This is a genomic window from Streptomyces sp. NPDC088923, assembly GCF_044749745.1.
GTDB lineage: Bacteria > Actinomycetota > Actinomycetes > Streptomycetales > Streptomycetaceae > Streptomyces.
Genome location: NZ_JBIVIO010000001.1, coordinates 168357 through 224365 on the forward strand (window position 1 = coordinate 168357; position 56009 = coordinate 224365).

51 protein-coding genes, 3 tRNA genes and 1 pseudogene (2 of these 55 cut by a window edge) are annotated in these 56009 nt (G+C 72.3%); 24 read left to right on the plus strand and 31 right to left on the minus strand.

All coding sequences use genetic code 11. From position 1 onward, the window contains the following. Positions 1-49 carry the beginning of an aminopeptidase P family protein gene (locus ACIP4O_RS00840; protein WP_401569895.1) on the minus strand. The gene continues 1418 nt to the left of window position 1, outside the view, so 49 of the gene's 1467 nt are visible here — the first part of the coding sequence; its start codon is at positions 47-49; its stop codon lies beyond the left edge, outside the window. Positions 50-427: 378 nt separating this feature from the next. Beyond that, on the minus strand, positions 428-1849 hold the full coding sequence (locus tag ACIP4O_RS00845; protein ID WP_401569897.1) for a PP2C family protein-serine/threonine phosphatase: 1422 nt from the start codon (positions 1847-1849) through the stop codon (positions 428-430). 959 nt (positions 1850-2808) lie between these two features. Here ACIP4O_RS00845 and ACIP4O_RS00850 point away from each other — a divergent pair. Further along, positions 2809-3579, plus strand: a complete 771-nt coding sequence (locus ACIP4O_RS00850; protein ID WP_401569900.1) for a bifunctional DNA primase/polymerase — start codon at positions 2809-2811, stop codon at positions 3577-3579. A 265-nt stretch (positions 3580-3844) separates the two neighbouring features. Here the strand turns inward: ACIP4O_RS00850 and ACIP4O_RS00855 are convergent, their stop codons facing one another. The 3 genes from ACIP4O_RS00855 to ACIP4O_RS00865 all read right to left on the minus strand — a co-directional run bounded on the left by ACIP4O_RS00855 (position 3845) and on the right by ACIP4O_RS00865 (position 7176). Then, positions 3845-4819 (minus strand): DUF5926 family protein, encoded by a 975-nt coding sequence (locus tag ACIP4O_RS00855; RefSeq protein ID WP_401569904.1) that lies wholly within the window; start codon positions 4817-4819, stop codon positions 3845-3847. A 251-nt stretch (positions 4820-5070) separates the two neighbouring features. Then, positions 5071-5793 carry an ATP-binding protein gene (locus ACIP4O_RS00860; RefSeq protein ID WP_361326213.1) on the minus strand — a complete coding sequence of 241 codons (723 nt, stop codon included), beginning with the start codon at positions 5791-5793 and terminating at the stop codon, positions 5071-5073. Between the two features lie 531 nt (positions 5794-6324). Then, positions 6325-7176 (minus strand): glycerophosphodiester phosphodiesterase family protein, encoded by an 852-nt coding sequence (locus tag ACIP4O_RS00865; protein WP_401569907.1) that lies wholly within the window; start codon positions 7174-7176, stop codon positions 6325-6327. A gap of 537 nt (positions 7177-7713) precedes the next feature. Here ACIP4O_RS00865 and ACIP4O_RS00870 point away from each other — a divergent pair. The 4 genes from ACIP4O_RS00870 to ACIP4O_RS00885 all read left to right on the plus strand — a co-directional run bounded on the left by ACIP4O_RS00870 (position 7714) and on the right by ACIP4O_RS00885 (position 11360). Beyond that, complete coding sequence (locus tag ACIP4O_RS00870; RefSeq protein ID WP_401569909.1) at positions 7714-9447, plus strand: S1C family serine protease; 1734 nt, start codon at positions 7714-7716, stop codon at positions 9445-9447. Positions 9448-9490: 43 nt separating this feature from the next. Then, positions 9491-9577: transfer RNA gene (locus ACIP4O_RS00875), tRNA-Ser, on the plus strand. 221 nt (positions 9578-9798) lie between these two features. Then, a complete protein-coding gene (locus ACIP4O_RS00880; protein ID WP_401569912.1) occupies positions 9799-10587 on the plus strand; it encodes a GntR family transcriptional regulator in 789 nt (262 codons plus the stop codon). Positions 10588-10589: 2 nt separating this feature from the next. Next, positions 10590-11360, plus strand: coding sequence for a glycosyltransferase family 2 protein (locus ACIP4O_RS00885; RefSeq protein ID WP_401569915.1), 771 nt, complete (start codon positions 10590-10592; stop codon positions 11358-11360). Here the strand turns inward: ACIP4O_RS00885 and ACIP4O_RS00890 are convergent. The 4 genes from ACIP4O_RS00890 to ACIP4O_RS00905 all read right to left on the minus strand — a co-directional run bounded on the left by ACIP4O_RS00890 (position 11336) and on the right by ACIP4O_RS00905 (position 14652). Further along, positions 11336-11911, minus strand: a complete 576-nt coding sequence (locus ACIP4O_RS00890; protein ID WP_401569918.1) for a hypothetical protein — start codon at positions 11909-11911, stop codon at positions 11336-11338. The genes ACIP4O_RS00885 and ACIP4O_RS00890 overlap by 25 nt on opposite strands. A 40-nt stretch (positions 11912-11951) precedes the next feature. Continuing rightward, on the minus strand, positions 11952-12827 hold the full coding sequence (locus ACIP4O_RS00895) for an FkbM family methyltransferase (protein ID WP_401573748.1): 876 nt from the start codon (positions 12825-12827) through the stop codon (positions 11952-11954). A gap of 146 nt (positions 12828-12973) precedes the next feature. Further along, positions 12974-14125, minus strand: coding sequence for a hypothetical protein (locus ACIP4O_RS00900; protein ID WP_401569920.1), 1152 nt, complete (start codon positions 14123-14125; stop codon positions 12974-12976). Beyond that, positions 14122-14652 carry a DUF4365 domain-containing protein gene (locus ACIP4O_RS00905; RefSeq protein ID WP_401569923.1) on the minus strand — a complete coding sequence of 177 codons (531 nt, stop codon included), beginning with the start codon at positions 14650-14652 and terminating at the stop codon, positions 14122-14124. Before ACIP4O_RS00905 ends, ACIP4O_RS00900 begins: the two co-directional genes overlap by 4 nt. A 754-nt stretch (positions 14653-15406) precedes the next feature. On the opposite strand from ACIP4O_RS00905, the gene ACIP4O_RS00910 reads away from it, so the two are divergent. Continuing rightward, positions 15407-16126 (plus strand): histone deacetylase, encoded by a 720-nt coding sequence (locus tag ACIP4O_RS00910; protein ID WP_401569925.1) that lies wholly within the window; start codon positions 15407-15409, stop codon positions 16124-16126. Between the two features lie 265 nt (positions 16127-16391). Next, positions 16392-17255 carry a class I SAM-dependent methyltransferase gene (locus tag ACIP4O_RS00915; protein ID WP_401569927.1) on the plus strand — a complete coding sequence of 288 codons (864 nt, stop codon included), beginning with the start codon at positions 16392-16394 and terminating at the stop codon, positions 17253-17255. A gap of 252 nt (positions 17256-17507) precedes the next feature. Here ACIP4O_RS00915 and ACIP4O_RS00920 read toward each other — a convergent pair whose 3' ends face one another. Then, complete coding sequence (locus ACIP4O_RS00920) at positions 17508-18521, minus strand: bifunctional DNA primase/polymerase (RefSeq protein WP_401569930.1); 1014 nt, start codon at positions 18519-18521, stop codon at positions 17508-17510. 404 nt (positions 18522-18925) lie between these two features. On the opposite strand from ACIP4O_RS00920, the pseudogene ACIP4O_RS00925 reads away from it, so the two are divergent. The 5 genes and pseudogenes from ACIP4O_RS00925 (at position 18926) to ACIP4O_RS00945 (ending at position 25897) form a co-directional block, all read left to right on the plus strand. Next, a pseudogene (locus tag ACIP4O_RS00925) lies at positions 18926-19235 on the plus strand (hypothetical protein). Positions 19236-20193: 958 nt separating this feature from the next. Then, the gene (locus ACIP4O_RS00930; protein ID WP_401573750.1) at positions 20194-21030 is read left to right on the plus strand and encodes a glycoside hydrolase domain-containing protein; all 837 of its coding nucleotides are present in this window, start codon (positions 20194-20196) and stop codon (positions 21028-21030) included. Between the two features lie 391 nt (positions 21031-21421). After that, the gene (locus ACIP4O_RS00935; protein WP_401573752.1) at positions 21422-22072 is read left to right on the plus strand and encodes a SigE family RNA polymerase sigma factor; all 651 of its coding nucleotides are present in this window, start codon (positions 21422-21424) and stop codon (positions 22070-22072) included. A gap of 1185 nt (positions 22073-23257) precedes the next feature. Then, positions 23258-24907: a long-chain fatty acid--CoA ligase gene (locus ACIP4O_RS00940; protein ID WP_401569933.1), complete on the plus strand. Its 1650-nt coding sequence runs from the start codon at positions 23258-23260 to the stop codon at positions 24905-24907. Positions 24908-25138: 231 nt separating this feature from the next. Next, complete coding sequence (locus tag ACIP4O_RS00945; protein WP_401569935.1) at positions 25139-25897, plus strand: FadR/GntR family transcriptional regulator; 759 nt, start codon at positions 25139-25141, stop codon at positions 25895-25897. A gap of 89 nt (positions 25898-25986) precedes the next feature. Here the strand turns inward: ACIP4O_RS00945 and ACIP4O_RS00950 are convergent, their stop codons facing one another. Continuing rightward, the gene (locus ACIP4O_RS00950; protein WP_401569938.1) at positions 25987-27756 is read right to left on the minus strand and encodes an L-lactate permease; all 1770 of its coding nucleotides are present in this window, start codon (positions 27754-27756) and stop codon (positions 25987-25989) included. A 343-nt stretch (positions 27757-28099) separates the two neighbouring features. Here ACIP4O_RS00950 and ACIP4O_RS00955 point away from each other — a divergent pair, with 343 nt between their 5' ends. Genes ACIP4O_RS00955 through ACIP4O_RS00965 form a run of 3 tightly spaced genes read left to right on the plus strand, consistent with a single transcriptional unit; the run spans position 28100 to position 31181 of the window. Further along, a complete protein-coding gene (locus ACIP4O_RS00955) occupies positions 28100-28921 on the plus strand; it encodes a (Fe-S)-binding protein (RefSeq protein WP_401569940.1) in 822 nt (273 codons plus the stop codon). After that, a complete protein-coding gene (locus ACIP4O_RS00960) occupies positions 28918-30528 on the plus strand; it encodes a LutB/LldF family L-lactate oxidation iron-sulfur protein (protein WP_401569943.1) in 1611 nt (536 codons plus the stop codon). Before ACIP4O_RS00955 ends, ACIP4O_RS00960 begins: the two co-directional genes overlap by 4 nt. Beyond that, on the plus strand, positions 30525-31181 hold the full coding sequence (locus tag ACIP4O_RS00965; protein WP_401569946.1) for a lactate utilization protein C: 657 nt from the start codon (positions 30525-30527) through the stop codon (positions 31179-31181). The genes ACIP4O_RS00960 and ACIP4O_RS00965 overlap by 4 nt, the downstream gene beginning before the upstream one ends. Before the next feature lie 145 nt (positions 31182-31326). On the opposite strand, the gene ACIP4O_RS00970 is transcribed toward ACIP4O_RS00965, so the two are convergent. Further along, on the minus strand, positions 31327-35658 hold the full coding sequence (locus ACIP4O_RS00970) for a PAS domain-containing protein (RefSeq protein WP_401569949.1): 4332 nt from the start codon (positions 35656-35658) through the stop codon (positions 31327-31329). Positions 35659-36051: 393 nt separating this feature from the next. Beyond that, positions 36052-36510, minus strand: a complete 459-nt coding sequence (locus ACIP4O_RS00975; protein ID WP_401569952.1) for an SSI family serine proteinase inhibitor — start codon at positions 36508-36510, stop codon at positions 36052-36054. 301 nt (positions 36511-36811) lie between these two features. Here ACIP4O_RS00975 and ACIP4O_RS00980 point away from each other — a divergent pair. Continuing rightward, positions 36812-36902: transfer RNA gene (locus tag ACIP4O_RS00980), tRNA-Ser, on the plus strand. A 255-nt stretch (positions 36903-37157) separates the two neighbouring features. Beyond that, positions 37158-37230, plus strand: a tRNA-Arg gene (locus ACIP4O_RS00985). 75 nt (positions 37231-37305) lie between these two features. Here the strand turns inward: ACIP4O_RS00985 and xerC are convergent. The 12 genes from xerC to ACIP4O_RS01045 all read right to left on the minus strand — a co-directional run bounded on the left by xerC (position 37306) and on the right by ACIP4O_RS01045 (position 44226). Further along, positions 37306-38532, minus strand: coding sequence for a tyrosine recombinase XerC (xerC, locus tag ACIP4O_RS00990; protein ID WP_401569955.1), 1227 nt, complete (start codon positions 38530-38532; stop codon positions 37306-37308). Further along, positions 38529-38735, minus strand: a complete 207-nt coding sequence (locus ACIP4O_RS00995; RefSeq protein ID WP_401569958.1) for an excisionase family DNA-binding protein — start codon at positions 38733-38735, stop codon at positions 38529-38531. Before ACIP4O_RS00995 ends, xerC begins: the two co-directional genes overlap by 4 nt. Then, positions 38732-40126: a replication initiator protein RepSA gene (gene repSA / locus ACIP4O_RS01000; RefSeq protein WP_401569960.1), complete on the minus strand. Its 1395-nt coding sequence runs from the start codon at positions 40124-40126 to the stop codon at positions 38732-38734. The genes ACIP4O_RS00995 and repSA overlap by 4 nt, the downstream gene beginning before the upstream one ends. Then, positions 40123-40299 carry a hypothetical protein gene (locus ACIP4O_RS01005; protein ID WP_401569962.1) on the minus strand — a complete coding sequence of 59 codons (177 nt, stop codon included), beginning with the start codon at positions 40297-40299 and terminating at the stop codon, positions 40123-40125. Before ACIP4O_RS01005 ends, repSA begins: the two co-directional genes overlap by 4 nt. Before the next feature lie 5 nt (positions 40300-40304). Further along, positions 40305-40493, minus strand: coding sequence for a hypothetical protein (locus ACIP4O_RS01010; RefSeq protein WP_401569965.1), 189 nt, complete (start codon positions 40491-40493; stop codon positions 40305-40307). 87 nt (positions 40494-40580) lie between these two features. Beyond that, positions 40581-41138, minus strand: coding sequence for a GGDEF domain-containing protein (locus ACIP4O_RS01015; RefSeq protein ID WP_401569967.1), 558 nt, complete (start codon positions 41136-41138; stop codon positions 40581-40583). Between the two features lie 5 nt (positions 41139-41143). After that, positions 41144-41446, minus strand: coding sequence for a SpdD protein (locus ACIP4O_RS01020; protein WP_401569970.1), 303 nt, complete (start codon positions 41444-41446; stop codon positions 41144-41146). 18 nt (positions 41447-41464) lie between these two features. Continuing rightward, a complete protein-coding gene (locus tag ACIP4O_RS01025; protein ID WP_009067238.1) occupies positions 41465-41653 on the minus strand; it encodes a mobile element transfer protein in 189 nt (62 codons plus the stop codon). A gap of 15 nt (positions 41654-41668) precedes the next feature. Next, complete coding sequence (locus ACIP4O_RS01030; RefSeq protein ID WP_401573754.1) at positions 41669-42349, minus strand: DUF2637 domain-containing protein; 681 nt, start codon at positions 42347-42349, stop codon at positions 41669-41671. Positions 42350-42355: 6 nt separating this feature from the next. Further along, entirely contained in the window at positions 42356-42535 is a 180-nt protein-coding gene (locus ACIP4O_RS01035) for a hypothetical protein (protein ID WP_401569973.1), read from the minus strand. 5 nt (positions 42536-42540) lie between these two features. Next, complete coding sequence (locus tag ACIP4O_RS01040; RefSeq protein WP_401569976.1) at positions 42541-43887, minus strand: FtsK/SpoIIIE domain-containing protein; 1347 nt, start codon at positions 43885-43887, stop codon at positions 42541-42543. Between the two features lie 3 nt (positions 43888-43890). Then, positions 43891-44226 (minus strand): hypothetical protein, encoded by a 336-nt coding sequence (locus ACIP4O_RS01045; RefSeq protein WP_007824776.1) that lies wholly within the window; start codon positions 44224-44226, stop codon positions 43891-43893. Between the two features lie 187 nt (positions 44227-44413). On the opposite strand from ACIP4O_RS01045, the gene ACIP4O_RS01050 reads away from it, so the two are divergent. Next, the gene (locus tag ACIP4O_RS01050; RefSeq protein WP_401569977.1) at positions 44414-45172 is read left to right on the plus strand and encodes a GntR family transcriptional regulator; all 759 of its coding nucleotides are present in this window, start codon (positions 44414-44416) and stop codon (positions 45170-45172) included. 3 nt (positions 45173-45175) lie between these two features. On the opposite strand, the gene ACIP4O_RS01055 is transcribed toward ACIP4O_RS01050, so the two are convergent. Next, the gene (locus ACIP4O_RS01055) at positions 45176-45796 is read right to left on the minus strand and encodes a nuclease-related domain-containing protein (RefSeq protein ID WP_401569980.1); all 621 of its coding nucleotides are present in this window, start codon (positions 45794-45796) and stop codon (positions 45176-45178) included. Between the two features lie 867 nt (positions 45797-46663). Between ACIP4O_RS01055 and ACIP4O_RS01060 the strand changes: the two genes are divergently transcribed. Continuing rightward, on the plus strand, positions 46664-46903 hold the full coding sequence (locus ACIP4O_RS01060; protein ID WP_401569982.1) for a DUF2188 domain-containing protein: 240 nt from the start codon (positions 46664-46666) through the stop codon (positions 46901-46903). Between the two features lie 4 nt (positions 46904-46907). Further along, a complete protein-coding gene (locus ACIP4O_RS01065) occupies positions 46908-47084 on the plus strand; it encodes a hypothetical protein (RefSeq protein WP_401569985.1) in 177 nt (58 codons plus the stop codon). A 373-nt stretch (positions 47085-47457) separates the two neighbouring features. Here the strand turns inward: ACIP4O_RS01065 and ACIP4O_RS01070 are convergent, their stop codons facing one another. Further along, the gene (locus ACIP4O_RS01070; protein WP_401569987.1) at positions 47458-48018 is read right to left on the minus strand and encodes a hypothetical protein; all 561 of its coding nucleotides are present in this window, start codon (positions 48016-48018) and stop codon (positions 47458-47460) included. A 198-nt stretch (positions 48019-48216) separates the two neighbouring features. On the opposite strand from ACIP4O_RS01070, the gene ACIP4O_RS01075 reads away from it, so the two are divergent. The 4 genes from ACIP4O_RS01075 to ACIP4O_RS01090 all read left to right on the plus strand — a co-directional run bounded on the left by ACIP4O_RS01075 (position 48217) and on the right by ACIP4O_RS01090 (position 53066). Then, the gene (locus ACIP4O_RS01075) at positions 48217-49095 is read left to right on the plus strand and encodes a DUF2797 domain-containing protein (RefSeq protein WP_401569989.1); all 879 of its coding nucleotides are present in this window, start codon (positions 48217-48219) and stop codon (positions 49093-49095) included. A 185-nt stretch (positions 49096-49280) separates the two neighbouring features. Further along, complete coding sequence (locus ACIP4O_RS01080) at positions 49281-50270, plus strand: amidohydrolase family protein (RefSeq protein WP_401569991.1); 990 nt, start codon at positions 49281-49283, stop codon at positions 50268-50270. Positions 50271-50981: 711 nt separating this feature from the next. Beyond that, positions 50982-51746 (plus strand): response regulator transcription factor, encoded by a 765-nt coding sequence (locus tag ACIP4O_RS01085; RefSeq protein ID WP_401569994.1) that lies wholly within the window; start codon positions 50982-50984, stop codon positions 51744-51746. A gap of 543 nt (positions 51747-52289) precedes the next feature. Beyond that, complete coding sequence (locus tag ACIP4O_RS01090; protein WP_361326768.1) at positions 52290-53066, plus strand: TetR/AcrR family transcriptional regulator; 777 nt, start codon at positions 52290-52292, stop codon at positions 53064-53066. Between the two features lie 83 nt (positions 53067-53149). On the opposite strand, the gene ACIP4O_RS01095 is transcribed toward ACIP4O_RS01090, so the two are convergent. The 4 genes from ACIP4O_RS01095 to ACIP4O_RS01110 form a co-directional block, all read right to left on the minus strand. Further along, entirely contained in the window at positions 53150-53620 is a 471-nt protein-coding gene (locus tag ACIP4O_RS01095; RefSeq protein WP_401569997.1) for a PPOX class F420-dependent oxidoreductase, read from the minus strand. Between the two features lie 111 nt (positions 53621-53731). Next, positions 53732-54259 (minus strand): tetratricopeptide repeat protein, encoded by a 528-nt coding sequence (locus tag ACIP4O_RS01100; RefSeq protein ID WP_401569999.1) that lies wholly within the window; start codon positions 54257-54259, stop codon positions 53732-53734. Between the two features lie 205 nt (positions 54260-54464). After that, positions 54465-55283, minus strand: a complete 819-nt coding sequence (locus ACIP4O_RS01105) for a YceI family protein (protein ID WP_361326432.1) — start codon at positions 55281-55283, stop codon at positions 54465-54467. Positions 55284-55461: 178 nt separating this feature from the next. Then, positions 55462-56009 carry the 3' end of an MFS transporter gene (locus ACIP4O_RS01110; protein WP_401570002.1) on the minus strand. Its footprint extends 2008 nt past the window's final position, so 548 of the gene's 2556 nt are visible here — the last part of the coding sequence; the start codon falls outside the window, past its right edge; it ends in the stop codon at positions 55462-55464.

Genomic DNA, 56009 nt, shown 5'->3' on the forward strand with positions numbered 1-56009 from the left:
CCTCCGACCCGTCCTCGGTGCTCGGAACCTGCTGTCCGCCGTCCTGCATGGGCTGTCTCCTTTACGAACGCCTGATTCAGCCATCGTACGGTTGTCCGCACTTCCGGCCAGGGCGTGCGCAAGGGCGCGAGGAGCGCGCGCGGGCGGGCCGCCACCAACTCCGGTACGGACTCCGCTCGTCCGGCGCGGGGGTGGTGCGGCTGTGAGCACGGCCACAGGGCAGCGCGTATGTTTCACGTGAAACATCGCGAGGAGCGCATGAGTGATGTTCCACGTGAAACATCGCAAGGGGTGATATGGCGATGTTCCACGTGAAACATCGCTATTCCCGCTCGCGGCTCGGTCGAAGGCCAGCCGCGACTCGTTCGAAGGTCAGCCGCGGCTCGTTCGAAGGCCAGCCGCGGCTCGGTGGAAGGTCGGCCGCGGCTCAGTCGAAGGTCAGTGCGAGGAGCGCCAGGTCCTCCCCGGTCGGCAGGGCGCGCTCCGGCAGCAGCCGCCCGAGGAGATGGTCCGCGAGCGCCCCCGGATCGCGCCGCAGCCGCAGCGGGCTGCTCGCCGCCGCCGCGTGCAGCCGCGCGAAGGCCCGGTCGGCGGTGTCGCCCGTGGCCCGCAGCAGCCCGTCCGTGTAGAGGACGAGCGACTCGCCGGGCTCGGGCCGCACCTCGACGCTCGGCGCCTCCCAGCAGCTCAGCATCGTGAGCGGTGCCGAGACGGTGCTCTCCAGGTACTCGACGCGGCGCGGGCCGATCAGGAGCGGCGGCGCGTGCCCGGCCCCCGCGAAGCGCAAGCGCCTGCCGTCCTGGCCGAGGTGCGCGTAGAGCGCGGTCGCGCTGCGCCCCGGCTCGCTGAGCCGCAGGACGAGTTCGAGGTCGGCGAGCACCGCCGCCGGGTCCTCGCCCTGCAGCACGGCGTACGCCCGCAGGGCCCCGCGCAGCCGCGCCGCCGCCGCGAGCGCCTCGGGGCCCTCGCCGCTCGCGGTCCCCACGGCGAGTCCGCAGCCCCCGTCGGGCAGGGTCAGCGCCTCGTACCAGCTCCCGGCGCCTCCCGGACCGGCGAGCCAGCGCCCCGCGAGGCGCGCGCCGGGGACCCGGGGCAGCGTCCCGGGGCCGAGGTGCGCGCGCAGGGCCGCCGTCTCCCGTTCGGCCGTGTCCTGCGCGCCGAGCAGTACGAGGTGGCTCGCGGCCTCGCGCGCGTAGAGGGAGAGGAGGCGGCTCTGCCGCGAGGAGGGGGCGGTCGGCTCGGGGAAGGACCACAGCGCCGAGGCGAAGATGTGCCCCGCGTCGCAGAGCGGCACGGTGTACGTGGCGGCGCAGCCCAGGCTCCGGGCCACGGCCGCGCAGCGCGGGTCGAGCCCGGGTTCGGCGAGGAGGTCGCGACGGGTCACGGGTGCGCCGGTGCCCGCCGCGAGCAGCGCGCCGTGCGAGGTGCATTCCTCGGGCAGCGCCTCCAGCCGGCCGAGTTCGCCGCGATCCAGGCCGAGACCGTGCACGCGGGCGGGGTGGCTCGCGGCGTGCGTGAAGCGGACGAGGCCGCGCTCCGCGCCGAGCAGCGTGGCGCCCGCCCGCAGGAGTTCGCCGAGCGCGTCCTCCGTGGTACGGGTGCGGTGCAGCCGGCCGCTCAGTTCCTGGAGGGTGCTGAGGTCGAGCAGCCAGGAGGCGAGGCGCTCCTGGAGGGCGAGCGGTGCGCGGGCCGGGGCCCCGCCCGCCCGGGACGCGGCGCCGCCCGGAGCACCTGCGGGGGAGGGGAGCGAGGCATCGGCGGAGGGCTCGGCCGAGGCGTCGGCATTGTGGGCGGGGGAGGGATTCGGGGAATGGGTTCCGGCCACTTTCGGGGCGGGCGGGGTGCTCATGGTGTCCGGCTCTCTGGCAGGTGCCGGTGGCGCGTCAGCATCGCAAACCCCCAAAGTGTGCTGCGGCTGGGCGAGAGATTCACATCTACACGGGTACGTCACGGCATGTCCAGCATTGTCCGGTGCTGTTTCCCGGTGTCCGTGGCCTCGGCAACGGGGTGCGCGCAAGGCGGTCGCGGGGTGTGCGTTGCGCTGCGGAACACCAGGTTGGCCGGAAAAAGAGGTGCGGACAGGGGGTTGGGGTCGACTGTGGGAGTTCGCCCTCCGGCGACGCCGGAATGCGAACGGCGCTCGGGGAGCGTCACCGAGGTCGCTCGGGGTACTTACGTGGATGAGGGCTGCGACCCAGTGGGGGCTGGGCCGGAACCCTGTGACGCGCGGAAGGCGTCCTGAACGACAGCACAACGGGGCGGTACGGCACGGAGCCCGGCGTGATGCGTCGGAATCCTGGCCGACCGGGGCTGGGGCCCGCCGGGGCGGGCGGGCCCACCACCGGCCCACGACCGGCCCACCACCGGTCAGGGAACGGCCGGCCCGGACCACGACCGGCCCGCGGTGAGCCCGCGCACCGGCCACGCGGCCCCGGCGCGGGACACATACGCGTCCGCCCCGCGCGACACGTACCACGAAGACCCGTACGACAGCCACACGTACGACGTACGACAGAGACCACGTACGAATCCGCCCGACGCGCACCGCGAACAGCACGGGGCCGCGCTCGCGTCGGACCGCACCAGGCGCACGTACGACAGCACCAGACGCACGCTCGGCGACCGGGCCGCGCTTCCCCGCCCGGGAACCGCACCGGCACCGCACGCACCACTGGCACCGCACGCACCACCGGCACCGCAGGCAACACCCGCGCCGCAGGCACGCTCCCGGCGCGGGCAGCAGCAGGCAAACGATCCGCACCGCAGTGGTGTGGCTCCTCGGCGTCCCACGGAAAGGAACAAGCGCGTATGCGTGAGATCCCCGGAAAGCACCGCAGCTCAGGGCCGGGTCGCACGGACGGCCCCGGCAACCCCGAGGCCGCCGCGCTCTTCGCGACGTGCTGGAAGTGGCCGGTCCTGCCGGGCGTCGGTACCCGGGCCGCGCGCCGCGCGCCGCACCCCGCGCTGCGCCCGGCCGAGCACTGCGCCTGCCCGGACCCGGTGTGCGCCCGGCCCGGCGCGCACCCCTTCGAGCCCGGGCTGCTCGCCGCGACGACCGATGCGCGCATGGTGGCCTGGTGGTGGCGGCAGCGCCCGCAGGCGCCCGTGCTGCTCGCGACGGGCGAGGGCGAGGCGCCCTGCGCGCTGAGCGTGCCCGCCGCCGTGGGCCCCGCGACGCTCGCGGCGCTCGACCGCGCGGGAGTGCGTCTCGGCCCCGTCGTGGCGGGTCCCGAACGCTGGGCGCTGCTCGTCGCCCCGTACGACCTCGCCCGCCTCGGCGCGCTGCTCCACGCGATGGACAGGGTCCCCGGCGCGCTGCGCTTCCACGGCAGCGGCGGCTATCTCGTCCTGCCGCCCTCGCGCACGGGGGCGGGCACGACGGGCTGGGCGCGGGGACCGCTGCCGGAGCGGGACGACGTGACGGCGGGGAAGCGGCAGGGCGCAGGGGACGGAACGGCGCGGACGCGGCAGGGCGTACGGGACGAGCCGGCGCGACCGTGGCTGCCGGAGGTGGAGACGCTGCTCGGGCCGATCGTGGAGACGCTCACCCGGCCGGGGGTCAACGCGCCGGAGTTCTGAGCGCGGAGGCCGGGATACGCGGTGGGCGCGCCGTGCGGCTCGCGGCATACGCCTCGCGGCGTGCGGCGTGACCTGCGTCCGGACATGGAAGGACCCGGTTGCTGGCGACGGGGGATGCACCAGCAACCGGGCTAATTGAACGGTAACAAGAGATCGCCGGTTCGCAAATTCGGTCTCATCCGTTCGGGCCCGGTCTTAAGCAGACTTTGCCTCCGGGTGTGACCGGACTCACGCGGGTGTGCGTCGTGCGCGCCGGCGTCGTGCGTCAGTTGAGCGTGACCTGGCGGTTGGTGAGACCGGCACGGGCCCGGCGCTCCTCGGCGGTGAGCGGCGTCTTCGCGGCGAGTGCCGCGTCGAGGCGCTCGGCGAAGGAGGCCGCGGGCTTCTCGGTGTCCGCCGCGCTCATCGTGCTCGGCAGGTCCCAGACGGGCACGGTCAGCCCGTGCGCGCGGAAGGAGCCGACGAGCCGGGTGCCCTCGCCGAGCGAGGACTCGCCGGCCGCGTGGAGCCGCGCGAGCGCGTCGAGCAGCCGCTCCTCGGGCACCGTCGTGACCCACCGCAGGTGGTTCTTCTCCGGTACCTCGCACCAGTACGCGGCGTCGACGCCGCTGAGCCGCACGGTCGGCACCGCCGCCGCGTCGGCGCGCTCCAGCGAGGCCGTGACCTCGGCGGACGCGTTCTGCGCCTCGCCCTCGGGCAGCCAGAAGGCGAAGCCCTCGTGGACCTCGGGAACGAACGGCGCGTCGAGATCCAGCAGGTCCTGCAGGCGCGGCCCGTCGACAGGCGCGCGGCGCGCCTCGACCGGGTTGCCCGGCTCGGCGGCGAGCGCACGGCGGAGTGTGTCGGCGAGGTCGCGGCTCAGGTCGCCCGAAGCGGTGTCGTTCTGGAGACCGAGCAGGACGGAGCCGTCCTCGCGGCGCAGCGCGGGCCAGGCCATCGGCAGCACGGTCGCGAGCGTCACAGCGGGTACGCCCTCGGGCAGGCCGCCCGCGAGGTGGAGCGGAACGGTCGCGGCCGGTACGAGTTCGCGCAGCGCGACCCAGTCGGCCTCACCGGGCAGCCCCTCGAACGGGCGGCTGACGAGTTCGGTCGCCGCCTGCGCGGCGGCCCGCCCGTGACACGCCTTGTACCGGCGGCCCGAACCGCACGGGCAGGGCTCCCTCGCCCCGACCACCGGAACCTCACCGCCCGCGAACGCGGTGCTCGCCTTGCCCTTGGACTGCGGGCGCTTCTTGGCCATCGTCGGTGTTCTCCCGTCACGGCTCGGCTGGTACGGCGGCGAGCCTAACGCTTCGGACCATCTCGCCCGCACGCGCTCGAACGGGTGAACGGGAGTGGGTGCGGGAGCAGAAAGGGCGGGGGTGCGCGTTGGGGTGGACGAGGGATCTGAAGGGGGTCCGGCCTCCGCCCCGGTTCAGCTCCCGCCGAAGGTTCAGCCCGCTCCGCCCCCGGTTCAGCCCGCTCCAGCGTTCAGCCCGCTCCCCCGCCGGTTCAGCCCGCTCCGCCGAAGCGCGGTGTCCGGTAGGGGGAGCCGCCGAAGCCGCCGCCCCCGCCGAAGCCGCCGCCACGACCGAAGCCCTTGCCCCGCCCGAAGCCGCTGCCACCGCTGAGACTGCCGCCGTTCCCCCTGCGGCCACCGCCCCCGGCGGCCCCCGGCTCCGCGTCCGCGAAGCCGGGCTCGTCGAGGCCCAGGTCCGCCAGGCCCGGGACGGCCGCCGCGCCGGTGACGCGGCTCGCGAAGTCCTCGGCACGATGGTCGTCGGGCGAGAGCGTGGCCCACACGGTGACCTCGCCGTGCGGTTCGTCGCGGACGCCCCACTTCTCCGCGAGGGCCGTCACGATGCCGAGACCACGGCCGCCGTGCGCGCTCACCGAGGGCGTCGAGGGAACGGGCCGGGTGGGCCCCCCGCCGTCCGTGACCTCGACGGTCAGCCGACCGCCGGGCGTCACCTCCCAGGCGGCGAGGACGTCACCCTCCTCGAACTCCTCCGCGCCCGGACGCGCCGTCTCCTCCGGCAACGGTCTGCCGTGCCGACAGGCGTTGCTGAGCAGTTCGGAGAGGACAAGGACCGCGTCGTCGATGACCGGGTCCGGCACTCCGTGCCCGGTCAGCTCGTCCCGCAGCCGATGCCGTGCCCGTCGTACGCCCGATGGACCGTGCGGTACGGCCATGCTCGACGACGCGGGCACTTCCTGTGCGACCACCGTTGCCACCCCCGGAACCTCCTTCGCCCCCACGCCAGGGAGTCAATGCCCCCCTGGACTGCACCGGAAACCGGCCAACGGCCGCAGTCCCAGGGATTCGCTCCGGCTGCCACGGAGCGGATGCGTGGGAGTACTCCGTGTACATGACAGCCCGTCCCGGGAGACAGCGGTTACCACGAGCGGACCGGATCATTCGGTCGCGTGCGGGGTACGCGGCCCGCGCCCGGCGCCCACGCCACCCCCGGTGTCCTGCGAACATTCCGCCGTCATATGCATGGGGCGCTCACCTGCGGGACCCCGCCCGGCCCGGGCGCCCGGCCCGCTCGCACAGCCCGCGCCCCACCCCGTCCCGCGCCCGGCGCCGCCCTGCACAGGACCCGCCCAAATCCCCCACCCACCCCGACCGCAAGATGATTTCCAGCCGTCGCCCCACCCCAGTCCCGGCCGCCGCGCCGAAACCGCCCGCGCCGAAACAGCCCGCACCGAGACCGTTCCCCCGCCGAAACGGTCCGCACCGAGACCGCTCCCACCCCCGCAGCCTCACCTCCCGAGCTGCTGGAGCACCGCCCGGGGCCGGTTCGTGATCACCGCGTCGACGCCGAGCCGCACGCACAGGTCCACATCCGCCGGATTGTTGACGGTCCAGACGTGCACGGGGTGCCCCGCCTCCTGCATGCGTGCCACGTACGCGGGGTGGTTGCGGACGAGACGGATGCTCGGCCCCGCGATCCGCACCCCCGGGGGCAAGCGGCCCTCGCGGTGCCGGGGGGACGCGAACTGGGTGAGGTGCACGGTCGGCAGGAGTGGCGCCAGCGCCCGTACGCGGTGCAGCGAGCGCGCCGAGAAGCTCATGACCCGAACGGGTGAGGGGGCGGGCCGGAAGGGATCGTCCGCCCCTTCCCTGTCCTCGGCCACCCCCGTCTTGCCCGTGAGCCCGAAGCGTTCGAGGAGGTGGATGAGACGCTCCTCCACCTGCCCGGCCCAGCGGGTCGGGTGCTTCGTCTCGACGGCGAGTTCGAGCCGCCGCCCCGAGGCGTTCGTGTCGACGAGGAGTTCGAGCAGTCGTTCCAGGGTGAGGACGGAGGTGGTCTCCGGGTCCCAGTCGGGCGACTCCTCGGCCTCGTCCCGGCCCTTCCAGGAGCCGAAGTCGAGCGCGGCGAGTTCGGCGAGTTCGAGCGCCGAGACGGCGCCGCGCCCGTTCGACGTGCGGTTGACCCGCCGGTCGTGGACGCACACGAGGTGGCCGTCCGCGGTGAGGCGGACGTCGCACTCCAAGGCGTCGGCGCCCTCCTCGATGGCCCGCGCGTAGGCCGCGAGCGTGTGTTCGGGCGCGGCCTCGGAGGCGCCGCGGTGGGCGACGACCTGGGGGGTGTGGTGTCGAGCGTCGGTCACGCCGCCATGCTCCCATCGCACCCCCCACCCCCGCGCGGCGCACGAAGCGCCCGCGGGCGCCGCCACCCTCCCCGCGCGCTCCCCCACGCGCTGGCGCAGCCGCTCCTGTGCGAGCTTCCGCCAGGGCCTGTACAGGGCATGTACGGGGCGTGTACGAGCACTGTGCGGCGCCTGGGCGGGGGCGCGCGCGGGGGGCGTGCGGGGGTGTTTGATGGGGGCGTACGGGTGCACGTCCGGAGTTTTCCGGGGCGCACTCCAGTCGGGTTCCCGCAGGGAAACCGGTGGGCCGATCGGTGTGCTCGCGGTGATGATCGACATGACGCGTACACACAGGGTCGGCTTACAGTGCCCTGACGTGCGGTGGGAAAAGCTGACCGCAGACGAACGACTGTGCACGACGAGCGTGCGCGACGATCGAGAAACCAGCACCGGCGCTCCGGCGCCGGGCGGGTGGACTGCTCGCCGGGAGGCGGGCGTGCACCCACTCGTGGGACCCGTAACGACCGTGGGACCGCCGTGACCGAGGAGACTGAGCCCGTGAGCACCGAGAACGAGGGCAACGAGGTACCCCCCGCCCCGTCCGCACCTCCCGCTTCGGCCGAGGGCTCGGAGCGGCGAGCGGAGACCGGCCTGAGCGACCGTACGGACCTGGCTGGCCCGATCGACCGTACGGACCCCGTCGGCCCGAGCGACCGTACGGACCCCGTCGGCCCGAGCGAGTCGGCCGCGCCCGCCCCGGCGGCCCCCGCCGCCCCGGCGGAGCAATCAGCCAGCACCATGGCCTTCGAGAAGCCGGTCACCCAGTCGGAGCCCCGGCCTGCCACGGCTGCGGCCCCCGGAGCCGCCCCCGAGCCGCCCGCCATGCCCGGCCAGCCCCCGCAGCCCCCGTCCGCCGCCTGGCCCCCGCCCCCGCCGCCGGTCCCCGCCTACCAGTCCGGCGGCCCGCAGCAGGTCTACCCGGGTGCGCCCGGCACCCCCGGCGAGGGACAGCCGGCGGCGCAGCACGGCCACGGCGGCTACGCCGCTTACGGCCCGGGCGACGCGCAGGGCTATGGCGGTCACGGCGGCTACGGCGGCGACCAGGGCGGCAACGGCGGCTGGGGCGGCGGCGCCTTCCAGCAGCCGCAGTCGCAGCCGCCCCGCCGCAAGCGCGGCCGTGGCGTCTTCCTCGCCGCCGTGATCGTGGCCGCGCTCGTCGCGGGCGGCGTCGGCGGCGGCATCGGCTACTGGGCCGCCGACCGCGACGACAACGGGACGGGCTCCACGACGATCGCCGCGGCCGACAGCCCCGCGAGCACCAAGCGCGCCGCCGGCTCCGTCGCGGGCATCGCCCAGGCGGCGCTGCCCAGCGTCGTGACGATCGAGGCGCAGGGCGGCGACGGCGAGGGCTCCACGGGCACCGGCTTCGTCTACGACAAGCAGGGCCACATCCTCACCAACAACCACGTCGTCGCCTCCGCCGCCTCGGGCGGCAAGCTCACCGCGACCTTCTCCAACGGCAAGAAGTACGGCGCCGAGGTGATCGGGCACGCGCAGGGCTACGACGTCGCGGTGATCAAGCTCAAGAACGCCTCGGGTCTCAAGCCGCTCGTGCTCGGCGACTCGGACAGTACGGCCGTCGGTGACTCGACGATCGCGATCGGCGCGCCCTTCGGCCTGTCGAACACGGTGACCACGGGCATCGTCAGCGCCAAGGACCGCCCGGTCGCCTCCAGCGACGGTGAGAGCGCGAAGAGCTCGTACATGAGCGCCCTCCAGACCGATGCCTCGATCAATCCGGGCAACTCCGGCGGCCCGCTCCTCAACGAGCGAGGCCAGGTCATCGGCATCAACTCGGCGATCCAGCCCGGCAACTCGGGCGGCGGCCTCGGCGGCGGCTCCAGCCAGGGCGGCTCGATCGGCCTCGGCTTCGCCATCCCGATCAACCAGGCGAAGCGGGTCGCCGAACAGCTCATCAAGACCGGCACCCCGGTCTACCCGGTGATCGGCGCGACGGTGTCCCTCGAAGAGGGCATGGACGGCGCCACGGTCTCCGACCAGGGCGCGGGCAGCGACCCGGCCGTCACCCCCGGCGGCCCCGCCGCGAAGGCCGGCCTCAAGTCGGGCGACACGATCACCAAGTTCGACGACACGATCATCGACAGCGGCCCGACCCTCATCGGCGAGATCTGGACCCACCAGCCCGGCGACAAGGTCAAGATCACCTACAAGCGCGACGGCAGCGAGCACACCACCGAAGTCACCCTCGGCCAGCGCAAGGGCGACGACTAGACCGGTACGCTGTACCCCGCCCCACCGGCCTCCGGCGGGGCGGGGAGGGTTGCCCGAGCGGCCTAAGGGAACGGTCTTGAAAACCGTCGTGGTGGCGACACCACCGTGGGTTCAAATCCCACACCCTCCGCCCGAGGTCAGGAAGACCGCAGCTCAGAAGGGGCGCACCGCGTTGGCGGGGCGCCCCTTCGGCGTGGGGGCGCCCCTTCGGTGTGAGGCGGCGGTCGCGGCTGCCTGCGGCCCGGACGGGATCCGTACCGGCGTCTCCTCGGCGGCGAGCAAGTCCTCTTCAGGACAAGTCCTTTTGAGGACTTAGGATGTTGTGGTTGTCGCGCACCAAGGAGAGTCGTCATGGCGAAGCGGTACGAGAAGATCGCGGACGAACTGCGCGAAGAGATCCGAAGAGGTCACCCGGCACCCGGGGAACGGCTCCCGGCGGAGACGGCCCTCGCTGAGAAGTACCGCGTGAGCGTGCCGACGATGCGGCAGGCGATGGGGGTGCTCCAGGCTGAAGGGCTCGTCGAGCGCGTCCACGGCCGCGGCACCTTCGTACGGAAGGAGCGCACCCGCAACCACCGGACGAACGAGCGGCATCAGTGGGAGAAGGACCGGGCCAGGCACCCGGAGGAGGAGCGCGCCGAGACCGGAGCGACCGAGCAAGACACCGGCCTCACCCTCTCCGACCTTGTGTTCCACGCCGAGTACGTAGAGACCGAGGCCGACGACGACTTGGCCGGCGTCTTCGGCGTCAAGGCGGGTACGCGGCTGCTCGAACGCCGATACCGGACGCGGCAGCGGACCGAGGACGCGCCGTTCTCGCTCATCTCGTCGTACCTCGTGCACGACATGGTGAGCGCGAACCCGGACCTGCTCGACGCCGCCAACGAGCCGTGGCCGGGGGGCACGCAGAACCAGCTCTACACGGTCGGCATCGAACTCGGCTACGTCGAGGAGCAGGTCACCGCGCGCCCGCCCACCGTCGAGGAAGCCGAAGAACTGGACATCACACCGGGCGTGTCCGTCCTCGTTCTGCGGAAGACTTCGCGAGCGACGGACGGGCGGGTGGCCGAGTTCTCGCGCGTCATCCTGCCCGGCGACCGTACGGAGCTGACCTTCGTGACCCCCCTGCGAAAGTGGTGACGGTGACCCCTTTGAAGACCATCTCTGTCATCACGGCCGTGCACTCGCCCGGCGCGCACCACCTCCCGGACGCCTACAAGTCCCTGCTGGCACAAGAACTCCCCGCCGGGTGGGACTGGCAATGGGTTGTACAAGAGGACGGCCAGACGGACGAGGTCGTCCCGTACGTGCCGGACGACGGCCGGGTCTCCTTCGGGCAAGGGCGCGCGGGCCGGGCCGCGATGGCGCGGACGCTCGGGCTGGCGCGGGCGCGCGGCGAGATCGTGAAGGTGCTCGACGCGGACGACCAACTACCGCCGGGGACGCTCGCCCGGGACGTCGAGGCGCTCGAACGCCGACCCGACGTCGGGTGGACGACGTCCCGCGTTCTTGACCTGCTCCCGGACGGCAGCACCGTGGGGTTCGAGGGAGACCCGCCCGCGGGGGAACTGGCGCGCGGCAGCGTCCTGGACTACTGGCGTACGCACGACTTCCGGGCGTCCGTGCACCCGGCGACGCTTGCGGTACGGCGGGACCTGCTCCTCGCGGTCGGCGGTTGGATGGCACTGCCCGCGAGCGAGGATACGGGGCTCCTCCTCGCGCTCAGCGCGGTGAGTGCGGGTTGGTTCAACGCCGAGACCGGGCTGCTCTATCGGAAGTGGCCGGGGCAGGTCACGAGCGATTCGACGCACACGGACCCGACCGAGCGGGAAGCGCGTATGGCGGTGATCGCGGAGCGCGCGGCGGCGCTCGCGGCGACGGGGTGGACCTACTCCCCGGCCGCCGGGGTCTGACCGTCGCGGCGGCTCTCGGGAAGGATGAGGGCGCGGGCCGAGTGGTCCGCGCCCTGGAAGACCCCGAGCACGCCGAGGTCGGCACGGGCCGCCTCGTGGAAGGCGTTGATGGCACGGAAGGCGTCCCGGTTCAGCTCGCGCCACTCGGCGAGCGGCCCGTCCGTCGTCCCGCGCGCCTGCCAGTCCACCGCCTTTGTCGCGGTGTTGACCGCGTGCGCGGCTTCGATCACGTTCTCGTGGGCAAGGAGCATGACGCGCTCGAACGCCCGGCTCCGGGCGCCTTCCGCGTCGGTCAGATGCTCGGCGAGGCGGTCGTACGGGTGCGGCGACTGAGCGAGGCCGGTACGCGCCTCGTAGAGCGCGACGGCGGAGTAGACGCAGGTCCGCACGGCGTCGATGTACACCGCGTACGTCTCCAACTTCCGCTCGTCCCACCGCGTGAGCAGCGTGTGCCGGACGCGCTGCCGCTCCAGCATGTGGTTCGTGAGGTGCGTCGTGAGCGCCCCGATCACGACGGCCCCGATCGTGACGACCTGCCCGACCACATCCATCCCGCGACTCCCCCGTGTCGACGTCGACTTGCGCATGGTCTCAGAGCAGGACGTCGGCATCCACCCGTGAGAAGACGAGATCGGACTCCCCGGTGACCTCGCCGCGCAGCCGCCGCAGCGGAGGAAGGGGGGCGCGCACGGCGGCGGGGTACGAGCCCGGCGAGTAGTCGTTGGGCAGGCGGTACGGGTGGAAGCCGGCGGCGGCCATGGTGCCGAGCAACTCAGTCGCGGAGTCCCCCAGTTCCGACATGCGGGAGGGGGTGACCTCGACGGTGACCTCGGCGTCGGGGCGGAGCTTGCCGAGGAGCGGGGCGAGCCCTCGTACGGCCTTCCCCTCGGCACCTTCCACGTCAACCTTGATCACGCGCGCCCGCTGTACCTCGTCCAGGGTGAGCAGCGAGGAGAGAGGCGAGGCGGGCACCTCGTGCCGCGCCTCTATGGGCCCGTCGTACGGAACGATGCTGTTCGCGCCCATGTTGGCGGAGCTGGCGAGCACGAGAGTGAGCGTCTCCTCTCGATCGGAGACGGCCTGTTGGACAACGCGCACGTGGTCGGCGCGATTGAGCCGGAGGTTCGCCCGCAGCAACTCCGCAAATGCGGGGGAAGCTTCAACGGCGACGACGGAACCACGTGGCCCAACGAGCCGAGCTCCGAGCGCGGAGAAGTACCCGATGTTCGCTCCGACGTCCACAAAGACGTCCCCGGGCTTGAGCCGACTGCTCAGCCACTTGGTGAGGTTGGGCTCCCACATCCCGAACATGTAGATGTACCGCTGGATGAGGTCGCGGGTGTCGATGTTGAACCGAGTGCCGACGCGGGTGCGGCACTGGCGTCGACGAGGAAAGGTACAAAGAAGGCCATTGAGGTAGGAGTCAACGACGCCGGGCTTGCCAGTAACGCCGGGGGCGTGTCGCACGTAAATCCGCGCGGCCCTTGCGGTGAGGGTATTCAAGTTGAACGCCCCGTCTCCTGCTCTGCCTAGTGGAAGCTCTCCAGATAAGCCGTCATCTCCGGCGATTTTGGAAGCACCCTGCTTCTAATGGCGCAGACCAGTATGCTACCTCATGCAGAATCGGGGCGGACGTTGAAATTGTAGGGATTCCGGAGCAAGGATCTGTTGCCGCGGCGCTCTAGATTTCCTGTTACTTCAACTGTTATTCCGATATCGTGCGCGCGAGTGGCGAGAGAGTAGTCGTCTTCAGGCAGATCTAGCCAGATACGGCGTAGGCGGCTATTTGATTGGCCTTCAACGATGCCGGCAATGCTAACCTCTCCAGCTCCAAATGCTCCTTCTCGGTGCAGTCGGACAACGGCGCCGACGATCGTTACGTCATCTTCTGGCGCGGCGGCGCGCATTTCTTTTGCTGCATCGCGCAGAACGCCTACCTGATCTCGACTCAATGTGATGGGAGCTGTCGATGTCACTGGACGTGATAGCGCCCACGTAGCGTCGATTCTTGCTTGCCCGCCTTCCTTAGTAGTGAATCCGGCTAGCGCCTCGCAGAGATTTGCGTTAACTCCACATTCCGCGCGACGGGTGAATGCCTCGATTCCGTTGTTATCTTGAAGTACTTCGCTTGCGGCTCCGATCGCTTCCTTTGTTGCTTCTCTAAGCTTCAGTGAGACAGATCGCTCGAAAGGCTGACTGGCCTGCCTTACGAGAGGGTCATCTACCTCGATTTCGGTCTGACTATTGCGGCCAGATACGGGAATGTAGGCGGTAAGGATATAACTGCCTTCAAAGGTGGGGCCAAGTCGGACTGATCTCATGAATTCGAGCGCCTTAGTGGGCTTGCGAGCTGGCTGCACGACTCTCGGTTGGGGGGTTGCAGTCAGGACTGCACCCGAGAGAACCCATTGCCGCAGGCTTTCAAAGGCTTTTACACCCTCTTCGATTGGCGTCGTTCCCGGCTCCGCGTCGGGGTCGGTGTGGATGTAATGCACATCGGCATCCGATACCGAGATCTCCAGTGAGATCTTTGCCTCACTGCGCCCTTCGGCCACAGAGAGCGTCTTCAAAAGCGTCGCAACATGAGAGTCGTAGCCGCGCATTTGGCGGTGGCGGGGGAGGAACACCTCATAAGCTTCGTCCTGGGTGCTCCACAGAACTCCACCGGGCTCCTGATGTGAGACCCAGTCGTTGGCCATAAGGTACAGAGTGATGCGGCCTGGATCACTGGCCTGCGAGAATTGATATCCACCGGGCTCAATCATCGCACCGCTTCTCTCGTCTCGTGAATCTCGCCCGTGACCAATTGCGTCAAAGTCTCAACAGTTAGCAGGTTTTGTCGGGGTATGTGTACTGCCTTTGTGGATTGCGCTTCGGGGTTGATTGGGTCGTGGCTCATGATGTTGACCCAGTAAATTGCATGTTGGAAATTATTCGAATTGTGAGTCGAGACTACATAATCGGCCTTTGTGGCTGGAGTGTGCACTAGGAACAGGTAGCGGTTGGTTGGCAGGTCTACTCCTACGCGTCCGATCAGGTCGTTGTAATTCTTGACAGGAATCGAGTAGGAGAACGCGTCACCTACGTATCTGGGATTGCAGCACGACTTAACCTGCGCTTCAATGAGCGGGTAGCGCATGGTGCCGGTGGCGCCGGGAAATCCTATTTGGATGTCTACGCCATCCGTGTCTAGGGCTCGTTTCCCAGGGTTCAATCCAGCAGCGCAAGAGAGCGCCCATACAAGCCCTTCCGCGAAGTGGCCTTGCCAAACCTCGCTCTGGAACCCGGCCACGCAACGCCCCCTTGCCGCTGTCCATGCCTTGTCGGGCCATGGTCGTTGAAGAGGAGTACTCAGCGCAATGGGGGCAGCACGCACCGAATGCGAACCTGCACTCTTCGCGTGGTATGTCGCAGTGGGCTGGCTTATCGACACGGCGCGCAGTTTGAACCCTTGTGTTAAAAAAGGCTGTTATCATACCAGTGTTTCACGATGTAGGCGGGAAGTCGTGGGGCCCGCAGTCTCTGTTCTTCGAGTCCGAAGTCCAGGTCTCGCTGGAGGGCTCGGGTCCGTGGCGTCGTCGTACGAGTTCGGCGCTCAGGGCGGTGGCTCGCCGGAGGCGGGCTGAGGTGACGGGCATGTTCGTCTTCAGGGCGGTAGATGACCCTGCCGGAGACAGGTATGAGGGTCCGGGTCTGAAAGCGGACCGCAGTCGGGCCGGGATTCTGCCGCGAGGCTGGTGGGGCATTCCTCGTAAAGAGACCGCGCGGCGGCCGTGACCGTACGCCTCCAGGGCCCGGGTGCGCACCCCTTGATGGCCATCGCGCACCGCTCAAGGGCGCCAGGTACGCAGGCATCACCTCGGTCAGCGCCCTCGCCGCCCGGCCACCGGCCGGGGACATGCTCAGCCTTGGCGCCGGGTGCTTGTTTCACGTGAAACATCGGTTGCGATGTCCGGAACTTGGGTGATGTTTCACGTGAAACATCGGGAGCGACCGCGTACTTACGGGCATGTTTCACGTGAAACATCGAGGAAAGCGAGGTGTTCATGGCGGAAGTGCGGACGCTGGATTGCTGGGAGGGCGCTCCGCGGAGCGCTGTCGACCGGGTCTGGTACGTCAGTTACGGCTCCAACATGAGGCTCGCCCGCTTTCTCGCGTACGTACGGGGCGGCCGGGCCGAAGGCGGAGCGCTGGAGCATCCGGGGTGCCGTGACCCGGAACCCCCGCGCGCTTGGGCGGCCCTGGAGTTGCGGGGACGGTTGTACTTCGCGACGGAATCGCGGATCTGGGGCGGTGGGCGCGCTTTCTTCGAGCGGCCGGAGGACTCGGGCCCGGGGAGGATGGACTCGGATACGGGGCCGAAGGGCTCCGGCATCGGGTGGACGGGCCCTCATGCGGGGTGGGTCGGTCGCGGTACGGGGCGGGTGCTGGCGCGGGCGTACGACGTGAGCCGGAACCAGTTCGCGGACGTGGCCGCTCAGGAGATGTACCGGGCACCGGGTGAGGGGCCCGCTCTGGAGACGGTGCTCGCGGGCGGGGAACGCGCGGTGCGGTGCGGTCCCGGACGTTACGAGACGCTGCTCTGCCTCGGCGCGCTCGATGGACGGCCCGCGCTCACCTTCACCGCGCCCTGGCGGGCGGCCGACGTGGCGCCGAACCCTCCCTCGACGCGTTATCTGACCCAGCTGGCCGGGGGACTGGGCGAGACGGGGGCATGGAGCGCGGCCGTGATTCGGGCGTATCTGGCGACGGCAGCGGCGGCGTAGAGCGTCGTTTCCCGGCCGGGTGCGGGACGTTTCCCGGTCGCTCTGCGTGCCGGGCCGTCGCTCCTCGGCCACGCGCTCGTTGCTCTGGGCAAGGCCCCGGCGGCCCGGCGCCCGTCGCCACGTACCGCCGGGGACCGAGCGACGGCATGCCGACGCGACTGCATGACGGCGCGACTGCGTGTCGACCTGACGGCACGACTGCCTGATGGCACGACGGCATGACAGCGCATGGCGACAGCACGGACGATGGAGTGAGGTAACGGGCGTGGTTTCCGGCTGGGAGTGGGACGAGACGCTGTTCTCGGGGGCTGCCCCGTACTACGAGCGCGGACGCTTGCCGTACGCGCCGGGGCTCGCGAAGGCGCTGGCGGGAGCGCTGCGCCTGGACGGGCGCGGGCGCCTGGTGGACGTGGGGTGCGGCCCGGGCACGCTGACGCTGCGGCTCGCGCACCTGTTCCGCGAGGTCGTGGGCGTCGACCCGGACCGGGGAATGATCGCGGAGGCCGGGCGGCGCGCGGCGGGCGCGGGACTGACGGGGAAGGTGCGGTGGGTCCGGGCGCGGGCTGAGGAACTCCCGGCCGGGCTCGGCAGCTTCACGGTGGCGACCTTCGGCCACTCCTTCCACTGGATGGACCAGGAACGGGTGGCCCGCACGGTGCGGGGAATGCTGCGACCGGGCGGCTCGCTCGTGCACGTGGCGGACCTCAAGGACGAGGTGCGGACGCTCGCGGGACTGCCCTACCCGGGCGTGCCGCACCAGGAGATCGAGGAGCTCGTCCAGCGCTACCTCGGCCCCGTGCGCCGCGCGGGGCAGGGCGTGCTGCCGGAGGGGACGCCAGGAGGCGAGCGCGGGGTGCTCGCGCGCTCGGGCTTCTCGGCCCCGGAGCGGCACGTGGTGCCGGGCGGCCAGCCCCTGGAACGTACGGACGACGACCTCGTGGCCTGGGTCTTCTCGCACTCCTCCGCCGCCCCGCACCTCTTCGGCCCGCGCCGCGAGGACTTCGAAGCCGAACTGCGGCGCCTGCTCCGCGAGGTATCCCCGCCCGGCCTCTTCTCCGAACGCCTCCCCAGCACCGAGGTGTTCGTGTGGCGCCGCGAGGACACGTTCGCGGAGCCGGAGCGGGTGTGAGGCGTGAGGGGGCCGTCGAGGGCGAGGGCGCGAGGGCCGGGGAGGACGCGGGGTGGGGAGGCTGTCCGGAGCGGGGGAGGCTGTGCGGCCCGGGCCCTGGAGGCTCTCGCGGTGCGGGCGCCGGTCGTGCGCGGCCTCTGCCGTTCGGGCTCTCGCTGTGCGCGGCTCTCGCTGTGCGCGGCCTCCGCTCTTCGTGGATTCCCCCTGTGCCGGGCTCTCTGGGCCGAAGGGGCTCTCGGCGGGCCCGCCTCCTTACGGTGCGCGTTCCGGCGTTCCGGGTCGCGAGTTGCCGGGTGCGAGGCGCGGTGCGGTACGGGCGAAGGCGGAGGCGACCGTGCGGGCGGCCTCGTGCGGCGGGAGACCCGTGGCGTGGGCCGCCGCGACAAGGCGCGCGGCGAGCTCCCGGCTGGCGAGACCGTGCTCGCTGACACGGCAGGCGGCCCAGTAGAGGCGGGTATCGCGTTCGCCGGGCAGCGAGGCGCGGACGAAGCGGAGCAGCGCCTCGGTGGCGCGCTCCGGGCCGGCGGGATGCCGGCGGCCGGCGTAGGGGACCGGGCGAGGCGGGGGCGCGAGGAGACGGAGCAGCGCCTCCGGGGCCGGAGCCGGGCGGGGCGGGCCCGGCGGAGCCCCGGGCAGGAAGCGGTAGACACCGCGGGTGGTACGGGAGCCGGGGCCCACCACATAGCCCCCCGTGCCCCGGACATCGATCCCCGGCGCGAGCCGGCCCGCCGAATTGCGCACGGTCAGCCCGGCGGGCGCCGAGAACCACAGGTGGGCACCACCACTCGGCGTGGCGACGCGGACGGTGGCCGGGAGGACGAAGCCGTGGCGGGCGCCGAGCAGCGCGAGGGCGCGCAGGGGATCGGCGCCGTGCTTCGTGTCGAGGTCGAGTCCGAGCAGGTGGTGTGGGGCGGCACCGCAGGCGATGCCGTAGCCGGAGGCCCGGGGTGCGCGGGCGAACAGGCCCCGGATCACAGCTGGTTCGGTGCTCGCGTCGTACACGCCGTGCCCAGGGAGCCCACAGGCGCCTCGGCAGGGGGCGGCGGAACCGGGGAGTGAGCCAAAGGGCGGGGCGAGTGCTCCGGGGGCCGGGGCGAGTGCTTCAGGGGGCCGGCCGGACGCACCAGCGACAGGAGAGTGAGGAGAGGCGGGGGCGCGGTGGGGGGAGGGGAGCGCGGGGCGCTTCGTGCGGCCGAGGGGGAAGACGGCGTAGCCGTGGGAAGCGGCGGCGAGGGCGAGCGCGAGCGGAGTGGGGTCGCGATCCATGGACCCAGTTTCGTACGCCAGTTCTTCTCCGGGCAGGGCGTGCGAGGGGTGGAGCGGCGCGTGCGCGGCGCACGGCGGACACGCGCGGTGGGAGGTATGCCGCTCCCGTCTCGGGGGTGATCTCAGGGTTTGCCCCGAGGGACCCTGATACTCCGGGCGGGTGTGTTTCAGGGGCAGTCGGGGTTTATCCGGAGACCGTCACGCGTGCGGGCGAATAGTGCCTCGTGGGCTGGTTTTACGGCTGTCACCTGGGCAATTCTGGATACACGACGTCGCACGGTTCACTCCGGAACGGCCGACAACCGGTCTGGCGTCAAGAAGAGTTGACGGCTTCCCCGCCCCGCCGCGAGCGGACCGGGGCGGTCGCCTACCGCACCGGGCATCCCGGTCAGTGGAGGAAAGACATGGCAAGCATCCGTACCGCCCGCGCCCTCGCCGACATTGCCGCGCTGCCGCTCGCCGCCGCTGTTCACCGGCGTCGCCCAGGCGGACAACGGAGCCGTCGCGAGTAACGGGTCGAACGCGGCCGTGTCGACGATCGGCACCTCCGGCGTCTGCGGCGACGACTTCGGCAACGCGTCCACGACTCAGCAGCAGCGCGTGGGCGCCGGCGCCTCGAACCAGAGCAATCCAGCCCAGGCAGAGGGTTCCGCCTTCACGGCCGTCGGCCAGCACGACTCCAATCCGGCCGCCGACCACACCGACCCCTGGTAGTCGCGAGGACGTGGGACCGCAACGGGGTACGGCCGAGGTGAACGCCCACCGGGAGCGAGTCCGGGCGGGGTGCGAGCCCCGAGACGGGTCGATGACCCGGAGCGAGGGGGGAGGGCTCGCACGGAGAGCCTGGATGTTGCGTGAGTCCTTGAGGCAGTACGAGGACGCCTGACCGGCACGGCGCGCGGGGGCACGCCGCTGGCTCGCGACGGACGAAGAACAGTGGAATGGCGCGCACCGCGCCGGGGGACGACAACGGCCCGAGGGGGAGAGGGGCCCGCAGGGGGAGACATGGGATTTCAGGGGGCGGAGACCCGAACACCGCGCTGGTACCGGAAGTGGACGGCACGGGGAAACGACAACTCCGGGGAACCGGAAAGAGCTTCGTACGGGGCGGCGAGGGGCGCCTCGTACGAGGAAACGATCACCACCGACGACACGCGGACCGCCACACCGGGGATCGCCACAGCGGGAACCGCCGCACCGTCGACCGCCACACCGGGGAACGGCGGTCCGGCCGGTAGGAGGCTCCGGTCGACTGGCCGGGGCACGGCTGGAGCCACCCTGCGGGGGGTGGCGGTGGGCGCCGCCGTGAGCGGTGCGGGTGGGGCGGGGCGGACGGTCGAGGGCGGCGCGCGTGCGGTGGCGCCGGCTGCCGACGGCGGCGAGCGTGCCGTGAGGCGGACGGCTCGCGGTGGCGTGTCCAACGCGGCGCGGACTGCTCGGGGCGGCCTGTCCGGTGCCGTGCGGTGGGCGTGGGACGGGCACGGTGGCAGGGCGCGTGCCGCCGGAGCGAGGAAGGCGGCCGACGTTCCTCGCGCGCCTGTCGAGGTGGCTGAGACCGGCCCGCGCGCGGGCGCTCGGGCGGTGGGCGGCGGGCAGAAGGGGGAGTGGGCCCGAGGTGGGGTGTGTCCGCCGGGTGGGAGGGGCGGGGGGCGCCTTGACTCGGGGGATGCGTATGCGACGACTCGCGGGATCGGTCCCGCTTCGGCTGAGCGTCCTGAGTTCCGCTCTCCTTCTCCTCTCCGGTGCGCTCTCTCCCGCCTTCGGCGCGGACGGGCCCTCGTGGTCGGCGCGCGGGGTCGCGACCTTCACGGGCCGCGCCTTCGACACGTGCGCCGCGCCGCCCCTCGCGACGATGCGGGCGTGGGGGACCTCGCCGTACCGGGCGGTGGGCGTGTACGCGGGCGGGCGGGCACGCGCCTGCCCGCAACCGGAACTGAGCGCGGGCTGGTTGCGGGAGGTGCGGGGCCTGGGCTGGTCGGTGCTGCCGCTCTACGTCGGCTCGCAGGCGCCTTGCGTGCAGGCCGCGAACAAGAAGGAGTACCGCCTGGGCGAGGACCCGGAGGGCACCGGGACGAAGGAGGGGCGCGACGCGGTAGGGGCCGCGCGGGCGCTGGGGATCGCGCCGCGCAGCCCGCTGTACCTGGACGTGGAGGCGTACGACGAGCGGCGGACGGAGTGTGCACGGGCGGTGCTCTCCTTCGTGCGCGCCTGGGACCGGGCGGTCACCGCGGAAGGATACGTACCGGGGTTCTACAGCAGCGCGGATTCCGGGGTGGCGCAGTTGGAGCGGGAGCGGCGGGCCGGAACGGCGGACCTGCCGGAGGTGATGTGGTTCGCGCACTGGACGGGACGGGCCTCGCTCGACGCGCCGGAGGTGCTGGCGCCACAGGCGTGGACACCCCAGCGGCGCATCCACCAGTACGAGGGGAACGTGACGGAGACGTACGGCGGGCGGGCGCTGTCGATCGACCGGAACCAGGTGGACGCGCCGGTCGCGAGCCTCGGCTGAGCCGTCTCCCGGCTCGGTCCACGGGGTGGGGGCGGGGCTCAACCCGGAGGGGTGCGGGGTGCGTCCTCCCCCTTCAGGAGGTGGTGCGGACCCCCCGGCCTACTCCCCAGGGGGGACGGGCGGTCGGGACCTACGGGCGATCCCCGACACGTTCCGCGCTTCTAGCGTGGGGGATATGACTGTGACCGAGGTCCCCAGGCGCCTTGCCGCGCCGGCCGCCGCACCGACCGCTCCGGCGCGAACCGCTTCGCGGTCCTCGCGGGCGTCCGTGCCCGCGTCCGCGGGCCCCCGGCCGTCCGCGGCCCCGGCCACCTCCGCACCCCCGCGAGGCCCGTCCACGCCCCGACCGTCCCGCACCACCGCGGACCGCGACCGCGCCGCAGCCCGCACGATCGCGGAGCACGCGGCGACGGCCCGCAGGACGGAGTCCCGTAGGACCGAGTCACGTAGGACGGAGGCCCGTACGGCCCCGGACCCGGCCGCCGCGCCTCAGCCCCGCGTCGCGCGCACCCGCTCCCGCGCCCGCTCCCCACGCACCGCCCCCGCTCTCTCCCTCACCTTCGAGTCCTACGTGCGGGCCCGGGGGGCGGGGCTGTTGCGGACCGCGCGCTCGCTGACACCGAATCCGTACGACGCGGAGGACCTGCTCCAGACCGCGCTGACGAAGACGTACACCGCATGGGAGCGGATCGAGGACCACGGCGCAGTGGATGGGTACGTGCGCCGGGCACTCGTCAACACGCGGACCTCGCAGTGGCGCAAGCGGCGCGTCGACGAGTACTCGTGCGCGGAGCTTCCCGAGCCCGAGCCGGTGCCCGTGACCGATCCGGCGGAGGCGCAGGCGGTGCGCGACGCGATGTGGCACGCGGTGCTCAGGCTGCCGGCGCGGCAGCGGGCGATGGTCACGCTGCGGTACTACGAGGACCTGAGCGAGGCCCAGACGGCGGAGGTGCTCGGCGTCTCCGTGGGGACGGTCAAGAGCGCCGTCTCGCGCGCCCTCGCCAAACTCCGAGAGGACCGCGAACTAGTCCTGATCCGCTGAGCCCCGACCTCCCGGCCGTGCCGACCTCCCGGCCGTGCCGCCCGCCCGGCCGTGACGCTTGCCCGGCCCGTGACGCTTGCCCGGCCCGTGACGCTCGGCCGGCCCGTGCCGCTTGCCCGCTGCGGCGCTCGCCCGGCCAGTGACGCTCGCCCGCTGGGCCGCTCGCCCGCTGGGCCGCTCGCCCGCTGGGCCGCTCGGCCGGGCCTGGGCCGCTCGTCGGCCTGTACCGCTCGGCCGGCCCGTTCGCCCGGCCCGTGCCGCGCGCCCCGGCCCGAGCCGCTCGGCGGCCTGTGCCGCTTGCCCGCTGGGTCGCTTTCCCGCTGGATTGTTCGGCTGGCCTGTGCCGCTCGCCCGGCCCGTGCCACCCGTCCGCTGTGCCGCTCGCCCGGCCCGTCTGCGGCCCCGTGCCACCCGTCCGCTGGGTCGCCCCCGCGACGCCGCCTGGCCCGCGACGCCGCTTGGCCCGCGACGCCGCTTGGCCCGCGACGCCGCCTGGCCCGCGACCCCCCTCGCGGCTTCCGGCTCTCGCGCCCTGGAAACCCGCATCCCGCTCGGGCGTCTGGCGGCGGTGTTCGTCCCGAGCGGCGCGCTCCGCCCCGGCGGCTCGCGGTGTTCGTCCCGAGCGGCGCGCTCCGCCCCGGCTGCTGCTCGCCGTCTCAGTGTCCGTACCTGCGCTCGGGCTCGGCCTGTGCGCCTGCTCAGGAGGTCCGCTACCGAGCGCCGCTTGCTTCCTCCTCGTGGTCACTTCCGCCTCGCGCTCGCTTCTCGCCTCACTGCGCCCGCGCCCGGCTCGCTCATTGCCTGGCGCTCGTCGGCACGCACCGAGCTCCGCGCTCCGCCCACCCGGCCCTCCTTGCCGCGCCCGCAAGCGCCCCGCCCCCCGCACCCCGCGCCACCGCCAGCCCCCGCGCCCAACCCCCGCGCCACCGCGAGCCCCCGCCCCCGGCACCACGAGCCCCCCCGCACCACCACGAGACCCCACCCCCCGCACCCACCGCGAGAGCCCACCCTCCACCCCCCCGTCTTCGCGTGTGCCGTGAATCCATCGGCTGCCGCTAGTGACATACCGCGTGGTATGTGCGCAGAATCGGGCCACGACCCCCACGGGCCGCCACATCCCCCCACGAACCGTTGAGACGACAGAGCCGTTGCCTACAGGCGCGTAGCGCCCATCGGGAGGACGCCGTGCTGAGCACGATGCAAGAGACCCCGCTTCTGATCAGCAGGATTCTGGAGCACGGGCGGAGGATTCACGGGCGTTCGACCGTGACGACGTGGACCGGCGAGGCCGAGCCGCACCGCCGCGGCTTCGCGGAGATCGGCGACCGCGCCGCTCAGCTCGCCCACGCGCTGCGCGAGGAACTCGGCGTCACCCGCGAGAGCGTCGTGGGAACGCTCATGTGGAACAACGCCGAGCACGTGGAGGCGTATCTCGCGCTCCCGTCCATGGGCGCCGTCCTGCACACCCTCAACCTTCGCCTGCCCGCCTCGCAGCTCGCCTGGATCATCCGGCACGCCGAGGACGAGGTGATCATCGCGAACGGCACGGTGCTGCCGCTTCTGGCGCCGCTGTTGCCGGGGCTGCCGAAGGTGGAGCACGTCGTGGTGTCCGGCGCGGGCGACCGCTCGGTGCTCGACGGGGCCGGAGTGCGCGTCCACGAGTACGAGGAGCTGCTCGCGGGCCGTCCGACCACGTACGACTGGCCGGAACTCGACGAACGCGAGGCCGCCGCGCTCTGCTACACCTCCGGCACGACGGGCGACCCCAAGGGCGTGCTCTACTCGCACCGTTCGGTCTACCTGCACTCGATGCAGGTCAACATGACGCAGTCGATGGGCCTCACCGACCGCGATACGAGTCTGGTGGTCGTCCCGCAATTTCATGTCAATGCGTGGGGTTTGCCCCATGCGACCTTCATGACCGGCGTCAACATGCTCATGCCGGACCGCTTCCTCCAGCCCGCGCCGCTCGCCGAGATGATCGAGACCGAGCGCCCCACGCACGCGGCCGCGGTGCCGACGATCTGGCAGGGGCTGCTCGCCGAGCTGACGGCGAAGCCGCGCGACGTCAGCTCGCTCGGGCAGGTGACGATCGGTGGTTCGGCGTGCCCGCCCGCGCTCATGGAGGCGTTCGACCGGCTCGGGATGCGGGTCTGTCACGCCTGGGGCATGACCGAGACCTCGCCGCTCGGCACCGTGGCGCGCCCCCCGGCCACCGCCGAAACGCCGGAGGAGGAGTGGCGCTACCGGCTCACACAGGGCCGTTTCCCCGCCGGGGTCGAACCGCGGCTCATCGGCCCGAACGGCGACGTACTGCCGTGGGACGGGGAATCGGCCGGTGAGCTGGAGGTGCGCGGCTCGTGGATCGCCGGCGCGTACTTCGGCGGTACGGGCGAGGAGCCGGTACGGCCCGAGGACAAGTTCAGCCCGGACGGCTGGCTGCGCACCGGCGACGTCGGCGTCATCTCGGAGGACGGCTTCCTCACCCTCACCGATCGCGCCAAGGACGTCGTGAAGTCCGGTGGCGAGTGGATCTCCAGCGTGGCGCTGGAGAACGAGATCATGGCGCATCCGGACGTCGCCGAGGCGGCGGTCATCGCGGTGCCGGACGAGAAGTGGGGCGAGCGCCCGCTCGCGACGGTCGTCCTCAAGGAGGGTGCCGCGGCGGGCCCGGCCGAGCTGCGCGCCTTCCTCGCGGAGCGGGTCGCGAAGTGGCAGCTCCCCGAGCGTTGGACGGTGATCGACGCGGTGCCGAAGACGAGCGTCGGCAAGTTCGACAAGAAGGTGCTGCGGGCGCGGTACGCGGAGGACGGGCTCGACGTCACGGTTCTGTGAGGTACGGCGGCACGGCGGTACGGGGCGGGAGCGGCCGGTCACGCGGCAGGACCGCGTAAGGGTGAGGGCCGCGTACGGGTGAGGCCGCGTACGGGTGAGGCCGCGTACGGCACGAGGCGCCCCTGCGCCCCCACCCCCCCGGTGCCGCAGCTCACGCCCCATTGGTCCGGCCATTTCCCCGGTGTGACATAGATTGGAGATCTCACGTCGGTTCCTGTCGGGGAGGTGCGCATGGCCGCGGAATGGCGACCGGTGCGGCAGGCGCGTACCCATGAACTGGTCCTGGAGAGCATCGAGGAACAGGTGCTCGCCGGGCAGCTCAAGGCGGGCGACCGGCTGCCCCCGGAACGCGAACTCGCCCCGGCGCTCGGCGTCTCGCGCTCCGCGCTGCGGGAAGCGCTGCGGGTCCTGGAGACGATCGGCGTGCTCGTCGCCCACGCGGGGCGCGGCGCCGACGCCGGCGCCAGGATCGTACGGAACCCCGACGACGCCCTCGGCCGCCTGCTCCGTCTCCACTTCGGCCTCGGCAGTTACCGCCTGGAGGACGTTCTGGAGGCTCGCGTGGTCCTGGAGCGGTCGAGCTTCGAGGCGGCCGCGCGGCAGGGGACGCCGGAGGACCTCGACGAGGCCGCCGACATGCTCGCCCGGCTGCGCGCACCCGGCATCGAACCGGCCGAGTTCAACGAACTGGACACGGCCTTCCACGTCGCCATAGCGCGATCCTCCGGCAACCGGCTCGTCTCCACGCTCACCGCCGCTGTGCGCGAGTCCGTCCGCCCTCTCATCCTGCGTGCCCTCGAAGCGGCCGAGGACTGGACCGCCACCGCCGCGGCCCTGAACGCGGAGCACGCCGAACTGCTCCGCCTCGTCCTCGCGGGCGAGGCGACGGCCGCGGCCGACCTCGCCGAACGCCACATCCGCGGCTTCCACGGCACGCTGGTGAAGAACGAACCGGGCGAGCCGGTGGACGACACGGACGGCGAGCCGTAAACGACGGTTTCACGTGAAACATGGAGGAGACCCACGATTCCGGAGGTCTCCTCCATGTTTCACGTGAAACAACGCCGGCCGCCGCTACCTCACGGCAGCATCCACGACAGCACGGACGTGGACTGGAGATAGACCAGTACACACAGCGCGAGCAGCATCGCGAGGCTGTACTTGGCGACCTTGCGGAGCAGGATGCGTTCGCTGCCCGGTTCCTCGACCGCCGTCGCGGCGATCGTGAGGTTCTGCGGGCTGACGAGCTTGCCGACCACGCCGCCGGAGGAGTTGGCGCCGACGAGGAGCGTCGGGTCGATGCCCGCCTTGTGGCCCGCCGTCTGCTGGAGTGTCGCGAAGAGCGCGTTGGCGGAGGTGTCCGAGCCGGTGACGGCAGTGCCGAGCCAGCCGAGGATCGGCGAGAGGAAGGCGAAGGCGCCGCCCGCCGCCGCGAGCCACGTACCAATCGCGACCGTCTGGCCCGACTGGTTCATGACGTAGCTGAGCATCAGGACGGTCGCTACCGTGGCGATCGCGCCGCGCATGTTGACGACCGTGCGCCCGGCGGTGAGCACGCTGAGCTTCGCCGACATGGGGTACTCGTCCTTGTCCTTGACCAGGCTGTAGACGATCGTCACGAGGATGCCCGAGATGATCAGCAGCGTGCCCGGGTTGGAGAGCACTTCGAGCGAGTAGATCGGGCTCGTCGAGGGCTTGCCGTCCGAGGTGAGGATCTCGCCGTAGAGTCCCGGCCACTCCCACTTGATGTTCGCGACGCTCAGGATGTCGGGCATGTCCAGCCCGCCGACGTTGATCTTGGCGATCGCGAAGACCGCGATGACGAGGACGTACGGGAGCACGGCGAGCGTCACGCGGCGCGCGGGCAGCCGCTCCGCCTCGACCTGGGAGCGCTGGTCGTCCGGCGTGCGCGGCTTCCACCAGCGCAGCATCAGCACGCCCGCGGCGAAGCCGGCGAGGGAGGCGACGACGTCGGTGAGTTCGTAGGCGAAGTGCGCCGAGCACCAGTACTGGGCGACGGCGAAGACGAGGCCGACGACGACCGCGACGGGCCAGAGCTGACGGAGTCCGCGCCGGCCGTCGACGAGGGTGAGGAGCAGCAGCGGCACGAAGAGCGCGAGGAGCGGGCTCTGCCGTCCGATGACGGCGGCGATGTCCTCCGGCGGGATGCCGGTGAGGTTCCCGGCCGTCGTGACCGGGATCGCCATGGCGCCGAAGGCGACGGGAGCGGTGTTCGCGACGAGCACGGTGATCGCGGACTTGAGCTTGGGCAGACCGAGCGCCATGAGCATCGCCGCGGTGATGGCGACAGGTGCGCCGAAACCGGCGAGCGCTTCGAGCAGACCGCCGAAGCAGAAGGCGATGAGCATCGCCTGGATACGGAGGTCCCCGCGCCCGACCGCGTTGAAGCAGCGCCGCAGGTCCTCGAACCGGCCGCTGACGACGGTCAGTTCGTAGAACCAGATGGCCGCGACCACGATGAGCATGATCGGGAAGAGGCCGTTGAGCAGGCCCTGGCTCGCGGAGAGCAGACCCAGTTGGACGGGCATGCCCATACCGAGGATGCCGACGAGCAGCGCGGTGACGAGGGCCCCGAGGGCCGCCTGGAGGGCGGAGCGGCGCACGACCATGAGGAGCACGAAGAAGACCGCGAGCGGGACGAGCCCGAGCAGCGCGGTCCCGGCGAGGTTGCCGCCGATGGCGTGCACGTCCGGGGTGTACGAGGCCAGGGAGAGGCCGGAGGTCGCGGTACCCGGTGCCGGGAGGCCGGGCACGGCCGGTTCCGGGGCCGGGGCACCGAGGACGGGCCCGGCGCCCGTGGCCGCGAGGGCCGTCAGCAGGGAGGCCACAGGATGCTCCTCATCGAGTCTGTGCGCCGCCGCTCCCGCCAGACCGCCCGGTCGGCATCTGGGGACCGGGCCGCCGCCGTTCGGGCAGGCGGGAGCCGGTCGCTCGCGCGTCATGGGGGACGGGGCGTCGGATGTGGCTGAAGGTGAACTACCGAGTAGTAGCGCACTCTCTGAAGTCTCATGTCAATAAGGTCCGACCAAAGTGTTGTCGACCACTCATTGTCTCCGCCTGTGGCTTCTCTCTGCCTTTTAGGGTTCTACGGCGGTATGGTCGGACCGTAAATCGTTCATACTGCCCACGTACGGCACCGCCCGGGTACGGGCCGCGTACGGGAAGGTCCTCATGCGCATCGGACTCTTCGCCACCTGCCTCGGCGACACGATGTTCCCCGACGCCGTCTCCGCGACGGCCGTGCTGCTCACCCGGCTCGGCCACGAGGTCGTCTTCCCGCCCGGGCAGACCTGCTGCGGGCAGATGCACGTCAACACCGGCTACCAGCGCGAACCGGTCCCCCTCGTGCGCAACTTCGCCGAACAGTTCGGCGACTCCTCGCTCGACGCCGTCGTGATGCCCTCCGGCTCCTGCGTCGGCTCCGTGCGCCACCAGCACGAGCTCGTCGCCGAGCGCTACGGCGACGCCGCGCTGCGCCAGGGCGTCGCGACCGTCAAGGCGAAGACGTACGAACTCTCCGAGCTGCTCGTCGACGTGCTCGGCGTGACCGAGGTCGGCGCCTGGTTCCCCTACCGCGTCACGTACCACCCCACCTGCCACTCGCTGCGGATGCTGCGCGTAGGAGAGAAGCCGCTGAAGCTCCTGCGCGCCGTCGAGGACCTGGACCTCGTCGAACTGCCCGAGGCCGACTCCTGCTGCGGTTTCGGCGGCACCTTCGCGGTCAAGAACGCGGACACCTCCTCGGCGATGCTCGCGGACAAGGTCGGCAACGTCACCGGGACGGGCGCCGACGTCTGCACGGCGGGCGACTCCTCCTGCCTCCTGCACATCGGCGGCGGCCTCTCCCGCGTCCGGGCCGGTACGCGCACCCTCCACCTCGCGCAGATCCTCGCCTCGACCCGTACGACCCCGTACGTCCTGCCGGGCGTCCCGGCCACCGCGAGCGCGACCCCCGCCGGCGCCCGCGCCACCACCCCGGAGGTGACCCGATGAGCACGACGTTCCTCGGCCTGCCCAGCGCCCCGCCCCGCGCCCCCTACGGCGCGGGCAACCTGCGCGGCGACAAGAAGTTCCCGAAGGCCGCGCACACCGAACTCCAGAACACCCAGCTGCGGGGCAACCTCCGCAACGCGACCCACACGATCCGCGCCAAGCGACTCGCGGTCACCGCCGAACTCCCCGACTGGGAGCGACTGCGCGACGCGGGCGCCGCGATCAAGTCGGACACCCTCAACCGCCTCCCGGAACTCCTCGAAGAGCTGGAGGAGCGGGTCACCGCGCGCGGCGGCACCGTCCACTGGGCGCGCGACGCCGTCGAGGCGAACGAGATCGTCACCCGCCTCGTGCGCGCCAAGGGCAGCGAGGAGGTGATCAAGGTCAAGTCGATGGCCACGCAGGAGATCGGGCTCAACGAGCACCTGGAGGCCGAGGGCATCACCGCCCACGAGACCGACCTCGCCGAGCTGATCGTCCAGCTCGCCCACGACAAGCCCTCGCACATCCTCGTCCCCGCGATCCACCGCAACCGCGAGGAGATCCGCGAGATCTTCCTCAAGGAGATTCCCGGTGTCGACCCGGAGCTGACCTCCGTCCCCGCCGAACTCGCCGCCGCCGCGCGCGCCTACCTGCGCGAGAAGTTCATGACGACGAAGGTCGCCGTCTCCGGCGCCAACTTCGGCATCGCCGAGACCGGCACGCTCGCCGTCGTCGAGTCCGAGGGCAACGGCCGCATGTGCCTGACGCTGCCCGAGACGCTCATCACCGTCATGGGCATCGAGAAGGTCCTCCCCAGCCACCAGGACCTGGAGGTCTTCTTCCAGCTCCTGCCACGCTCCTCGACCGGCGAGCGCATGAACCCGTACACCTCGCTGTGGACCGGCGTCAGCGAGGACGACGGGCCGCAGGAGTTCCACCTCGTGCTCCTCGACAACGGCCGGACCGCCGCGCTCGCGGACAAGATCGGCCGCGAGGCGCTGCACTGCATCCGCTGCTCGGCCTGCCTCAACGTCTGCCCCGTCTACGAGCGCGCGGGCGGCCACGCCTACGGATCGACCTATCCGGGCCCGATCGGCGCCGTCCTCACCCCGCAGCTCGCGGGCATGGACGCGGCCAAGGACGACCCGAACGCCTCGCTGCCGTACGCGTCGAGCCTGTGCGGCGCTTGCTTCGACGCCTGTCCCGTGAAGATCGACATCCCCTCGCTGCTCGTCGAACTGCGCCACCAGAAGACCGAACAGGCGGGCACGACGGCGGAATCGCTCGCGATGAAGGCGGCGGCGGCCGTCATGGCCCGCCCCGGCCTCTACACGAGCGCCCAACGCGCCGCCGGGCTCGGGCGCGTCCTCGCCGGCCGCGACGAGAAGATCAAGCACTTCCCGCCGCCGTTCGACGGCTGGAGCGACAGCCGCGACACCCCCGCCCCGCCCAAGCGCAGCTTCCGCCGCTGGCTCGACTCGCCGGAGGGCCGCGAGGCGCTGAGCGCGGCGAAGGCGGAGGGCGAGGCGTCCCGTACGGCGGCCGAGGCGGCCGGTGCGTCCGCCCGCGCCGACACCGAAACCCACCACGACCACGGCGACCAGGACAAGGGCGAGAAGGCATGAGCGAGACCACCACCGCCCGTACGGGCACCGCGCGCGAGACCGTCCTCTCCCGCGTCCGGGACGCCCTCGCCCTCGCGCCGAAGGACCCGGTGACCGTCCCCCGCGCCTACCGCACGGGCCGTACGCTCCCGGACGACGAGCGGCTCGCCCTCCTGACGGACCGGCTCCTCGACTACAAGGCATACGTGCACCCCTGCACCGCCGCCGGGACGGCCGCGACCGTCGCCGAAGTGCTCCGTAGCCGCGGTGCCCGCCTTGTCGGCGTCCCCGCCGGGCTCGACCGCGCCTGGCTCGCGGACTTCGAGGGGGAGGCGCGCACCGACAGCCCGGACGTGCCCGCGCCCGCGCTCGGCGGACTCGACGGCGTCCTGACCGCGTCGGCCGTGACCTGCGCCGAGACCGGCACGATCTTCCTCGACGGCAGCGCCGACCAGGGCCGCCGCGCTCTGAGCCTCGTCCCCGACCTGCACGTGTGCGTCGTGAACCTCTCGACCGTCACCGTCGGGGTCCCCGAGGCGATCGCGCGCCTCGTCCCCGGCCGTCCCACCACTCTCATCAGCGGCCCCTCCGCCACCTCGGACATCGAACTCGAACGCGTCGAGGGCGTGCACGGACCGCGCACACTCGACGTCGTCGTTCGCACAGACGTCTGAGATCGGTCCGGAGTGCCGGAAAGGGGCGAATCCGGTGCGGATTCGCCCCTTTCGTGTGAGTGCGCGGGCGGAGGGTTGACGCAAGGCCGGGCGGGAGCGCGTTCCGCCGGGCGCGGACTCGTTTCCGCACCCGTACCGAATCGCCTTAGTTCGTCCCGATCTTCGCCAGCAGATCCACGATCCTCGTCTGCACTTCCTCGCTCGTCGAGCGTTCCGCGAGGAAGAGGACCGCCTCGCCGGTCGCGAGGCCCGCCAGTTCGCCCGGGCCCATGCCCGGCGCCGTGTAGACGACGAGCGGGGTGCGGTTGAGCTGGCCGTTCGCGCGCAGCCAGTCGATGATCCCGGCGCGGCGCCTGCGGACCTGCATGAGGTCGAGGACGACGAGGTTCGGCGGCACCTGGCTCGCGGCGGCGACCGCCTGCGCGTCGTCGGCGGCCCGCGTCACCTGCATCGCGCGCCGTTCGAGCGCGGCCGTCAGCGCGCCCGCCAGTTCCTCGCGCTCCTCGACGAGGAGGACGCGCGGCGGGTGCTGCTCGCTGTCGCGCGGAGCGAGCGCCTTGAGCAGCACGGCCGGATCGGCGCCGTACGCCGCCTCGCGCGCCGCCGCCCCGAGCCCCGCCGTCACGAGGACGGGCACCTCCGCCGCGACGGCCGCCTGCCGCAGCGACTGGAGCGCCGTGCGCGTGATCGGACCGGTGAGCGGGTCGACGAAGAGCGCGGCCGGGAAGGCGGCGATCTGCGCGTCCACCTCGTCGCGCGAGGAGACGACGACAGGACGGTAGCCCCGGTCGCTCAGCGCGGCCTGCGTCGAGGCGTCGGGCGCGGGCCACACGAGCAGCCGTCGCGGGTTGTCGAGCGGCTCGGGCGGCAGTTCGTCGTCCTGCGGACGCGGCGCGGGCCGGTTCGCGACCTCGACGGCCCCGTTCGGCCCGTCGAGCGGCTCGGGCCCCTCGGCCCCCGCGTCCGGCGCCCCGATCGCGTACGAGCGCCCGTGCTCCTGCCCGGCGAGGCGCTGCGGCGCCGCAGCGGCCGCGGGCGTGGGCGCCTCGACGGGGCGCGGCGGTACGGGCTGCGCCGGCCCGCTCTGCGCCGGCACGGTGTGAGCGGGCGCGGTGTGCGGCGGTACGGGGGGCAGCGGGGGCGCCGCGAGCGGCGGGTGCGGCGCGGAGGCGGCGGAGGCCGGGTGCGGGCGCGCCCCGGTGCCCTCCTGGTCGCCGCTGTGCGGCGCGGGCCGCGCGGCACCCGCCGTACCCGTACCGGTCGTCGTCGTTCCCGTCGTCGCCTCGCGGTCCTGCGGCGTCGCGAGCTTGCGCCGCCTGCCGGAACCGCTGGACCCGGTGCCGTGCGCGGGCGTGCCCGGCGCCGTGCCGGGCGCGGGCTGGCCCTGACGCCGCGCGAGCCGCGCCTGGCGCAACTGCTGCGCCGCCTGCGCGGGCAACTGCCCCGCCGCCGGGTGCGGCCCGTTGATGCCCTCGTCGAAGGGCACCCCCGCGCCGAGCGTGCGCACGCTGAACGCCCGCCCGCTCCGCGTCGTCGCACCCTGGTGAGGCTCCTCGTGTCCCGCCATCGGCTCCTCGGCTGGCAGCGGCTGGGAGAGCGTCTTCGGTGATTCGGCGGGCGTGGCGTCGGGCGAGGCGTCGGCCGACTCCACGGGCGGGGCGGCAGCGGGATCGGCCGCCGGGCCAGCGACCGGAGCGGTCATCGGGTCGGCGGGCGGGTTGGCGGCACCGCCGAGTGGCTGCCCGGCTCCCACCGCGTTCGTCGTGGGCCCCTGCGCGGCGGCGGGCCCGGCCTCCGGCCGCGCCACGGGCGGGGCGACGGGCTGCGCCACCGGCTGCGGCGGCGCGGCGATCGGCGGTTGCATCACGCCGTGCGCACCCCCCGGCACGGCGGGCGACGGGGCTTCGGACACGACTTCGGCCGCGTCCCAGCCGAGAACGGCCGCGGGCTGCGGCAGGGGAGCCGGAAGGGCGGGGACGGGTACGGGCGTCGGCGCCGCGGCCTCCGCGTCACCCGCCGCCGGTGGCAGCGCGAACGGCATGCGGGGCCCGGTCTCCGCCGCGACCGCCGCCTCCTCGGCGGCCCGCGCCGCCGCACGTCGCGCCCTGCGCCCCTGCGGAGCCCCGGTGGTCTCGGCGGGAGCCGCCTCGACAGCGAGCGGCTGCGCGCTCCCCGCCTCGGGCCCGGCCGCGAGCGGCAGCGCGGGAGCGAGCGCCGACTGCGCGGCCCCGACCCGTACCGGCATCCCGCCCGGGGGCACGCTCACCGGGCCGAGCGAGGCGGAGGCCGCGGCGGTCCCCGCGGCGTGCTCGGCCGCGGTCACGACCGCGCCGTGCGGCAAGGTGTGCCCCCTGCCGTCGGCGGCCCCACCGGGACCAGCGACCGCGAGGGCCGCGCCGGGAGAGCCCGACGTCCCCGCGGGCAGCGCGAACGGCGAGCCGCCCCCGGCACCGGACCGCACCTCACCGGGAGCCGGAAGCGCGACCGCCCCCGCGGCCCCGCCGGCCGTGTCCTCGGCGTCCGGGCCGGCCGCGCTCTCGGGCGACGGCCTCCGCCGCCGCCCGGTCGGCCGTGCCTTCGCCGCCTCGACGTCGCTCTCCAGGAAGGCGTCCACGGAGGAACGACGCGCCCGCCGCCGCCCGTGCCCGCTCGTCGTGCTGTCGGGGTCGCCCGTGCCCTCGGCCGCTCCCGTACCGGCACCGCCCCCGTCCGTACCGTCGTCCGCGCCCGCTTCGGCCCCCGGCGCGAGCGGTGCCGCCACCGCCACCGCGCCCGCGCCCTCGCCGAGCGGCACGTCGAGTACGTACGTCGCGCCGCCCATGCCCGGAACCGTGTGCGACTGGAGGACGCCGCCGTGCGCGCGCACGATGCCCGTGACGATCGGCCCGTGCACCGGGTCGCCGCCCGGGTAGGGGCCGCGCACCTCGATCCGTACGGCGTCACCGCGCTGCGCCGCCGCTACCACGATCGTGGAGTCCACCCAGCCCGTGTTGACGAGCCCCTGGCGCGCGTTGCCCGTCGCGTCGATGCCCGCCACGTCGGCGACGAGGTGCGCGAGCGCCGTCGCGAGCCGCTCCGGGTCGACCTGCGCCTCGATCGGCGGCGCGTGCACCGCGAACTGCGCGCGTCCGGGGCCGATCAGCTCGACCGCCCCGTCGACGCCCGCCTGGACGACCGCGTCGAGCATGACGTTGCGGCGGTGCAGCGTGTCCGTGCCGACGTCGAGCCGTTGATAACTGAGCACGTTGTCGACCAGCGTGGTCATCCGCGAATAACCAGCGGTCAGATGGTGCAGGATCTGGTTCGCTTCCGGCCACAACTGACCGGCCGGATCGGCCGCGAGCGTCCCCAGTTCGCGCCGCAGTTCGTCGAGCGGCCCGCGCAAAGAGGTCTCCAGAACGGCAAGAAGTTGCTCGTGCCGGGCGGCAAGCGCCTCGAAACGGTCCTTCTCGCGCTCGGCGAGCGCCGCGTACCGGTCCTGCGCCTGCGCGACGGCCTCCTCGTGCCGCGCGTCGAGCTCGGCGATCCGCGCCTCGTAGCCCTCGGTCAGCTCCGCGACCTCGGCGGCGTGGCTCTCGCGCAGCCCCGCCACCTCGTTCGTGTGGCTCTCGCGCGTCTCCGCGCTCTCCGCCGCGTGCCGCTCGACCAGCTCCTCGTAGGCGCGCCGGTCGGTGAAGGTCATGACGGCGCCGACGAGTTGATCGCCGTCGCGCACGGGTGCCGTCGTGAGGTCGACGGGGACCTTCTCGCCCTTCTTGTTCCACAGCACCTGCCCGCGCACGCGGTGCTTGCGCCCGGAGCGGAGCGTGTCGGCGAGCGGCGACTCGGCGTACGGGAAGGGGGTGCCGTCGGCGCGCGAGTGCAGCACGAGCGGGTGCAGTTCGCGTCCGCCGAGGTCGCTCGCGCGGTGCCCGAGGATCTGCGCCGCCGCCGGGTTGACGAGGACGACGTGGCCCTCGGTGTCCGTACCGACGACGCCTTCGGCCGCCGCGCGCAGGATCATCTCCGTCTGGCGCTGCGAACGGGCGAGTTCGGCCTCGGTATCGACAGTCCCGGTCAGATCGCGAATCACGATCATCAGCAACTCGTCGCCGGAATAGCGCGAAGCGTCCTCGTACGGACCCGAATACGCCCCCGGGGACTGCGCCTCCGGGTTGATGCTCGCGCTCGTGACCTCGACGGGGAACTCGCCGCCGTCCGTGCGCCGCGCGATCATCCGCAGCGGCTTCGTACGGCCGCGCTCGTCCTGCGCGTCGGGGCGGCGCATCGAGCCCGGGATGAGCCGGGAGTCGAACTGCGGGAGGAGATCGAGCAGTCCGCGTCCGACGAGCGCCGTACCCGGGGACTCCAGAGCCTGGAGAGCGATGGTGTTCGCGTTGACGACCGTGCCGTTCGTGTTGACGAGCACGAGGGCGTCGGGGAGGGAATCGAGTATGGCTGCGAGGCGAGCAGTGCCCCGGGATGGCCTGCTGCTCACGACGAACGTTCCTCCCTGCCGTTCCACGAGGACCGCACCCGCGGCTCCCCGCCCTGCCCTCCCGGACCGTCCCGCCGGCGGCCCGCCTGGGCCATCGTGCCGCGCGGTCCGCGACGTGTCACGCCTGGGAGTCTACGGGCAGCCGCGCTCGCTCGTACGAGGGAGCCGCGGGCGGTCGTACGAGGAAGTCGTGAGCATCCCGCGCGGAAGCGGCGACGGGCGACGCGGAAGCGGTGGTGGGCGGCGCGGAAGCGGTGTCGGGCCGCGCCAAGGCTGTGTCGGGTCGCGGGCGGGAGCTTCGCGGCGCGGGGCCGTGCGGGTCAGGTCACGGGTGGGGACGTGCGCTGAGCCGCGTGTGGGGGCCGGGCGCCGGGCCGCGCGTGGCGCACGGTTCTAGGCGGCGCTCGTCCCCGGACCGCCCTGCGCGGGCAGTAGCGGTACGAGCCGGTCCCAGCGCGCGATCTCGCACCCGTTGGCCCGTGTGAACGTGGTGTCGACGGGCCGCCCCGCCCACTCCCCGCGGACATGCGCGGTGCGCGGTCCCCCGTACTGCATCGTGCAGATCGCGTCAGGCGGTACGGGCGCGAAGGTGTCGCGCCCCCACACGGTCACCTCGTCGAGCCGCGCGCAGGCCGCCCCGGCGTCGGGATGGTCGCCCCCGGTGGGGTGGCAGCGAAGCTCGTACCGCGTGACGGACCCGCCGTCCTCCTTCACTTCCACGAGAAGCCGGTCGCCCCCGACCGGCCCGGGCGCGGAGACGGCGGCGGCCGGCCCGGCCCAGGCGCCGAGCCCGAGGAGGCAGCCGGCGAGGAGCAGGGCGGTACGGGGAGCGGGCGGACGGAAGACGGACATGAACCCTCGCTCGGCGCGGCGCGCGGCACGGTGGCCCCGTTCCGCATCAGGGTGCACAACGGGAGAGGGAGGGCGGAGGACACGCGCCCCGCGGGGAGCGGTCGAACGAAACACGCGCCCCTCGGGAGGGCGGTCGAACAGAACACGCGCCCCTGCGGAGGCCGGTCGAACGAGAGCCGAAAGCTCTTTGCCCCACCCCTTGCCGCCTAGTACCGTGGGTGCCGATTGGTGGCAGCCCGCACGGCTGTGTCATCATCTCCACGCACCCGCAGGCGCTTGCTCGCAGGCAGGTGTGGCTTTTGGAGGCGTCGCCTAGTCCGGTCTATGGCGCCGCACTGCTAATGCGGTTTGGGGCTTACCCCCCATCGAGGGTTCAAATCCCTCCGCCTCCGCAGCACCCGCAGGGCCCCGCTCGTCCCCAGGACGACGGGGCCCTGCGGCGTTCCCGGCACGGGAGCGGGGTGTCCAAGAAGGCGGCTCCGGGCCTGCTCCGAGGCCCTGATCCGGCGCTCGCGGGCGACCACCGAAAACAGCCGTACGCCCAGCTCAGGCCGGGCGCGCGATACGGATTTCGCGTCCGGCCGACCTTCATGTAATGTTGTTCTCGCAAGGCAGCCGGGGGACAAAAACCCGGGAGCTGAGCACAAGCACTCGTAGCTTAACGGATAGAGCATCTGACTACGGATCAGAAGGTTGCAGGTTCGAATCCTGCCGAGTGCACACAGGTCGAAGCCCCTCCCGGTTCATCCGGGAGGGGCTTTGTCGTGCCGTACAGCAACGAAGTACAGCAACCGCTCAGCCGGTACCGCCCATCGCGTCGGACAGCTTGCCGAGTGCGGCCCGCACGTCTTCGTCACTTGCCTCCGCGTAGACCTCCATCGTCATGGCGATCTGCGAGTGCCGAAGGATGCGCTGAGCGATCTTCGGGTGCACGCCGAGAACAACCAGCAGCGCCGCGACCGTGTGCCGCGTGTTTCGCAGCGGGATGACCCGGACGCCGGCGCGAAGTGCTCGGAGGGCGAACATGCGGGTGAGGTTGCCCGGCTCGATCGGGGTGCCGTATTTCGTGGTGAAGACGAGGCCGACTGTGTCTTGCCAGAGATCACCTGCGGCCTTCTGGTCTCCGAGCTGCTGAGCCCGACGCATCCTGAGCGCTTTGAGGCACAGGGCGGGCAGCGGCATGAAGTCGTCCGACTCCTCCGTCTTGGTCTGGCGGTGCAGGATCTGACGTTGGGCCCGCTGGATCTGGTGATCCACATAGATTTCACCCGCCTCGAAATCAACCGACTTCCAGGTCAGACCCAGCACTTCCCCTCGACGCAGGCCGAGGCAGAGCACGAGCACCCAGGCCGCGAACAGGTGATCTCCACGAGCGGCGCAGTCGGCCAAGAAGCGGCCCGCCTCGGTCACGGACCAAGGCTTGATCCTCTTGCGCCGGGGCTTGGGAACCTTGACCAGGGAGGCCACGTTCTTGTTGATCTCCTCCTCGGTCACAGCGTGGGTGAGGGCCGCTCGAAGGGCGTCACGGGCCGCCTGCACAACCCGCTTCGACGGGTGAGTCTCGCAGCAGTCGCCCACGGCGCAGCATCGCTGAGCTGAGGGTTGACGCTTCGCATCCTTGCCCTGCGCGCAGCACTGGCAACTACCGGCAAGCTTGTTGATCCACTCGCGAACGTCCCGGACTGTGAGCCTGTCGAGCCGCTTCTGTCCGAGGTGCGGGTTGATGTACAGCCGCACTGAGCCCTCGTACGACACGTACGTCAACGGCGCCAGATTCGGCTTGACGATCTCGTCCAGCCAGTACGCCAGGAAGGCGGAGAGCGTACGGTGCCTCGTGGCCACGGGGCCCTTCTTCGCGTCCGCGTGCAGCTTGATCCACTTGTCGTGGACCTCTTCGCGGGTCTTGCCGTAGACGTACTTGCGGGCGCGCTTGCCGTCCGGTTTGGTGACCCAGACGTAGGCGGCGTGGCCGTTCCTGTACGGGTAGATCGAGCCTTCACCGTTGCCGCGCTTGCCGCTCATGCGGACCACTCCTCGGCGGCCTCAGCGCAGCGGCTGACGTACTCGTCCACCCAGGCCGGGAGGATGCGGCGGTTGCGCCCGATCTTCACCGAGCGGATCTCTCCGGTGAGCACGAGCATTTTGGTCTTGGACAGGCCGAAGCCGAGCATCTCGGCAACCTCGGCGGTGGTGTGCCACTTGCGCTGGATCACGACAGCGGTCATGCCATGTCCCCTTCCTCGTGGGCGAGTTGGGCGAGTTCTTCGCGGGCGGTTTCGCGGTTGGTGTGGATCTCGTGGGCGATGCGGGCGGCGAGCCAGGATTCGCCGGGGGTGTGGCCGTGGCCGGCGTAGGCCCAGTGGGCGACGGTGAGGGTGGTGGCTTCGGCGTCGTCGGGGTCGGGCAGGCCGAGGGCTTCGCGTTGCTGGGCGGCGCGGTAGTCGGCGCGGGTCTGGCGCAGGGCGCCGAGGGTGGTGGAGTAGCGGCGGGACTTGGTGGAGAAGTGGCCGCGGAAGCCGAGCATGTGGGCCCAGTCGCGGAGCTTGAAGTCCGGGTAGAGGGGGTGCAGGTCGAGGCAGGCGGCGATGAGGCGGGCGGGGTGCTCGGGTACGCCGAGGAGGTCGAGGGCGTCTTTGCTGCCGATGCGGCGGTCCACGGTGCCGGTGGTCTCGGCGGCTTTGGTGGCGTACTTGGCGACGTAGGAGGCCACGGCCTGTTCGGTGAGGTCTTCGCCGGCGCCGAAGGCGACGATGGGGCGCACGTCGAGCTGCGTGCCCCAGCGCAGGGTGCGGGCGGGCTGGTCACCGGCGGCGGGGACATCGACGGCCGCCCGGGTGGCGGCGGCCCGGAAGGCGTCTTCGAGGAGATCGAGGGTGGCCCACGGCGGGGGCGGGGTGTCGGGTCCTTCGGGGCCGTCGAGGCGTACGACGGCGTGGAAGTGGATGGCGCCGCGTTTCTGGTACTCGGCGACCTTCCCGTACGACACCCGGAGCTGTGCTTTGAGGTCGGTTTGGGTGAGGCCGGCGCGCTTGGCGAGTTCGCGCGGCAGGTAGATCGTGAGGTAGCGCCAGAGCTGTCCGGCGTGGTTGTTCCACAGGACGGCACCGGCGTAGTCGTAGGTGTCCGCGTCGAGCGGGGTGCCGAGTTCGGGGGCGTCGTCGGGGTGGGTGGTGCCGCAGCGGCAGCGGCCGGTGCGGGGGCGGTTGTGGACGGGGCCGAAGCTGGGAGCGGTGAGGGTGATGAAGGCGCGGGGGTGGTCGCGCACGGTGTGCGGGGTGCCTTTGTCGGGGTCGCCGGTGAGGCCGGCGCGGATCAGGTGGTACGTGTCGGCGCTGTAGGTGCGGGCGCAGGAGGGGCAGCGCGAGGCGCGGCGGTTGCCGCAGGCGACGCGGAGCACGGCGCCGGGTTCGTGGTCGGTGGTGTAGGCGTGGAGGACCTGGCGAGTGGCGGCGTCGAGGGTCTTGGTGCCGCCGGCGAGTCGGATCGGGTCGGCGCAGCCGCCGGTGCGGCGCGTCTGGTCCTGCCAGCGGTCGAAGCCGGGGGCCCCGGCCACCCTGCACACGTCGGTGAGGATGGCCGGGGTCAGGCCCGCCGCTGTGAGGGCGGGGTGGGTCACGCCTTGCCCCCCTCGTCCTTCGGGGTGTGGGCGTCGATCCACTCCTCGGCGCAGATCTTGTGGACGGGCTTGCCCCGGTCGGAACGCAGAGGGGTCGGCTTCGTGCAGATCACGCAGGGCTTGTCGCCGTTGTGGTCGTAGTGCTCGGGCGAGCGCCAGTCGAGGAAGGCCATGCCGGTCACCGCCCGGCCGTGACGGGGGCGGGGGCGGTGCGGGTCGTGGTGCCGGTTCCGTGGCAGGCGGGGCAGACGACGGGGAGGGTGTGGCGCTGCCCGGTGGGGGTCGTCTGGCCGCTGGTGATGTGGGCGACCGCGAAGCCGTCGCAGGCGCCGCAAATGGGCATGACGGGGTAGGGCTGGGGCATCATGGTGCACGTACCTCTCTGGTTTCTTGGCTGGTGGGGTGCGCCCCGGAGCGGCGGAAGTTTGGCGACCGAGGCCGCTCCGGGGGTTGGTCAGTTGTGGGTGTTGCGCCTGCCGCGACGGCCCCTGTCCTTGTCCGCGTACATGGCGGCGTCGGCGTGGGTGAGGGCGGCGGACAGGTCCGGGACGGGCAGGTCGTGGCGGTGGCAGAAGCCCGCCGAGGCGCCGACCGGGAGCCGGGTGCCGTGGTGGGTGACGGGCTGGTTGAGGGCCCAGCCCAGGGCGCGGGGGCCGGGGGTGCGGGCGAGGTCGGGGACGGCGGCGGCGAACTCGTCCCCGCCGAGGCGGGCGGCGATCCCGTGGGGTCCGGCCCAGAGCGCGAGGCGCTGAGCGGTCGCGGTGAGCACCGCGTCACCGGCGTCGTGCCCGTACGTGTCGTTGATCGCCTTGAAGTCGTCCAGGTCCACCAGGAGGACGACGGCGTTCGGGGACTTGGCGAGGAGCCGGGACGCGCGGGCGGTGAAGGCGGCGCGGGTGGGAAGGTCGGTGAGCGGGTCGCGACGGGCGGTGGCCAGGCTGCGGATGAGGTAGCCGGAGTGGGTGGCCCAGCCGACGACCGGGACGACGGCCGCGAGGGCGGTGGCGTCCACCGGGCTCACCGGCCCTTGCGCAGGTCGTTGAGGAGCAGGCGCAGGACGACGGCGACCACGGCGACGGAGACCCCGGTGATGGCGACCGCGAGGAGCATGGACACCAGGACGGTCCCGACGACAAGGACGGCGGCCGTCCCGCCGGCGGCGACCGTGATGACGGCGGCCGGGGTGAGCTGGACCGTGGACCGCGAGACCGGCACGGGCGCCGGGGCCGGGGCCTGCACGGGGACCGGGACGGTGCCGTCCACGGGGACGGTCGGGGTGGTCGGCGGGGTGTCGTGGGGCGGGTACTTCGGCGTGAACACGGTGGTGGTTCCTTCCGGTCAGGGCTTGCAGTGGTGGGTGCGGGCGGCGAGTTCGGCGGCGGAGCGGTCGCGGTAGTCGGCGGAGAAGCCGCAGCCAGGGGCGGTGCAGGCGGCGGTGTGCCGGGCGGTGCCGTGGCGGTCGTAGTAGGTGCCGACCTGCACGGGTCCGATCCGGATCGTGCGGCGGTAGCGGTTGGGCACGGGCACGGTGTCTCCCTTGGCTCAGGTGAGCTGGAGTTCGGCGGTGACGGCGTTGGCGAGGGCTTCGGGCAGGCCGAGGCGGGCCCGGAGCGTGGCGGCGGGGATCGGTTCGCCGGAGGCGGCGCGGTGGGCGTCCGCGACCTTGCGCGCGTGATCGAGCAGCGCGGGCGGAACACCGGGGGCGGACGGCTTCGGAGCGGGTGGCGGCTCAACGGCCGGTGCGGGTGCGGGGTCGGCGGCGGGGAGTGCGGCCGGGGCCGGTTCCTCCTCGCGGTCGATCTCGACTTCCGCCGGGGCCGGGGCCGGGGCCGGGGGCGCCGGTTCGGGGTCGGGTGCGGGGGTCGGGGTGGTGTGGTGGATGAGGAGGCTTCCGCCGAGGAAGGCGAGCGCGGGCCAGCCGGCGACGAGGATGCGCAGCCAGGCGGGGACGTGCACGAGGTCGAGGAGACCGGCGGTGGCGACGTTGGCGCCGAGGGAGGCGGTCAGGGCGATCCCGAACCACGTCCAGGCCGTGCGGTCCCCGCGTGAGGTCCGCAGCCGACGCCACGCGGCGACAAGGAGCAGGTCCACCGAGATCGGATAGGCCCACGCCTTCCACCCGTCCTGCCCGGCCGCGTCCGCCACGTCGTGGATGTGGGCGAAGGACAGGGCCCCGGCGATGACCGCTTGCACGAGCACCGCATCAACTCGCATACGGGACAGGGCGGTTCACTCCTTCGCGGGAGTGGTCGGGGAGGCTTCGCCGCTGCCGAAGCAGCTGAGGCACATGCCGTCCTGCTTGCCGACCACGCGGCGCTTGCGACCGACTCGGACGGCGACCGCGACCACTCCGGAGCCCTGGCACACCTCGCACGCGGCGGGCGCCGGCGGCGTCTTCTTCCTGGTCATGGCGGTCACTCCGTCACCGGGCGGGGCCGCACGACCGGGGCCGGAACCGTGTCCGGGGTCGCGGGGACGGGCGGGCGGAACGGGTCGAGGGCGGGCAGGCTGTCGGGGACGAGGTGGGCGAACTCCCGGCAGACGGCGACCACTTCGGCCTGTGTCGTCTGCGGGGTGCGGATGCGGGACCAGCCCCCGGAGGAGTCGGCGGCGACCGCGAGGCCGGGCCTGTCCGGCGGGATCGACGTGGCGACCGGTACGGCGTCCGGGGCAACGTCCCCAAGGCCCATCTCGGCGGTCTGCTTGTCGTTGACGCGGTGCACAACCCGCCCGGTGAGCTGTGCGCGGAGCATCGTGGCGCCCTTGCCCAGCTCGGAGCCGAAGCGCTGCCCGCACACCTCCAGATACATCCCGACCGCACGGGCCATCTGCGCCAGCCGGATCAACGACGTGACCAGCCGCTCCCGCCGCTCCTCGTCCTTGCGCGAGGCGGTGAGGAAGAGTTCCGCCACCTCGTCCACGAGCACCACCAGCGGCACCGGCCGCAACTTCGCGGGCAGCTCCCACACGTCCGAGGCCCCGTGCGAGGCAATCAGGTCGAACCGCGCCTCCATCTCCGCCACGAGGACGGACAGGAGCCGGTCCGCGTCGTCGGGGGTGGTGGCCAGTGCGGACAAGCGCGGGGCGTAGGCGGACTGTTCGACGCCGTGCTTGCAGTCGATCCCGACCACCGCGACCGGCAGCGGCGCGAGGCCCTTGACCAGGTTGCGCTGGTACATCGACTTGCCCGACTGGTTCGCCCCCAGCGTCAGCGAGTGCGGCACCTGCCGGAAGTCCCGTACGAACGCGGTACCGTCCTCCCGCAGCGCCACCGGGACCACCGGGCCCTTGCCCTTGGGCGAGCGGCGCGGCATCCGCACCCGGCGCAGTACGTCGTAGCCGGTCATCCGCAGTTCCACGAACCCGGGCTTCGTCGGGACCACGGTCACCGAGTGGACGCCCCAGGCGTGCCGAAGGCGTTCCGAGGCGGCGGCCACGTCGGCGGGTTCCAGACCGGCCGGGAGCCGCAACGTCACCCGCAGCCCCGTCGAGGTACCGCGCAGGCGGCGCACCTTCGGCGGAACCGGCTGCACCTCACGGTGAGCGACGTTGCGGACCATGAACGCCCGCAGCCGCGACGGCTGAACCGTCAGGTCACACACGTCCATCACCGACGAGTACGTCCAGGTGAACCGGGCCGAGGCGAGCGGCAGGCCCACCGTGGACCAGTACAGGCGCGGCGCCCGGTACTTCGCGACCCCGAGCCCGCCGGCGGCCGACAATGCCCCGGAGGCTTCGAGCCACAGCGACAGATCCGGCATGGCTCACGCACCCGCCAGACTGGTCACCGCGACGGCGCGGAACGAGATCCCGTGCCGCTTCTGGCCGTTGAACTCGTTCTCCCAGTCCCGCGCCTTGAGCCCCGTCACCGACACCGGCGAACCCGGCGCGAGGTCCGACGAGACGCCCGTCTCCGGCACGGTCACCTGGTAGAGGTTCCCCTCTCCGTCGTCCGAGATCAGCAGCCCCACCGTGGAGAGCCCGGCACCGGTCTCCCGGTCCACCGCCCGCTCCCCGGTCTGCTTGTTCACGAGCTTCGGCACCGGCGCGGTCGCCACGAACACGATCGCGGTCGAAAGGTCGATCTTGAAGACGGCCATAGCTCATCCCTTGTTCGAGGAGGCTGCCGTTCGCAACCTCTCTAGACATCTCCAGTGAAGGGCAGATCTCTAGAGACGTCAAGAGGGATGTATAGAGAGGTTCGTTTGGTCGAAGATCGGCAAGGCGCGCGAGATGCGGTGACGGACCTTTGCCCTAGGCTGTCTAGAGAAGAGAGGAGGGCTACCCATGGCCAGCACCGACGGCGACCGTCGGCCGAAGTACCAGCGGATCGCGGACACATTGCGGGAAGCGATTCAGGCAGGCGAGTACGTCCCAGGTGATCGGCTTCCTGGTGAGAACGACCTCATGAACGCGCACGGCGTGGCGCGCATGACCGCCCGGCAGGCGCTCGGGGTGTTGCAGAGCGAGGGCATCGCGGAATCCCGCAAGGGCGCCGGCGTCTTCGTTCGCGCGTTCCGTCCCCTGCGGCGCCGGGGCATCCAGCGGCTTTCACAGCAGCAGTGGGGCTCGGGCCGCTCGATCTGGTCGGCGGACACGGAGAACCGCGACCTCGTGGTCGATCAGGTCCAGGTGACCGAGGAGGCCGCGCCCGAGCACATCGGGGTGGTACTCGACCTGGAGGAGGAGGGCACGGTGTGCGTCCGACGCCGCCGGTTCGTCCTCGACGGCAAGCCGGTCCTCCTGGCCACGAGCTACCTACCGATGGGCATCGTCGCGGGGTCCGCGATCACCGAGGAGAACACCGGGCCGGGCGGTACGTACGCACGGCTGGCCGACCTCGGTTTCAAGCCCGTGCACTTCCGCGAGGAGATCCGCTCCCGGATGCCCTCGAAGGACGAGGCACGGCAACTCGGCATCACCGCCGGCACGCCCGTCATCCTCATCTGCCGCACGGCGTTCGCCGACGAGGGCCGCCCCGTCGAGATCAACGAAATGACGCTCGACGCCGCCTCGTACATCCTGGAGTACGACTTCGACGCCTGAACCTCACCGAGGCGACAGCCACGTTTCCTCGCGCCGGGCGACCTCGTAGACGCGGGTCATCAAGTCTCGATCCAAGGTCGGGCTGAGCCCAGAAAGAAGCCGCCCGATCTCCGGCGCTTCGACCACCAGGACCGGCGGGTTCGCGTTCTTGACGGTGACCTTGGCGGCGTCTATGACAGCGATCACGGGACGTACGGGTATGGCCGTGCCGCAGCGCCGCGACAGGAGGTCGGAGACGCGCCGTGCTTCAGCGAGGCTCGCCGCTATGTGCGGGGTCGAGCGGCCGTTGACGGTGATGGCGCGATCTCCGTACCAGACCTTCTTGTCCTTGTGGCGCTTGGAGTTGATGGAGAAGACCCCGGCTGGGCCGATGGCCAGGTGATCTACGTCCGTGCCGGTCGGCCACTGGAGCGCGTGGAGGACGTACCAGCCGTGACGGCGAAGGCGGTTCAGACGCTTGCCGGTGAACTGTTCGCCCGCCAGCCCGCTCGACCAACTCCAGAGGTCCGACTTCGGCCGTCGTCGGTCGATAGCCCGTTTCAGAGGGTTGGGCTCCAACTCGATCAGCTTGCGCCGAACCGCATCCCCAGGGCGCCGCGCCGACAGATCACCGATATCCCGCACCGTTCCTCCCCCGTTGCCTCGGTAACCCCATCAGCGCATCATCCGCACGAGGCCGTGCCTAGGAGGCGATCCAGCCAGCCCGCTGTTACAGGTTTCTCTACTTCATCAAGGCACCCGGCTGCGCTCCGCTCCGCCGGGCGCGCTCCCGGCTCCACCGGGGCGCCGCTCCTGCCTCCGGCCCGCTCCGCCCCGCTCCGCCGACGCGCGCCCCTGGGGACGGGTGCGCACGGGGCCGATGCGTGACGAACCGGGGCCGGGCTTCGGTCAAAGACGTGCCTCCGGCGGGGGCGCTCATGCGTCCGGGATGGAGGGGGCGGCTCGGGCGTCCGCCGGCATCGTCGGGGTGAGCGTGGGGAGCTTCCATCCCGCCCACCTTCGGCCCAGCCAGAGGCGAGCAGCCACGGCCCAGGGCGTCAAGGTCGTTCGTACAGTGGCGCGCTCCACCTTGACGCCCTGAACCGCGCCCGCTCCACGGTGTGTGGGCCGAAGGCGGACGGGATGGAAGCGGGGCGGGTGGTGAGCATAAGGAGCGACGCGTGTGATCACTGCGTTCGCGAGCTGTCGCCGGGCCTCAACTGTCGGTGGTGAACCGTATCCTGTTGTCCGGCTGTGTCCGCGAGACCATATGTAGTGGTGTGCATCGCGGGTTCACTACTAGATGTTGTGGTGGGAGTTGCTGATGGGCCGTCGGGGATGCTTCACTGATCCCGTCAAACCCAAACAGGCCCCAGCCGGGGCCCAACTTGAGGTCGGGCATGGGCATGGGGCCTGATGCGTTGGTCGCGCCTTCGGGACCCTACCGTCATCGCTTGGCGTAGCCAAGGCGGCGGTTGTCATCCCGTGCCTGGTCTTGGAAACGGAATCATCATGTCTGAACGCCCCAAGATCAGGGACGTAGTGCCTCACCAGGATGGATGGGCTGTCACCAACCCCGAGGCGGACCGGGCCAGCGCCATCTTCCCGACCCAGGCTGAGGCTGCTGCGCGAGCGAAGGAGATCCTGAGCAACGCGGGCGGTGGCGAGCTGCGGATCCGGGGGAAGAACGGCCAGGTCCGGGAACAGAACACCGTCCCGCGTGGGAACGACCCGCGTAGCTCGAAGGGCTGAGGGCGTGGAGAAATACGTGATCAATAAAGATCGCAGCGACTCACGCCTCGTCGAGGCCGAAAGCTTCGCAACGGTAGGGGACTTCATCGACTTCTTCGCCCGCCGCCAGGGAGTGCCAGCGGTGATTCTCCGCGTTCGAAGCAGCGCGGTGCGAACTGTTGAGTTGATCAGCAGCGAGTAGTGCCAGGCGTACAGCACCGAAGTACAGCAACCTCACCGACCGCCTCCGTCCGGTAGCGTTCCTCAGCGGCCAGTCATTAGCCGGTACGACCGGTGGTGACCGATCTGTCTAGAGCTACGGATCAGAAGGTTGTAGGTTCGAATCCTACCGAGTGCACAGCAGGGAAGAGGCCCCGGAGAAATCCGGGGCCTCTTCGTGTTGCGTGGGCGGTTTTACGTCCGTCTCCTCTGTTCACGTCCGTTTCGTGTGCGCCTGAACGGTGTTGTGGCGGACGCGCTGGGGGCCGCCGGGGGAGGCCGCCCTGTCAGGGGGGTGCCGCAGGCGGTTCTGTCTGGTGGTTCCGTGTCTTGTGCCCCGCGCCCCGTGCGCCGGCTCAGTACGTCCAGCGCCAGGCGTTCGAGCGGTAGGAGCAGGTGATCGGGGAGCCGGCGGCCGTGGTGGTGCGGGCGCCGTGGTCGCTGTTGCGGCAGAACTGGCCCGCCGAGTAGCAGTTGCCCGCGTTGGAGACGATCGAGCAGGTGCCGGTGCTGCTGCGAGCGGTACCGCTGCCGCTGCCGTCGGTGCTCTTGCTGTTACCGCTGCCGCTGCCGCTGCCGCTGCCCGATGTGGTGGTGCTCGTTCGTGCGGTCTTGGTGACCGTGACGGTGACTGTCGGGGTGGGGGCCGGCTCGGCCTTCATCGTCTTGGTGACGGTGGGGGCGGGTTCGGGGGTGGCCGTGGCGGTGACCGTCGCCCGGGCGGTCACGGTGGTCGCGGGTGCCGCCTTGGCCGCGACGGTCTCCTGGCCGTCGTCCCCGGCGGAGCCGATGAGCGCGCCGGTGAGCAGGAGCGCCGTACCGCCGACCCAGACGAGGACGCGCTTGTGCAGCGGGCGTGCGGGGCCGGGGTCCGTGGTGGATGCCCCTGGCGTGCCGTACGGGTTCGGGTTGGTCATGTCGTCCCCCCGGGGAGCTTTTGGCGAAGTGGGACGACGGTAGTGAGCCGGTGGGGAATGTGGGGGTTATGTGGAGAAGGTGTGGCCCATTCGTGATCTGTGTCGCGTCGCGTGGACCGCGAGGATCGGCGTCCCGAGTGGGCCTCTGGGGACGGGAGGCGCGGTCCGTTGTCGGTGGCTTCCGTTACGGTCGGCGCAATGGAGCGTGGTGCGGGGTGGTGGTGTGCCGGGGCGCGGTGGGAGGCGTCCGGGCGGGTCGGCTTGCGGTGGGTGGGGGAGCGGGTCAGCGGTCTCGGCGCGGGGGAGCGGGTCGGATTCCGGGTGGTGGGTGAGCGACGGTGTCTCGGGGTGTGGCGAGGCGGCCGGTGGCGGGAGTGCGGCCGGGAGGCCGTGCTCGGGGAGGGGGGTGCGCGGGCGCAGTGCGAGGAGTGCGCGGCGCTGGACCGGGTGCGGTCGGTGGCGGCCGATACGTACGCGGATGACCCACGCCCGTACCGCGTGTACCTGGCGTGGTTCGGGCCCGGGCTCGTGAAGGTCGGGATCACGGGGGTGGCACGCGAGGGGGTGCGGCTCCTGGAGCAGGGGGCGCTCGCGTACTGCTGGCTCGGGCAGGGCCCGTTGATGGCGGCGCGGCGGGCCGAGGAGGTGGTGCGGCACGGGCTGGGGGTGCCGGACCGGATTCCGTACGCGCGCAAGCGGGCGGCCCGCGCGAGCGTCGGCGACTGCCGGGCCGAGCTGGGACGGGTGCACGGGGCGGCGCGGGAGCTGCCCGGGTGGCCGGAGACGGTGGAGCCGCTGCCCGGTGGGGTCGTGGAGCACGGCGGCGTCTTCGGACTGCCGCTGCCGTACGGGGGTCTCGTGCGCGGGCTGCGGGGCGGGGCGGTGCTCGTGGGGACAGTACGGGGCGTCGCGGGGCCCGATGTGCACCTCGACGTCGCGGGGGAGCCGGGCACCGTCGTGCTGGACACCCGGCGGCTCGCGGGGTGGTGCCTCGCCGGGGTCGGCGAGGGCGCGGTGACGACGGCCGGGCTTGTCGAGCGGGTGGGGGAGGGAGGAAAGCAGGGGGAGTTGTTCTGAGCGCGACTCGCCTTGGGGATGGGCCGCCGCGTTCGGCTGGGGTGCTTTCGGGCGGCGGGGTGCCTTGGGGTGGGGTGCTTCCGGCTGGGGTGCTTTCGGGCGGACTGCCTTGGGGGGGGTGCTCTCGGGCGGGGTGCTTCCGGCTGGGGTTGTTCCGGGCGCATGAGGGCGGCAGGGTGGCCGGCATGGTGAGCGAGGAACTGGGCGGGGATCGCGGCGAGCACGGGGATCGCGGCGAGCACGGGGAGCGGTCGGCGCGGGTCCTGGGGCTTGAGCCCGGCGGCGCGCGGGAGGTGGCGGCGGTACGGGAGTTCGCGCGCCGGATCGGGGCGGGGCACGGGCTCGTCGACGTGCACACGCACTTCATGCCGGACCGGGTGCTGCGCAAGGTGTGGGCGTACTTCGACGCGGCCGGGTCGCTCGTCGGGAGGCCGTGGCCGATCACGTACCGCCGTGCCGAGGACGAACGCATCGCGGTGCTCCGGGCCTTCGGCGTGCGCGCCTTCACGTCGATGCTCTACCCGCACAAGCCGGGCATGGCCGCGTGGCTCAACGAGTGGGCCGCCGACTTCGCCGGACGTGTGCCGGAGTGCCTGCACACGGCGACCTTCTTCCCGGAGCCGGGCGTCGAGACGTACGTAAGGGCGGCGGTGGAGCGCGGGGCGCGGGTCTTCAAGGCGCATGTGCAGGTGGGGGCTTACGACCCGGCGGAGCCGGTGCTCGACCCGGTGTGGGGGCTGCTCGCCGAGGCCGGGGTGCCGGTCGTGGCGCACTGCGGCTCGGGGCCCGTGCCGGGGAAGTACACGGGCCCTGGGCCGATGCGGGAGGTCCTCGCGAGGCATCCGCGGCTGCGGCTCGTCGTCGCGCACCTCGGCATGCCCGAGTACGGCGAGTTCCTCGATCTCGTCGCCGACTACCCGGAGGTGCGGCTCGACACGACGATGGCGTGGACGCGCTTCGCCGAGGAGTGCGCGCCGTTCCCGCGCGCCGAACTGCCCCGGCTCGGGGCGTACGGGGACCGGGTGCTGCTCGGCACGGACTTCCCCAACACTCCGTACCCGTACGCGCATCAGCTGGAGGTGATGGCGGACCTGGGCCTCGGCGAGGAGTGGCTGCGGGCGGTCTGCCACGACAACGCGGCGAGGCTCTTCGGGCTGGAGGACAACGTTAGTTGAGGGGAGGGGGTCGCGCGAACGGGTCGCCGCTGGCTGTGGATAACTCGGGCCGAAGCGGAAATCCGCTCACTCTTGAGGGTGAGTCGTTGGGCGAGTTCGGCGGAGTTGTCCACAGATGTGGGCGGAGGGGGCGGGGAGGGGGGTGGGGTGCGGAAGACTTGGTGTTGGGGTCGCCCCCCAGGGCGGGTGGGGGCTGTCCGCTGGGGGAGCTGTGCGTGTGCGTGCGGGGGCGTTCGCTGAGAGGCGGGTGAGCGGGCTGCCCGCTGAACAGGCCGATGCGAGGCGCCCGCTGACAGTACGGGCGGCCCCGGCTGAGGCGGATCGGGGGCCCTCCCGGAAGCGTGTGGCTGGGGTCGGCTCCCGCACCGCGCGGCCGGAGCTCCCTCCCGTACCGCGCGGCTGGGCCCGCTCCCGTACCGCGCAGCTAGGGCCCGCTCCGCACCAATTGGCTGGGGCCCCGAACCGCGCGGCCGGAGCCCGCTCCCAACCCGCGCGGCCGGAGCTCCCTCCCCCACCGCGCAGCCGCCCCCTCCCCCACCGCGCACCTGACCCCCTCCCGACCTCGCCGCCGCAACCCGCCCCCACCCCGCCGCCGGAACCCACCCCCTTTGCCTCCCCCCACCCTTCCTTTGCCGCCTCCCAACGGATTTCTCAGCGAAATCACAGATTCGCGCAAGGGGCCTCTCAGAGGAGACGCACAGGATAGGGCCCATGACCACGATTCCGCCCCAGGGGCACACCGAAGCGAGCGTGGACGGGCGTCCCGTCCGGGTGCTCGTCGTGGACGACGAGACCAATCTGACCGAGCTGCTCTCGATGGCCTTGCGCTACGAGGGCTGGGAGATCCGTACCGCGACGGACGGCGCGGGGGCGGTGCGCGAGGTGCGGGGGTTCCGGCCCGATGCCGTCGTGCTCGACATGGTGCTGCCGGACATGGACGGGCTCAGCGTGCTGCACCTCATGCGCCGTGAGCAGCCCGATACGCCCGTGCTGTTCCTGACCGAGAAGGACGCCGCCGCCGATCGCGTCGCGGGGCTGACCGCCGGCGGCGACGAGTACGTGAGCAAGCCGTTCAGCCTGGAGGAGGTCGTGGCGCGGCTGCGCGGGCTCATCCGGCGCGCGGGTGCCGGGCGGCGCTCCACCTCCGTGCTCACGGTCGGTGATCTCGTGCTCGACGAGGACAGCCACGAGGTGTCCAGGGGCGGTACGAACATCCATCTCACCGCGACCGAGTTCGAGTTGCTCCGCTACCTCATGCGCAATCCGCGGCGTGTGCTGAGCAAGGCGCAGATCCTGGACCGTGTGTGGAGTTACGACTTCGGCGGTCAGGCGAACGTCGTCGAGCTGTACATCTCGTACCTGCGGCGGAAGATCGACCGCGGCCGCGAGCCGATGATCCACACCCGGCGCGGCGCCGGGTACCTCATCAAGCCCGCCGAACTCTCCACCGCCGCCGTCCCCGCCGGCCGTCACTGACCCCGGCTCCGCCGCACCGCCCGCACCCGGCACGCCGCACCGCCCGCACCCCGCACCCGGCACGCCGCACCGCCCGCACCCCGCACGCCCCGACGGACGCACCCGGCATCACCGCGGTTCCGCCCCCGCACCCCCGCTGAACACACCCTCTCCCGCCTTCACTTCACCCGCAGGGATGAAAGCGAGTGCGGGCCGGTTTCGGGGCGGCCCCCGCCGTGCAGGCTCTGTGCGACACCGCTCACCCGCGGTTCACCGACCGGCGGTCCGCCCCGCCGACGCCTTCCCGCTGCCCCGCTCGCGCCTCACCAGCCCCACCCGTCCCAGCCGCCCCGCCACATTCCCCGTCCTGCCGAACGGCCGCCTCCGCGAGGGCCGTTCGGTCCGGTCCGTGCAGGTCGCGAGGGCGCGGTGGCAGACGGGGGCGAGGACAGGGCGCATCATGGGGTACGCGGTCCTCAGCGGTCCGCACACCCGTGCGGGGCGCGGGTGGGGCCGGCAGGGCCGCTTCGGCGGCGGAGGTGAGGGCAGCGTGGTGAGGTGGGCATGGTGAAGGGGCGCGCGGTGGGTGCTGTCCGGGCGAGCGTGTGGCTCACGGACGCCGCCGCCCGGACACGTACCCGCAGGAGCGAGCAGCCCTCCGGGCTCGACCGCGAGCGCATCACGGCGGCGACGGTGCGGCTCCTGGACCGCGAAGGGCTCGCGCGGTTCTCCATGCGGCGCCTCGCGGGTGAGCTGAAGGTCACCGCGATGTCCGTCTACTGGTACGTGGACACCAAGGAGGACCTCCTCGAACTCGCCCTGGACGCCGTGGTCGGCGAGCTGACCGTGGGCTCCGAGGGCCTGGAGGGCGACTGGCGGCAGCGGCTGCGGGAACTCGCGCGCGCCTACCGCGCGATGATGGTCCGCCACCCCTGGGTCGCCCCGCTCATGGGCAGTTACCTCAACATCGGCCCCTGCTCGCAGGCGTTCTCGCGGCGCATGCGCGCCGTGCTGCACGACTCGGGGCTCGGCGCCAAGGAGCAACTCGGCGCGCTCTCTGCCGTCTTCCGCTTCGTCTACGGATTCGGCGCGATCGAGGGCAATGTGATCCGCCGCTGCCGTGCGGCGGGCCACACGCAGGACGAGTACTACCGCGAGGCGATGGGCTCGATGGCGCGCCGCCCCGAGTTCGTCGAGTCCTTCGGTGACACCGAGGAACTCTTCGGCCCCGAGGGCATGGGCGGCGGCGTCGCGGAGATGCGCGAGCGCGATTTCGCCTTCGCCCTCGATCTCCTCGTCACCGGTATCGAGGCGATGGCACGGGAGACGGCCGCCACCTGAGGGCGCGGCGGACGCCCCCCGCCCCCGCCGTCCCCCGGATGCCCACCGCGCCCCCGCCGTCCCCCGGACGCCCCCCCGCCCCGTCAGTCCTCCTCGACCAGCCTCGCCGGGAAGCCGCCCGTCGCCACCGGGCCCCAGCGGGTCGGCGTGACGCGGATGATCGACTTGCCCTGCTTGATCATCGCCGCCCGGTACTCGTCCCAGTCGGGGTGCTCGCCGGAGATGTTGCGGAAGTACTCGACGAGCGGTTCGACGGAGTCCGGGGCGTCGATGACCTCGGCCGTCCCGTCGACCTGGACCCAGGGTCCGCCGAAGTCGTCGCTCAGCACGAGGACGCTGACGCGCGGGTCGCGGCGCGCGTTGCGGGTCTTCGCGCGCTCCGGGTACGTCGAGACGACGATGCGCCCCGAGTCGTCGACGCCGCACGTCAGCGGCGAGCCCTGGGGGGAGCCGTCGGCGCGGCGGGTGAGCAGGATCGCGTGGTGCCTGGGCCGGACGAAGTCGAGCAGCGCGGTCAGGTCCACGGTGGTGTTGGTCGCGACGGAAGGTGCCATGGCGGGGAGCCTATTCCCGTTCCGGGGGGCGGGAGAAGCGGCTTGCCGTTCGGCGGGGGCCGTCCCGTGAAGCCGGCTCGCCTCTCGGGACTCCGTCCCGGACCCCGCTCCTCAGTCGCCGGAGGGGCCGGATTCCGGTGCGCTGGCCTCCCCCAGCATCCGCGCGTAGTTCGCCATCGACCGCTGGTAGCGCGGCAGGTGCGGGGCGAGCGCCGCGACCGCCTCGGCGACGCCCTCGCGGGCGCGCCCCGCGTCGGCGAGCGCGAGGGCGAGGACGGCAGTGAGCGCGTCGCTCAAGTGGTCCTCGCCGTGGGCGCGTTCGGCGGTCAGGAGGCTGATGGACTCCTCCGGGTAGCCGAGCGCGCGCCGCGAGCTGGCGAGCTGGATGACGGCGCGGCGGCGGCGTTCGCCGGGCAACTCGCCACGCAGCGCCTGCCGGTAGAGCGGTACGGCCTCGTCGGTGCGGCCCAGCGAGTCGCGGGCCGCCGCGCGCTCGAAGAGCGCGACGGGGTGCCCGGCGCCGAGTTCGGCGGCGAGCGCGTCGGTGCGGGCGAGGAAGTCCTCGGGGGCGAGCGCGTCGATCCGGGACCACAGCGCTGCGCTGCGGTCCTCCCAGTCCTGGGCCGTGGTGGTGGTCATGGCGGCGGTACGTCCTTCCGGAGGGGCGGTACGGGTACGGGGCGCCCTGCCACGTACCGGCGGGCACGGACCCGCCACGTACCGGCGGTCGCGGACCGGCCGCGTACCGGCGCAGCCGTCACCGTACCGGCGCGAGCGCCGCGCCGCGCGCGAAAAAAGCGCGCCCCCGCCGCGGCGGAAGCGCGCCCTTTCCGGCGGGAAACCGTCACATCTGGGGCAGTTCCGCTCCCTGGACCGCCTGGATGTCCAGTTCGACCCGCAGCGTCGTGCCGATCGCGGCGATGCCCGCCTGGACGACCTGGTTGTAGTTCATCTTGAAGTCCTCGCGGTGCAGCTCCGTCGTCGCGCGGAAGGCCGCGCGGGTGCCGCCCCAGGGGTCGGCGCCGGTACCGAGGTAGCTGAGGTCGAGGGCGACGGGGCGGGCGACGCCGCGCATCGTGAGTTCGCCCTCGACGGTCCAGCGGTCCTGGCCCGCGGGGACGACGGCGGTGGAGCGGTAGGTCAGCTCCGGGTAGCTCTCGACGTCGAGGAAGTCGGCGGAGCGCAGGTGTCCGTCGCGCATCTCGTTGCCCGTGTCGATCGACGCGGCCTCGATCGTCGCGCTGACCTGCGAGCGGGCGACGTCCTCGGAGATGTCGACCCGGCCGCTGAAGCGCGTGAAGCGCCCGCGGACGCTGGAGATGCCCAGGTGCTGCGCGACCGCGCCGATCGAGGAGTGCACGGGGTCGATCGACCAGGGCCCCGGCGGGGGCAGCTCGGTGCCGCCCTGGCGGGCGAGGACGACGGTCCCCGCCTCGGCGCGTCCCGAGACGGTGACGAGGGCGGTCGAGGCGGCCGGGGCGTAGCCCACGGCCGTGACGATCACCGTGTACGGGCCCGGCCTGAGGTCGGTGGCGTCGTGGACGTCGCCGTCGGTGTCGGCCTGTGCGCGCAGGACCTGCGTGCCGGTCATGTCGGTCATCGTGACGACCGCGTGCGGTACCGCCCACCCGTCACGGGTGCGGATACGAGCGCTGAGTCCCATCCGGTTTCCTTCTCCTTGCCCCCCGGGAGCACGCCCCCGGCGTCCGTACGACGAAATGCGGGCCCCGGTGCGCGGAAGTGGCCGGCCGTCCCCTGCCGGCCGCCGCTCACCGGGGCCCTTCCCGCGAGGGCCCCGCGCACGCTTCCGCTCCGGGCGTGCGCGGGGCCACCGGGGTTCTCTACTCGCCCGGGTGGGCGAGCTCGATGTCGTGGCCCTCGGCCCCGGCACCGTTGACTGTCAGACCGGTGGCCACCGGCGGGTAACCGGTCGCGATGACCGTGTACTCGCCGCTGTCCAGGTCGGCGAAGCCGTAGGCCCCGTCGTCCCCGGTCGTGGTCGTTCCGACCACGTTGCCCGCCGCGTCCACGAGCGTGACACGCGCGTCGCGCAGCGGTCCGCCCGCGGCGCGGACGACGCCCTGCACCTGGGCGCCCGACTGGAGCGCGACCTCGATCCGGGTGACCCCGGTGCCCGCGATCTCGACGGGGAGGGCCGCCGGGCGGTGGCCGCTCGCGTTGACCGCGACCGTCACCTGGCCGGGCGGCAGCTCGCCGAAGGCGAACTCGCCGCGCTCGGCCGTCTTGCCCGTGGCGAGGACGTCCCCGCGCACGTCGGTCACGATGACCATCGCGTCCGGGACGGGCTCGCCGGCGTCGGCGCTGCGGACGGTGCCCGCGAGACCGCTCGTACCGCTGAGCACGATGTCGTACGTGACCGGCTCCTCGC

What these genes read in the sequence shown, in the direction of transcription:
- ACIP4O_RS00845 (WP_401569897.1), bottom strand. Translation starts at nt 1,849, where the DNA reads ATGAGCACCCCGCCCGCCCCGAAAGTGGCCGGAACCCATTCCCCGAAT.
- ACIP4O_RS00850 (WP_401569900.1), top strand. Translation starts at nt 2,809, where the DNA reads ATGCGTGAGATCCCCGGAAAGCACCGCAGCTCAGGGCCGGGTCGCACG.
- ACIP4O_RS00855 (WP_401569904.1), bottom strand. Translation starts at nt 4,819, where the DNA reads ATGGCCAAGAAGCGCCCGCAGTCCAAGGGCAAGGCGAGCACCGCGTTC.
- ACIP4O_RS00880 (WP_401569912.1), top strand. Translation starts at nt 9,799, where the DNA reads ATGGCGAAGCGGTACGAGAAGATCGCGGACGAACTGCGCGAAGAGATC.
- ACIP4O_RS00890 (WP_401569918.1), bottom strand. Translation starts at nt 11,911, where the DNA reads ATGGATGTGGTCGGGCAGGTCGTCACGATCGGGGCCGTCGTGATCGGG.
- ACIP4O_RS00900 (WP_401569920.1), bottom strand. Translation starts at nt 14,125, where the DNA reads ATGATTGAGCCCGGTGGATATCAATTCTCGCAGGCCAGTGATCCAGGC.
- ACIP4O_RS00910 (WP_401569925.1), top strand. Translation starts at nt 15,407, where the DNA reads ATGGCGGAAGTGCGGACGCTGGATTGCTGGGAGGGCGCTCCGCGGAGC.
- ACIP4O_RS00920 (WP_401569930.1), bottom strand. Translation starts at nt 18,521, where the DNA reads ATGGATCGCGACCCCACTCCGCTCGCGCTCGCCCTCGCCGCCGCTTCC.
- ACIP4O_RS00930 (WP_401573750.1), top strand. Translation starts at nt 20,194, where the DNA reads ATGCGACGACTCGCGGGATCGGTCCCGCTTCGGCTGAGCGTCCTGAGT.
- ACIP4O_RS00945 (WP_401569935.1), top strand. Translation starts at nt 25,139, where the DNA reads ATGGCCGCGGAATGGCGACCGGTGCGGCAGGCGCGTACCCATGAACTG.
- ACIP4O_RS00955 (WP_401569940.1), top strand. Translation starts at nt 28,100, where the DNA reads ATGCGCATCGGACTCTTCGCCACCTGCCTCGGCGACACGATGTTCCCC.
- ACIP4O_RS00960 (WP_401569943.1), top strand. Translation starts at nt 28,918, where the DNA reads ATGAGCACGACGTTCCTCGGCCTGCCCAGCGCCCCGCCCCGCGCCCCC.
- ACIP4O_RS00965 (WP_401569946.1), top strand. Translation starts at nt 30,525, where the DNA reads ATGAGCGAGACCACCACCGCCCGTACGGGCACCGCGCGCGAGACCGTC.
- ACIP4O_RS00975 (WP_401569952.1), bottom strand. Translation starts at nt 36,510, where the DNA reads ATGTCCGTCTTCCGTCCGCCCGCTCCCCGTACCGCCCTGCTCCTCGCC.
- xerC (WP_401569955.1), bottom strand. Translation starts at nt 38,532, where the DNA reads ATGAGCGGCAAGCGCGGCAACGGTGAAGGCTCGATCTACCCGTACAGG.
- ACIP4O_RS00995 (WP_401569958.1), bottom strand. Translation starts at nt 38,735, where the DNA reads ATGACCGCTGTCGTGATCCAGCGCAAGTGGCACACCACCGCCGAGGTT.
- ACIP4O_RS01005 (WP_401569962.1), bottom strand. Translation starts at nt 40,299, where the DNA reads ATGGCCTTCCTCGACTGGCGCTCGCCCGAGCACTACGACCACAACGGC.
- ACIP4O_RS01010 (WP_401569965.1), bottom strand. Translation starts at nt 40,493, where the DNA reads ATGATGCCCCAGCCCTACCCCGTCATGCCCATTTGCGGCGCCTGCGAC.
- ACIP4O_RS01035 (WP_401569973.1), bottom strand. Translation starts at nt 42,535, where the DNA reads ATGACCAGGAAGAAGACGCCGCCGGCGCCCGCCGCGTGCGAGGTGTGC.
- ACIP4O_RS01040 (WP_401569976.1), bottom strand. Translation starts at nt 43,887, where the DNA reads ATGCCGGATCTGTCGCTGTGGCTCGAAGCCTCCGGGGCATTGTCGGCC.
- ACIP4O_RS01045 (WP_007824776.1), bottom strand. Translation starts at nt 44,226, where the DNA reads ATGGCCGTCTTCAAGATCGACCTTTCGACCGCGATCGTGTTCGTGGCG.
- ACIP4O_RS01050 (WP_401569977.1), top strand. Translation starts at nt 44,414, where the DNA reads ATGGCCAGCACCGACGGCGACCGTCGGCCGAAGTACCAGCGGATCGCG.
- ACIP4O_RS01060 (WP_401569982.1), top strand. Translation starts at nt 46,664, where the DNA reads ATGTCTGAACGCCCCAAGATCAGGGACGTAGTGCCTCACCAGGATGGA.
- ACIP4O_RS01070 (WP_401569987.1), bottom strand. Translation starts at nt 48,018, where the DNA reads ATGACCAACCCGAACCCGTACGGCACGCCAGGGGCATCCACCACGGAC.
- ACIP4O_RS01075 (WP_401569989.1), top strand. Translation starts at nt 48,217, where the DNA reads ATGGAGCGTGGTGCGGGGTGGTGGTGTGCCGGGGCGCGGTGGGAGGCG.
- ACIP4O_RS01080 (WP_401569991.1), top strand. Translation starts at nt 49,281, where the DNA reads ATGGTGAGCGAGGAACTGGGCGGGGATCGCGGCGAGCACGGGGATCGC.
- ACIP4O_RS01085 (WP_401569994.1), top strand. Translation starts at nt 50,982, where the DNA reads ATGACCACGATTCCGCCCCAGGGGCACACCGAAGCGAGCGTGGACGGG.
- ACIP4O_RS01090 (WP_361326768.1), top strand. Translation starts at nt 52,290, where the DNA reads ATGGTGAAGGGGCGCGCGGTGGGTGCTGTCCGGGCGAGCGTGTGGCTC.
- ACIP4O_RS01095 (WP_401569997.1), bottom strand. Translation starts at nt 53,620, where the DNA reads ATGGCACCTTCCGTCGCGACCAACACCACCGTGGACCTGACCGCGCTG.
- ACIP4O_RS01100 (WP_401569999.1), bottom strand. Translation starts at nt 54,259, where the DNA reads ATGACCACCACCACGGCCCAGGACTGGGAGGACCGCAGCGCAGCGCTG.
- ACIP4O_RS01105 (WP_361326432.1), bottom strand. Translation starts at nt 55,283, where the DNA reads ATGGGACTCAGCGCTCGTATCCGCACCCGTGACGGGTGGGCGGTACCG.